Source organism: Desulfobaccales bacterium (assembly GCA_041648175.1).
Lineage (GTDB): Bacteria > Desulfobacterota > Desulfobaccia > Desulfobaccales > 0-14-0-80-60-11 > 0-14-0-80-60-11.
In genome coordinates, this window is record JBAZPO010000025.1 from 1 (window position 1) to 40544 (window position 40544).

General features: G+C 54.6%; 32 protein-coding genes, 1 tRNA gene and 1 rRNA gene. 16 read left to right on the plus strand and 18 right to left on the minus strand.

Features of this window, described 5'->3' with window-relative positions:
• Window positions 1–409 precede the first annotated feature (409 nt).
• The 3 genes from WC600_16835 to WC600_16845 form a co-directional block, all read right to left on the minus strand.
• Window positions 410–2068 carry a DNA methyltransferase gene (locus WC600_16835; GenBank protein MFA4904402.1) on the minus strand — a complete coding sequence of 553 codons (1659 nt, stop codon included), beginning with the start codon at window positions 2066–2068 and terminating at the stop codon, window positions 410–412.
• Between the two features lie 1577 nt (window positions 2069–3645).
• Window positions 3646–4689: a phosphoribosylformylglycinamidine cyclo-ligase gene (gene purM, locus WC600_16840; GenBank protein ID MFA4904403.1), complete on the minus strand. Its 1044-nt coding sequence runs from the start codon at window positions 4687–4689 to the stop codon at window positions 3646–3648.
• Between the two features lie 54 nt (window positions 4690–4743).
• On the minus strand, window positions 4744–5148 hold the full coding sequence (locus WC600_16845) for a DUF134 domain-containing protein (GenBank protein MFA4904404.1): 405 nt from the start codon (window positions 5146–5148) through the stop codon (window positions 4744–4746).
• A 213-nt stretch (window positions 5149–5361) separates the two neighbouring features.
• On the opposite strand from WC600_16845, the gene WC600_16850 reads away from it, so the two are divergent.
• Together WC600_16850 and WC600_16855 are read left to right on the plus strand one after the other, a co-directional pair.
• On the plus strand, window positions 5362–6189 hold the full coding sequence (locus tag WC600_16850; GenBank protein MFA4904405.1) for a purine-nucleoside phosphorylase: 828 nt from the start codon (window positions 5362–5364) through the stop codon (window positions 6187–6189).
• 500 nt (window positions 6190–6689) lie between these two features.
• Window positions 6690–7082 (plus strand): Rid family detoxifying hydrolase, encoded by a 393-nt coding sequence (locus WC600_16855; protein ID MFA4904406.1) that lies wholly within the window; start codon window positions 6690–6692, stop codon window positions 7080–7082.
• Between the two features lie 835 nt (window positions 7083–7917).
• On the opposite strand, the gene WC600_16860 is transcribed toward WC600_16855, so the two are convergent.
• Together WC600_16860 and WC600_16865 are read right to left on the minus strand one after the other, a co-directional pair.
• Window positions 7918–8220 carry a succinylglutamate desuccinylase gene (locus WC600_16860; protein MFA4904407.1) on the minus strand — a complete coding sequence of 101 codons (303 nt, stop codon included), beginning with the start codon at window positions 8218–8220 and terminating at the stop codon, window positions 7918–7920.
• A 338-nt stretch (window positions 8221–8558) separates the two neighbouring features.
• On the minus strand, window positions 8559–9398 hold the full coding sequence (locus WC600_16865) for a DUF169 domain-containing protein (GenBank protein ID MFA4904408.1): 840 nt from the start codon (window positions 9396–9398) through the stop codon (window positions 8559–8561).
• Window positions 9399–9779: 381 nt separating this feature from the next.
• On the opposite strand from WC600_16865, the gene WC600_16870 reads away from it, so the two are divergent.
• From WC600_16870 to WC600_16885, 4 genes are all read left to right on the plus strand, one after another.
• Entirely contained in the window at window positions 9780–12833 is a 3054-nt protein-coding gene (locus WC600_16870; protein ID MFA4904409.1) for an FAD-dependent oxidoreductase, read from the plus strand.
• A 61-nt stretch (window positions 12834–12894) separates the two neighbouring features.
• Window positions 12895–13626 (plus strand): hydrogenase iron-sulfur subunit, encoded by a 732-nt coding sequence (locus WC600_16875; protein MFA4904410.1) that lies wholly within the window; start codon window positions 12895–12897, stop codon window positions 13624–13626.
• A 62-nt stretch (window positions 13627–13688) separates the two neighbouring features.
• Window positions 13689–16715, plus strand: a complete 3027-nt coding sequence (locus WC600_16880) for an FAD-dependent oxidoreductase (protein ID MFA4904411.1) — start codon at window positions 13689–13691, stop codon at window positions 16713–16715.
• Window positions 16716–16729: 14 nt separating this feature from the next.
• Entirely contained in the window at window positions 16730–17191 is a 462-nt protein-coding gene (locus tag WC600_16885; GenBank protein MFA4904412.1) for a hydrogenase iron-sulfur subunit, read from the plus strand.
• A 513-nt stretch (window positions 17192–17704) separates the two neighbouring features.
• Here the strand turns inward: WC600_16885 and WC600_16890 are convergent.
• The 4 genes from WC600_16890 to WC600_16905 all read right to left on the minus strand — a co-directional run bounded on the left by WC600_16890 (window position 17705) and on the right by WC600_16905 (window position 19913).
• Window positions 17705–17923 (minus strand): hypothetical protein, encoded by a 219-nt coding sequence (locus WC600_16890; GenBank protein MFA4904413.1) that lies wholly within the window; start codon window positions 17921–17923, stop codon window positions 17705–17707.
• A gap of 735 nt (window positions 17924–18658) precedes the next feature.
• Window positions 18659–18734 (minus strand) — tRNA-Ala (locus WC600_16895).
• Window positions 18735–18889: 155 nt separating this feature from the next.
• Complete coding sequence (locus WC600_16900) at window positions 18890–19105, minus strand: NifU family protein (protein ID MFA4904414.1); 216 nt, start codon at window positions 19103–19105, stop codon at window positions 18890–18892.
• A gap of 91 nt (window positions 19106–19196) precedes the next feature.
• Window positions 19197–19913, minus strand: a complete 717-nt coding sequence (locus WC600_16905) for an SIMPL domain-containing protein (protein MFA4904415.1) — start codon at window positions 19911–19913, stop codon at window positions 19197–19199.
• 327 nt (window positions 19914–20240) lie between these two features.
• Between WC600_16905 and WC600_16910 the strand changes: the two genes are divergently transcribed.
• Together WC600_16910 and WC600_16915 are read left to right on the plus strand one after the other, a co-directional pair.
• Window positions 20241–20624, plus strand: a complete 384-nt coding sequence (locus WC600_16910; GenBank protein ID MFA4904416.1) for a response regulator transcription factor — start codon at window positions 20241–20243, stop codon at window positions 20622–20624.
• Window positions 20625–21036: 412 nt separating this feature from the next.
• On the plus strand, window positions 21037–21615 hold the full coding sequence (locus tag WC600_16915; protein ID MFA4904417.1) for a hypothetical protein: 579 nt from the start codon (window positions 21037–21039) through the stop codon (window positions 21613–21615).
• Between the two features lie 60 nt (window positions 21616–21675).
• Here the strand turns inward: WC600_16915 and WC600_16920 are convergent, their stop codons facing one another.
• From WC600_16920 to WC600_16940, 5 genes are all read right to left on the minus strand, one after another.
• Entirely contained in the window at window positions 21676–22635 is a 960-nt protein-coding gene (locus WC600_16920) for a flippase-like domain-containing protein (GenBank protein MFA4904418.1), read from the minus strand.
• A gap of 90 nt (window positions 22636–22725) precedes the next feature.
• Window positions 22726–24312 (minus strand): DHA2 family efflux MFS transporter permease subunit, encoded by a 1587-nt coding sequence (locus WC600_16925; GenBank protein ID MFA4904419.1) that lies wholly within the window; start codon window positions 24310–24312, stop codon window positions 22726–22728.
• Between the two features lie 71 nt (window positions 24313–24383).
• Window positions 24384–25430, minus strand: a complete 1047-nt coding sequence (locus WC600_16930) for an HlyD family secretion protein (protein MFA4904420.1) — start codon at window positions 25428–25430, stop codon at window positions 24384–24386.
• A complete protein-coding gene (locus WC600_16935; protein MFA4904421.1) occupies window positions 25420–26787 on the minus strand; it encodes a TolC family protein in 1368 nt (455 codons plus the stop codon). Before WC600_16935 ends, WC600_16930 begins: the two co-directional genes overlap by 11 nt.
• Window positions 26784–27428, minus strand: a complete 645-nt coding sequence (locus WC600_16940) for a TetR/AcrR family transcriptional regulator (GenBank protein MFA4904422.1) — start codon at window positions 27426–27428, stop codon at window positions 26784–26786. Before WC600_16940 ends, WC600_16935 begins: the two co-directional genes overlap by 4 nt.
• A gap of 333 nt (window positions 27429–27761) precedes the next feature.
• Here WC600_16940 and WC600_16945 point away from each other — a divergent pair, with 333 nt between their 5' ends.
• The 4 genes from WC600_16945 to WC600_16960 all read left to right on the plus strand — a co-directional run bounded on the left by WC600_16945 (window position 27762) and on the right by WC600_16960 (window position 31652).
• Window positions 27762–28673: a DUF362 domain-containing protein gene (locus WC600_16945; GenBank protein MFA4904423.1), complete on the plus strand. Its 912-nt coding sequence runs from the start codon at window positions 27762–27764 to the stop codon at window positions 28671–28673.
• 234 nt (window positions 28674–28907) lie between these two features.
• Complete coding sequence (locus WC600_16950) at window positions 28908–30467, plus strand: 4Fe-4S dicluster domain-containing protein (GenBank protein ID MFA4904424.1); 1560 nt, start codon at window positions 28908–28910, stop codon at window positions 30465–30467.
• Between the two features lie 198 nt (window positions 30468–30665).
• The gene (locus tag WC600_16955; protein MFA4904425.1) at window positions 30666–31148 is read left to right on the plus strand and encodes a DUF3124 domain-containing protein; all 483 of its coding nucleotides are present in this window, start codon (window positions 30666–30668) and stop codon (window positions 31146–31148) included.
• Between the two features lie 27 nt (window positions 31149–31175).
• On the plus strand, window positions 31176–31652 hold the full coding sequence (locus tag WC600_16960; protein ID MFA4904426.1) for an NUDIX hydrolase: 477 nt from the start codon (window positions 31176–31178) through the stop codon (window positions 31650–31652).
• A gap of 51 nt (window positions 31653–31703) precedes the next feature.
• Here WC600_16960 and tpx read toward each other — a convergent pair whose 3' ends face one another.
• The 4 genes from tpx to WC600_16980 all read right to left on the minus strand — a co-directional run bounded on the left by tpx (window position 31704) and on the right by WC600_16980 (window position 36035).
• On the minus strand, window positions 31704–32219 hold the full coding sequence (gene tpx / locus WC600_16965; protein MFA4904427.1) for a thiol peroxidase: 516 nt from the start codon (window positions 32217–32219) through the stop codon (window positions 31704–31706).
• A gap of 14 nt (window positions 32220–32233) precedes the next feature.
• Window positions 32234–33277, minus strand: a complete 1044-nt coding sequence (locus WC600_16970) for a radical SAM protein (GenBank protein ID MFA4904428.1) — start codon at window positions 33275–33277, stop codon at window positions 32234–32236.
• A 405-nt stretch (window positions 33278–33682) separates the two neighbouring features.
• Window positions 33683–35047 (minus strand): TrpB-like pyridoxal phosphate-dependent enzyme, encoded by a 1365-nt coding sequence (locus tag WC600_16975; GenBank protein MFA4904429.1) that lies wholly within the window; start codon window positions 35045–35047, stop codon window positions 33683–33685.
• A 532-nt stretch (window positions 35048–35579) separates the two neighbouring features.
• On the minus strand, window positions 35580–36035 hold the full coding sequence (locus WC600_16980; GenBank protein ID MFA4904430.1) for a cache domain-containing protein: 456 nt from the start codon (window positions 36033–36035) through the stop codon (window positions 35580–35582).
• A gap of 197 nt (window positions 36036–36232) precedes the next feature.
• On the opposite strand from WC600_16980, the gene WC600_16985 reads away from it, so the two are divergent.
• From WC600_16985 to WC600_17000, 4 genes are all read left to right on the plus strand, one after another.
• Complete coding sequence (locus tag WC600_16985) at window positions 36233–36895, plus strand: hypothetical protein (protein MFA4904431.1); 663 nt, start codon at window positions 36233–36235, stop codon at window positions 36893–36895.
• A gap of 323 nt (window positions 36896–37218) precedes the next feature.
• A complete protein-coding gene (locus WC600_16990; GenBank protein MFA4904432.1) occupies window positions 37219–38841 on the plus strand; it encodes a DUF6119 family protein in 1623 nt (540 codons plus the stop codon).
• A 103-nt stretch (window positions 38842–38944) separates the two neighbouring features.
• Entirely contained in the window at window positions 38945–39082 is a 138-nt protein-coding gene (locus tag WC600_16995) for a hypothetical protein (GenBank protein ID MFA4904433.1), read from the plus strand.
• A gap of 1006 nt (window positions 39083–40088) precedes the next feature.
• Window positions 40089–40544, plus strand: a 16S ribosomal RNA gene (locus tag WC600_17000); the annotation flags it as partial.

The following is a 40544-nucleotide window of genomic DNA, read 5'->3' on the forward strand; positions in this document are numbered from 1 at the left end:
GTCATACAGGTAATTATAGTTTTTGTAGGGGCGGACCTATGTGTCCGCCCTCAGAGTGGTCGCACATGCAAGTGTGCCTCTACAAAACCGAAGCTATTTTTACTTCTATGAGCGCAACTTGGTATTAACAGTCGCTCATGAGCTTGCCGCTCTCTCAAAACATGAAAAACCCGGTAGGGCGGGCGTCCCCGCCCGCCATTCAACCTTGAACTCTGAACTTTTCAAGACAGTGGAAACCTTATAGGGGTATTTAAAAATCGCCGGTAGCACAGGCTTTTCAGCCTGTGCTCATATAGGCTAAAACCTGCGATTGCATAATGTCCGGCAATTTTGCAAGAGGCTCTTAAGGGATGGCCGTAAAAAGTCCCCCTTTGAAAAAGGGGGATTTAGGGGGATTTAAAGATCAGCCCTATAACAGTTCGCCTTGCTTATCTTTCGGGGTGCGGCCTTTGTGCTGGCGGGCGGCTTTTTTGAAGGTCCCGGAGGCGGCGAAGTGAGGGTACTGCAATTCCTTCCCGGCGAAGAGTTCGGCGATGGTGAGGATTTGCAGGCGGGGAAAACGATGGCCGGGAAAATGGACCGGCTCGTAGAACCCTGCGGCCGCGGCCTCCTCCCGCATGGGTTTGGTGGGCGGCTTTAAGGTCAGAAAGGCCCCGATGGCCGCTTTTTCCCGGTCCAGCACGCCTTTCAGGTCCCGGATGTCCCCGGCCTTGACGCCGCCGCTCTTTACCTGGATCAGAACTTTTTTATAATTGCCGGAGTTGTCGTCGTCGAAATAGATCACGCCGTCGATGCCGGAGTCCGCGCCCTTCTTTTTATCCTGGGCCGGGCGGGCCGAGACGCGGCCCAAGGCCCACCACTCGAACTGGTGGCGGTTGGCCAGGGCCAGGGCTTCGGCGCTGAGGACGTCCGCGGGCTCGCCGATGACCTCGAACGGGGCCAAATCCGGGTCGAAGCTGTCATGCAGGCGCTGCTTGATGAGGGTGATGGCCAGGTGAGTGACATCGATGCCGATCCAGCGGCGTTTCAAGCGCTCGGCTACGTTTAAGGCGGTGCCGCAGCCGCAGAAGGGGTCCAGGACCAGGTCGCCTTCGTTGCTGCTGGCCCGGATGATGCGCTCCAACAAGGCTTCGGGTTTTTGGGTGGGGTAGCCCAGGCGTTCGGCAGCTTGGGAACCAATTACAGGTAAATCATCCCAGATATTTTGTAATTTAATCCCAGGAGATTCATCTAAATACATTTTCAAGCGCAAAGCGCCTTTCTCATCCTTCGGGAAATGCAACCGATTTTCCTTATCATATTGCATTAAACGTTCACGGTTGCAGGACCATCCATTAGGATGAGGATAATAAGTAACCCCATTACTAGCCGTAAATGGAAAGTTCAAATTTGGTCTTGGACCTGGGTTACGAAGCGTTACAGATTGCCACCGTCTTCCATCGGGATCGCGATATTTAAAAGTTTTCTCAATATATTCAGGTGGAAATGGGGCATATAGTTGGTTCCAAATATACGAATCACTCTTAGTATAAACAAATATGCAATCGAAAATAGATCCAAAATTCCTGCCGACATTCCCATGACTGTGTGTTCTCTTCCACGTAATTTCATTTAAGAAAAACCGATGGCCAAAGACTGAATCAAGTAATAATTTAATATAATGACTCGCCGTCGGATCGCAGTGCAGGTACATGGAGCCGGTGGGTTTCAAAACCCGGTGCAGTTCCACCAGGCGCACGGCCATCATGGTGAGGTAGGCCATCATGTTGTTTTGGCCCAAAAAGGCGCGCAGGGCCTGGAGCAGGTCCGCGAGCTTCCGGGGTCCCAGGGTGACCACATCGCGGTAGGCGCCCTCGGCCTCCTGTCCCCACTGCCAGGTGTCTTCGAACGCGGTGATCTGGGCCGCGGATTTCTCGCCGCTTTTCTCGGCGAACAGGACGTTATAGGTGGCGTTGGAGTTGAACGGCGGGTCGAGGTAGATGAGGTCCACGCTGCCGGCAGGGATATGCTGGCCCCGGAGGATATCCAGGTTGTCGCCGAAATAAAGCTGATTCTTCCAGGTTTCCATGGGGCTGATTCAGATTAGCCCGTTACGGCGCGGAAGGAAAGAGAAAAAGGTCCCAGGTGCGGCTTGGGGTATATATACTCAGTGCCAAAAGAGCCCCTTGCAAAAGTCTCATTGAGGTCGATATCTTATCTGGGCGTTTATAAATTCCTCGGTGGCACAGGCGTCTCGCCTGTGCGAATCGAAGTCTCCCTTTGAAAAAGGGGGATTTAGGCAGCAATGTCCGGTTAGAAAATTGCATAAGGTTGTTCTGCCCCCCTCATACCAAACTGCGATCAAACAGGTAATTTATTTTTTGTAGGGGCGGACCTATGTGTCCGCCCTCAGGTTGGGCGCACACTCGGGTACTCCACTACAGACCGTGAGCTTTTCTTACTTCTATGAGCGCAACTTAGTATCACCCCAGCCCTCTCCCCCCGAAGCGGGTGGAGAGGGGGTAGGAGATGTGGCCGTTTTAGTAACCATAAGGCATTAAATCGGTTCCACTTTATCCCCTCTCCCCAATGGGGGAGAGGGTTAGGGTGAGGGGGAAGTAAGCTTCTCGGAGCCGGAAGTGCGAAACGAATTTTTGAGCTGTTGGACTACGCCCAACGAACTTCCTCATTTGCAAAAACCAAACCGGACACTGCTGGGATTTAGGGGGATTTGGCTTTTCATGGTAAAACCCGCGGCCTCGGCATTTTTGCAAGAGCCTCAAAAGTTTTTTCTTATTCCCCTCACCTTCCTCGCTATATTTTAGGGAATGGGCGCAACCCTGATCCTGTGCGCCTGAAAAGCGGGTCATCTTTCTCAGCGCTGCTGGCTGCCCTCCCGGTGTCCAGTTTATGCTGTCCCCATGCCTTGCCGGGATAAAAGAGAGACACGTAAAATCAACCTGAGGATAATCGGCGGGTTGAACCTGTCCCACCCGTACCGCGTCCCGGCACGCGGCTGCCGGCGCATCAGTAATATATTGATATTATTAACGAATCTTTGTGAGACTTAGATTTTAACCCTGGGACCAGCACGGCACGACCGTGGCACGACCTTGGCAAAGAGCCGGATACGGCACGCACGCACGCGGATTCAGGCCGGGTACAGCGCGAGGGGACCTTGCAACGTACCCGCCACGTGTCCCGCGATTTCCCCCCAAATCTGCCCGCGACGACAAATTTCAGGGCTTTTTGGGGGTAGTTTAGGATGAAAAAGAGCACCAGTTTTGCTGGAATTTCGAAGGTTGTGCAAACCGGAAGCCGGTTTTACGGGGTGGGGAACAGAGTTTTTCAAAAACGCGGGGCGGACAAAGGGAGCCTGCCCCCTGATTTTCAGGCCATTTGCTGCCTGGCGGCCTCTGAAAGTCCCCCTTTGAAAAAGGGGGATTAGGGGGATTTAAAGATCTGCCCTATAAGAGCTCACCTTGTTTATCTTTCGAGGCCCGCCCCACCGGGGCGTCCAGCAGCGGTTATACCAAGTTGCGGTCATACAGGTAATTATAGTTTTTGTAGGGGCGGACCTATGTGTCCGCCCTCAGAGTGGTCGCACATGCAAGTGTGCCTCTACAAAACCGAAGCTATTTTTACTTCTATGAGCGCAACTTGGTATTAGACATAGACCAGCGGCGGGTCGTCGTTTTTGCGTTCCACGATTTCGCCGATGACGTAGCCCTGCTCTTGGAGCCCCTGGAGACGCAGCAGGACGTCGGCCTCTTGGTCCTCGGCCACCACGAGCGCCAGGCCGATGCCATTGTTGAAGGTGCGGAGCATTTCGTCTTCCGGGATATTACCCCGATCCCGGAGGACGTGAAAAATCGGGGGCACCGACCAGGATTGCCGGTGAATGACCGCCTGGCAGGATTTGGGCAGGATGCGGGGCAGATTGTCGGTTATGCCGCCCCCGGTGATGTGGCAGATGCCGCTCAACGGGAAGTCCCGGAGCAGATTGAGCACCGCCTCCACATAGATGCGGGTGGGTTTCAGGAGTTCCTCGCCTAGAGGTCCCCCCAATTCGGGGATGTTGTCTTCCACCCGCAAGCGGTGGCGTTCAAACAGCACCTGACGCACCAGGGAAAAGCCGTTGGCGTGAAGGCCGCTAGAGGCGAGGCCTATGATGCGGTGACCTACGGCGATGGTGGAGCCGTCGATAATCGCATCCCGTTCTACTACACCCACCACAAAGCCGGCCAGATCGTAGTCGCCGGGTTGGTAGATGCCGGGCATTTCGGCGGTCTCCCCGCCGATGAGGGAGCAGCGGGCCTGGCGGCAGCCGTGGGTGACGCCTTCAATGATGAGCGTGGCGATTTCGGTGGACAATTCCCCCATGGCCAAATAATCCAGAAAGAAGAGCGGGGTGGCGCCATGGACTATAATGTCATTGGCGCACATGGCTACCAGGTCGATGCCGATGGTATCGTGGCGGTTCATCAGGATGGCGATTTTGATTTTGGTGCCCACGCCATCCGTGGAGGAGACCAGCACCGGATCACGGTAGCGGTCGGCGCCCAGATGAAACATGCCGCCGAAGGACCCGATCTCCCCCAGGACCCCGGTGCGGTAGGTAGCTTTCACCAGGGGCCGGATGCTTTTGACAAAGGCGTCCGCCTTGTCAATATCGACCCCGGCGTCTTTATAAGTGCTAATATCGGCCATCCCCTTTGTTTCCCCCTCAAAGGCGTACGGGCCAGGCTATGGCAAGACGGAAGCTTAAAATTCCTTGTTTGTTTTCGGCTGGTCCTCCAGGCTTTCGGGGCCATGGCAGGCGCAACCTTCGGTGCCATCTTCCCCCAGGACCCATTGGCCGCAGGATTGGCATTGTTGACCGACGCGGTAATCTCCCCCCTGGATGCAGATGGCTTTGCCGTGGACCAGTGCTTCAGCCACCGCCCGATGGGCCCGAGACAACATCCGGGTCACCGTGGGGCGGGAAACTTGCATGCGTTGGGCCACCTCTTCCTGGGTCATCTCCAGAAAGTCGGCCAGGCGCATGGCCTCCAGTTCGTCCACCGTAATCACTATCTGCTGCAGGGACCTGAGAGGAATGCCCCGGGGCTTAAAAAAAGTCACCCCCGGCTCGGTTTCCACCCAGCGGCATTTTTTTGGTCTGCCCATTTTTCTCTCCCTCACCGTAATGTTATATTTTTAAGGTTATAAGGGAAACTGTCAAGGATAAAGCGAAAATCTCCCCTGGGACCTGCCAGCCATTGACGAACCGGGGAACGCGACGTATGTTTAGGACACGATTTTGTTCTTCACACGGATCATTAACGTAGCTGCGGGTTTAAAACCCGCACCTGCAGCCGGAATGGCCTAAAGGAGTTGGAATTGAGCCGGACTTATCGGGCACAGGTAGACGAATGCGTCCAATTTATTGCCCCGCGCCTCAGTGCAGCGCCGGAGTGGGGGATTGTCCTGGGGACCGGGCAGGGGGACTGGGCCGCGCGCCTTACGGGCGGGGGTTGCCTGGCTTATGAGGAGTTGCCCCATTTTCCTCCGGCCACCAGTCCCAGCCATGCCGGCCGCCTTTGCTGGGGGCAGATGGCCGGTAAGCAGGTCATGCTCTGCCAGGGCCGGTTCCATGCGTATGAGGGCTACAGCCTGCGCCAGGTAACCTTTCCGGTCCGGGTCATGGCGAGCCTGGGGATCAAAACCCTGGTCGTCACCAATGCCGCCGGCGGCCTCAATCCTTTATTTAAGTCCGGCGACCTGATGCTCATCGCCGATCATATCAACCTGATTGGTGATAATCCCCTGGTGGGAGACAATATCGACGCCTGGGGTCCCCGCTTCCCGGACCTGAGCCAGGTTTATGACCGGGACTTGCGGGCGACGACCGAAAAGGTGGCCCGCCGCCTGGGCCTCGGCCTCCGACAGGGGATCTACGTGGCGGTCAAGGGTCCCAGCCTGGAGACCCCGGCCGAGACCCGGCTCCTGCGGCTGGCCGGTGCGGATGCGGTAGGCATGTCCACGGTCCCGGAAGTTATTACCGCGGTGCATGCCGGTCTCCGGGTCCTGGGGATCTCGGTGATCAGTAACCTCAATCTGCCTGATGCCATGGCTCCCATCGCCATTGAAGCCATCATCGACACGGTGTCCCGGGCAGAACCCCTCCTGGTGGAGTTGTTGCTGGGAGTAATGCAGGAAGTTTCTTAGGGTTAGGGGTAATTCAGGTTCCAGGTTCCAGCTTTCAGGAGTTTTCCTGGCACCTGACACCTGACACCTGAAACCAGGATCAACTCTTCTTTTTTTTCACCTTTCTGGGCTTCTTGGCGGGCTTGGGCGCCGGACCCGCCTCAGGCGCAGGCGTGCTCGGCTGGACGGCGGCAGCTTCCGCTTTAGGTGCGGCCGGGACGACTGCCTTGGTAGATGGTGGAGATAGCGCCGGGGGGGCCGCTTTTGGCCCGATCACATAGACCCGCTGATCTTTGGAAAGCTTATCCAGGTCCTGCCCACAACTAGGGCAGACTTTTAAGGAAAGGGGATTTGACGCTTGGCACCCCGGGCATTTCAACCACAACCCCATCATTCACCTCCGATGTTTTCCCATACCATTAACAAAACGTTAACGATTCTTCAAGACATTTATGCTGTCAGGCTGCTTTGCCGTAACCTCGTCAGAAATTTTTGACAGTTTTATTAGGGAGGAATGAACCATGAAGAAAATCGTCATTGAAACCGATCAAGCCCCGCTTCCTGTCGGCCCTTATACCCAGGCCCTGGCCGCCGGCCCTTTCGTCTTCCTGTCCGGACAGATTCCCATGGACGCCAAAGGCCGTATCGTGGAGGGGGACATCGTGGTACAAACCGTCCAGGTGATCGCCAACCTCAAGGCCATTTTGGCGGCCGTGGGGCTGACGCTGAAGGATGTGGTGAAAACCACGGTCTACCTGGCGGATATGGCCGATTTCCCGGAGATGAACCGGGCCTACGGCGAGTTTTTCCCCCAACACCCGCCGGCCCGCACCACCATCCAGGCCGCGGGGCTGGCCAAGAATGTCTCCGTGGAAATTGACGCCATCGCGGTGAAAAAGGAATGGCGCGTCTAATACCAAGTTGCGGTCATACAGGTAATTATAGTTTTTGTAGGGGCGGACCTATGTGTCCGCCCTCAGAGTGGTCGCACATGCAAGTGTGCCTCTACAAAACCGAAGCTATTTTTACTTCTATGAGCGCAACTTGGTATAAGAACCGGGAATATGGTGGGCGCTGCGCCCCGATAGAGAGCGGACGCAGGTCCGTTCTTCCAAGAGGTGCCCAAGCACAGCTTGGGCGAGAAAATGACGTTCCCAAATGAGCCCCTTGCAAAAGTCTCGTTGGGGTCGATATCTTATCTGGGCGTTTATAAATTCCTCGGTGGCACAGGCGTCTCGCCTGTGCCAATCAAAGTCCCCCTTTGAAAAAGGGGGATTTAGTTAGGCAGCAGTGTCCGGTTAGAAAATTGCATAAGGTTGTTCTGCCCCCCCCAGCCCTCTCCCCCCGAAGCGGGTGGAGAGGGGGTAGGAGATGTGGCCGTTTTAGTAACCATAAGGCATTAAATCGGTTCCACTTTTTCCCCTCTCCCCAATGGGGGAGAGGGTTAGGGTGAGGGGGAAGTAATCTTCTCGGAGCCGGAAGTGCGCAGCGAATTTTGAGCTGTTGGACTACGCCCAACGAACTTCCTCATTTGCAAAAACCAAACCGGACACTGCTGGGATTTAGGGGGATTTGGATTTTCACGGTAAAGCTTGCGGTTATCAATTTACCTGTTTGAACGCATTTTCGTATAAGATGTCATTACCCACCACTGATGCGGGTCGCTCTTCTGGTGACGGGACCCCGCTGGGTGGCCTATACGCAGCGCGGCCGATAATGGCTGGTGCGGAGATAATTCTTTTTGGCCCGCTACTTTTGATTTTTGATCTCCGGAGCCAGTTCCAGATACTTGAGGCCGTAGGCCCTCTGCTCAAAGAGCTTGGGATTGAACAATCTGGTCAGGGCCACTTCCCGGCGGGTCAAAACGTGGACGACTCCGTTGTCTTCCACTATGGCGAACTCATGGCCATGGGCCAGGCAGGAACTCACCGTTTCCTCCCCCTTTAATTCTTCTTTGGAAATGCACAGCAATCTGGCGGCATGGCCCCCCGTGGCGATGAACATCAGGGCCACCAATGACAAGACCGGGATCAGCACCCAGCGACGCGGCATATTCATCTCCTTCCTGTTCATCACAAAAGTTTATTTTTATAGGTTTAGGAACAACAAGTTAATCCGAGCCTATGCGGCAGACTCACCCAATGAAAACCTTAAATTTGCAGCAAGTTACCGATATGCTTCGTGTAGCGCAATAGGGCTTGGGTGGGGCCGGAATTCCCCCTTATACCAAGTCGCGGTCATACAGGTAATTATAGTTTTTGTAGGGGCGGACCTATGTGTCCGCCCTCAGAGTGGTCGCACATGCAAGTGTGCCTCTACAAAACCGAAGCTATTTTTACTTCTATAGAGCGCAACTTAAGTATTACCACCCAGACGCCCTTCGCCCCCAATCATTTCTCTTTCCACACCTTGCGGCTCAGTTCGATCTTTTTGCGCACGGTGCTCCAGGTTGGTTTGGTGAGGAAGGAGTCCCGGTAGCGCGTTACCATACGGGCAAACATCTCCCAGGGCACCGCAAAGGTGATTTCATCGGGCTTTAAAAAGCGGCGGTCGGATGGGTCCCAGCCGCCTAACACCGCCTTCAATTGGCCCCGCTCCAAGTACTTCAGGGGCCAGGCCACGATGTTGGTGCACCCGGCGCCAAAAGGTGACATAACCGCCTCAAAGTCGTTGGTGACGAAGGTGGCCAATTGGTTGAGGCCGCCGATGACCTCGCCCCGGGCAAAAAAGATCACCACCTCCGGGGTCTCCTCGGGGGTGAACTGGCTCAAGGGTTTGAACACACAAAATTGAGCCGGCGCCGGCCGGGGATCGAGCGTCTCAAAGAATCGCCGTGTAACTTCTGGAGACTCCAGATAGCATTCCCCTTCCAGGACCTTGGGAACACCGGTGGACACATAATGGATAATATAGTCGAGCTGGGGTTTTAAAAACCCCAGGTAAAAGGCGCCCCCCAGGCAGCCGAAGCGGGCCTGATCGAAGTAGGCGGGTTTGCCCAGTTTCCGGCCCCGCCAGATGATTCCCATAACGCAGGAGAAATTGGCAAAGGTCGCGGCCCAATCCACTTCGCCCCGGGCTTCCATGTCCACGTTGGGCAGAACCGCGCTCTGGGGGGAGAAGCCATCGGTGGGCTCTATGGGGGCATAGAACATCCCCATAGGTTCTTCCGGCAGACCCAGGATTTCCAAAAAACCCGCCACATCCGCTTGGATATCAGCTAAGAGCACCATTATTCCCTCTCCTCCTTTATCGCTGGTCATGTGGCGATGCGAGCCCGGAGGCCCGCCCTGCCGACTGGGTTGGTTTTCTATAAAAATGGCGAAAGACGACCGGTTAGAACTGCGGGCGCCTCTGCCCCATTTTGCCCCATCAGGGGCTCTGCCAGGATACTTTTTTTCCCCTGACCGATAGTCCCGGTTTCCATAACATTAAGCATTTTCCGGCGTTAAGCAAGTCGGCAACTGCTAGTTAACCCACAGCCAGCCCCATTTCACACTTTCATTCTCTCTTGACATATTGGCCATTATTTTTTAGGATGTAAACTAGTGGCTAATTTCACAATATGTGCACATAATTAGGTATATAAATATAATTGAATGGATGGTACATATATGGCAGCGAAAGCACGAGGTCCAGTAGGTCAAGTAATGGTTGTAGGAGCCGGGATCGCCGGGGTGCAGGCAGCTCTGGACCTGGCTAATTCTGGTTTCTATGTCCATTTGGTGGAAAAAAAGTCGGCCATCGGCGGGGTCATGGCCCAGTTGGACAAGACCTTCCCCACTAATGACTGCGCTATGTGCATCCTTTCCCCCAAGTTGGTGGAATGCGGCCGCCACTTGAACATCGAGATCCATACGCTGTCCGAGGTTACGGGAATCGCCGGTGACCCGGGCAACTTCCAGGTGACCGTGGAGCAGCGGCCGCGCTTCATCGACTCGGCCAAATGCATTGCCTGCGGCATCTGCGCCCAAAAGTGCCCCAAGAAAGTTCCCGATGAATTCAACGCGGAGCTGGGTCAGCGCAAAGCCGCTTATGTGCTTTATCCCCAGGCGGTCCCCCTGAAATATGCCATCGACAAGGACACCTGCATTTATTTCAAAAAGAAGGGCAAATGCAAGGCCTGCGAGAAATTTTGTCCCGCCGGCGCAATAGACTTCGACCAGAAGGGCGAGGTCCGGAAGGTTAACGTGGGCGCGGTGATCCTGGCCTCGGGCTTTACCCCCTACGATCCCAAGCGGTACCAAGGGTATCAATACTCCACCCTGCCCAATGTTGTCACCAGCCTGGAGTTTGAGCGCATTTTGAGCGCTTCTGGCCCCTTCCAGGGGCACTTGGTGCGGCCTTCGGAGGACCATGCGGAACCCAAGAAGATCGCCTGGCTCCAGTGCGTGGGCTCCCGGGATCTGAACCACTGCGACAACAGCTATTGTTCCGCGGTGTGCTGCATGTACGCCATCAAGCAGGCTGTCATCGCCAAGGAGCACAGCAAAGAGCCCATGGATGCCGCCATCTTCTTCATGGACATGCGCACCCACGGCAAGGACTTCGAGAAATATTACTGGCGGGCTGAAGAGGAGCACGGCGTCCGCTTCCTGCGCTCCCGGGTCCACAGCATCGATCCGGTGCCGGGCACCGCAGACGTGGCCATCCGCTACCTATCGGAGAACGGCGAGCTGAAGGTGGAACACTTCGACATGGTGGTCCTGTCGGTGGGACTGGAATCCTCTAAAGAAGGCTTGCAGCTGGCCCAAACCCTGGGGATCGAGATCAAGGCCGATACCCGTTTTGTTCAGACCTCAGCATTTACTCCGGTCAACACCAATAAACCCGGCGTTTATGTCTGCGGCGCCTTTCAGGCCCCCAAGGACATTCCCCAATCGGTAATGGAGGCCTCTGCGGCCGCCGCGGCCGCAGGCGAACTTCTGAACGCCGCTAGGGGCACGGCCATCAAGGTACGGAAACTGCCGCCGGAAACCGACGTTGTCGGCCAGGAACCCCGGGTGGGCGTCTTTGTGTGCAACTGCGGCATCAATATCGGTGGGGTCATCAACGTTCCTGCCCTCACCGAATTCGTGGCCACCCTGCCAGGAGTAGTTTTCGCCGACCAGAACCTGTTTTCCTGCTCCGCCGACACCCAGGACAAGATCCTGGGGGCCATCAAAGAAAACCATCTCAACCGGGTGGTAGTGGCCTCGTGCAGTCCCCGCACCCATGCTCCCCTGTTCATGGAAACCATGCAGGAAGCTGGGCTCAACCCCTATCTCTTCGATATGGCCAACATCCGGGACCAGGACTCCTGGGTACACATGAACGAGCCGGAAAAAGCCCTGGAAAAGGCCAAAGAACTGGTGCAAATGTCCGTGGCCCGGGTTACCCAGCTGGAGCCTCTCGAGAGAATGACCTTCCCGGTAACCAAGGCCGCTCTGGTGATCGGAGGCGGCGCCGCCGGCATGGAAGCAGCCTGGTCCATCGCCGACATGGGTTTTAAGGCCTTTCTGGTGGAGAAGGGTGACAAGTTGGGCGGCCAGGCCCGAAACCTGGTGGTCAGCTCCCGAGGCAATGATTACCAGGGCTATCTGGACGACCTGATCAAGAAGGTGGAAAATCACCCTAATGTCGAGGTTCTGTTCAACTCCACCGTCACGGACCCCAGCGGTTTCATCGGCAATTTCGTCACCATGGTGGCGACCCCGAAGGGCGAACGGCGGCTTGAACACGGGGTGACCATATTGGCCACCGGCGGTCAACCTTATAAGCCGGAAGAATACCTGTACGGTCAAAACCCCAATGTCTTCACGGCCTTTGAGATCGATAAGCTCATCAATGCAAAAGACGCCAAGGTGACTGGGGCCCAACAGGCAGTGTTCATCCAGTGCGTGGGCTCCCGCGAACCCCAGCGGCCTTACTGCAGCCGGGTCTGCTGCACCCATTCCGTAGAAAGCGCCCTGGCTCTGAAAAAGCTGAAGCCGGAGATGGATGTCTTCATACTCTACCGGGATCTACGCACTTACGGGGAGAAAGAGCTGCTCTATAAAGAGGCCCGGGAACAAGGGGTCATGTTCATCCGTTTCGATCTGGACGGCAAGCCCAAGGTGGAACAGACGGCCGACGGCAAACTTAAGCTAACTGTCACCGATCCCATTTTGGGGCGGCCGTTGGTCCTCAAGCCCGACGTGCTGACCCTGGCCGCGGCGGTACTCCCCAATCCCACCGAAGAGTTGGGGGAGTTGTTCAAGGTATCCCGCAACGCCGAGGGTTTCTTTGCCGAGGCCCACGCCAAGCTCCGGCCAGTGGATTTCGCCACCGACGGCTTCTTTATGGCAGGCCTAGCCCATTATCCGAAGCCCATCGATGAGTCCATCGCCCAGGCCAAGGCCGCGGCGGGCCGGGCCGCAACCGTCCTGGCCCAGGAACAAGTAGAGGTGGAGCCCATTGTCTCCACGGTGGACCAATCTCTGTGCATCGGCTGCGGCCTGTGTGAGGCCAGCTGTCCCTTCGGCGCCATACGACTGGTGGAAGTGCCGGGCAAAGGCTGGCGGGCGGAAAACATCTCCGCCTTGTGCAAGGGCTGCGGCATCTGTGCCGCCGGTTGTCCCCAGCGGGCCATTGATATGGCCCATTTCCGCGACAAGCAGATTCTGGCTTACATTAATAAGGCTGCTTAAGCTTTAGCCCTGAATAATTAAAAGGAGTCGGTTGATGAGCAAAGAATTCGAGCCGAAAATCATGGGCTTTCTCTGCAACTGGTGCGCCTATGCCGGGGCCGATACCGCGGGTATCGCCCGGTTCCAGTACCCTGCCAACCTGCGCATTATGCGCACCATGTGCACCGGCCGGGTTGACCCCATGTATGTCATGAAAGCTCTGGAAAAAGATTATGACGGGGTCTTCGTCTTTGGTTGACACATGGGTGACTGCCATTACCTGGAAGGTAATGTCTATGCAGCCCAGAGAATGGATCTGGTGCGCTATTTGTTGGACCTCTCGGGAATCGGCCAGGATCGCCTGCAGGTTCGTTGGGTCAGCGCCACCGAAGGGCAGCAATTTGCCGATTATGTCACCCAGCTCACTGAGCTGCTGCGGGAAATAGGCCCCTTGGAGCGCGACAAGATGGCACTGCACCTGGCGGCAGTGAGCCGGGCCATCAACAACCCCGATCTCAGATGGCTGATGGGTATGCAGCGTCAACTCACCGAGCGGGAAAATGTCTATCATGAAAAGCTGGACCGGGCGAGCTACGAGGATGTGATCAAATCCGCTGCCAAAGAGGAATACTACCGGGGTCTGATCTATGCAACCCTGAAAGACGGGCCTCAGACCGTCCGGCAAATCGCGGGAGTAACTGGCCTACCCCTCTACACCATATCCTTGCGGTTGAACGACCTGGAGAAAATTTCGCTGGTGAGCATCATGGGGCATGAAGGTCATAGTCCCAAGTTCGGCCTCTTGGCGGCCTAGCCCTTTACAGGGGAATGAGCCCTCAAGGGTTGCGATTCAAATCATTGGAAGAGGAATAACTCATGACGCAGCAAAACGATAAAAAAGTCGGGGCTGCCTTGGTATTGGGCGGCGGGATCGCCGGCATGCAGGCCTCCTTGGACCTGGCCAATGCCGGCTTTAAGGTCTACCTGGTGGATCGCTCTCCCACCATCGGCGGCACCATGTCCCAGCTGGACAAGACCTTTCCCACCAACGACTGTTCCATGTGTATTGTCTCCCCTAAGCTGGTGGAGGTGGCGCGGCACATTGATATTGAAACCATTACCAACTCGGAACTGGAATCCCTTACCGGGGAAGCGGGAAATTTTCGGGCCGTTATAAAAAATTATCCCCGTTATATCGATTTAGAGAAGTGTACCGGCTGCGGCATTTGCCGCCAGACTTGCCCGGTGAAAGCGGTTAATGAATTTAATTATGGTCTGGACCGCCGGGCGGCCACCTACATCAGATATCCCCAGGCGGTGCCCCTGGCCTACGCCATCGATCGCGACTCCTGCATCGGCTGCGGCCTGTGCGAGAAAGTCTGCCTGGCCAAGGCCGTCCAGTACGACGATGAGGTGAGGGAACGCGAGTTGGCGGTGGGCGCGGTGGTTCTAGCTCCGGGCTTCACCCTCTTCGATCCTCGCCGCCTACCCGGTTATGAATACAGTGAATCCCCCAATATCGTCAGCAGCATGGAGTTTGAGCGCATCTTAAGCGCCACGGGGCCATTCCAGGGCCATGTCATGCGCCCTTATGACCGGGATGAACCCACCAAGATCGCCTGGTTGCAATGCGTCGGCTCCCGGGATGAAAAAACCAATCCATACTGCTCTTCGGTGTGCTGTATGTACGCCATCAAGCAGGCGGTCATCGCCAAGGAGCATTGCAAGGAATTCACCTTGGACACCGCTATCTTCTTCATGGACATGCGCACCCATGGGAAGGATTTTGAGAAGTATTACTGGCGGGCTGAACAGGAAAGCGGGGTGCGCTTTATCCGTTCCCGGATTCACAGCATTGATCCCGATCACGCGACCGGCAATATCCACATTCGCTATATGAGCGAAGATGGAGCTATTCAGACGGAAGAATTTCATCTGGTGGTGCTCTCCTGCGGCCTGGAAATCAACCCCCAGGTCTTGCAACTAGCCGACAAACTTGGAGTTGAGATCAGGCCGGAAACTCACTTTGCCTGGAGCTCGCCCTTTGCACCGGTGACCACCAACCGACCGGGGCTCTTTGTCTGTGGGGCCTTTCAAGGTCCCAAGGACATCCCCCAGTCGGTAATGGAGGCCTCGGCTGCCGCGGCCGCCGCCGGCGAATTGTTGGCCTCGGCCCGGGGAACCGAACTAAAGGTTAAGGAGCTGCCGCCGGAGCAGGACGTCGAGGGTCAGGAGCCGCGTGTCGGCGTCTTCGTCTGTAACTGCGGCATTAATATCGGCGGTGTGATCAACGTGCCGGTCCTAACCGAATACGTGGCCACCCTGCCGGGGGTGACGGTGGCCGACCAGAACCTGTTCACCTGCTCCACTGACACTCAGGGCAAAATTCTGAATTTCATCAAGGAGAAGAAGCTCAACCGGGTGGTGGTGGCTTCTTGCAGCCCCCGGACCCATATGCCTATGTTCCAAGAGACCGTCCGGGAGGCGGGCCTCAATCCTTACCTTTTCGAGATGGCTAATATCCGGGACCAGGACTCCTGGGTGCATATGCATGAGCCGGAAAAGGCCCTGGAAAAGGCCAAAGACCTGATTCGCGGCGCGGTGGCCCGGGTGGTAATGCTGGAGCCCTTGCACAAGCAGGCCTTTCCGGTAACCAAAGCCGCCTTGGTCATCGGCGGTGGGGTCGCCGGCATGGAAGCCGCCCTATCCATCGCCGACATGGGCTTTCAGGCTTATTTGGTGGAAAAAGGCGATCAATTAGGCGGTCAGGCTTGGAACCTGGTGACCAGCGCCCGGGGCTACGACTATCGCGGCTACTTGGAAGAGCTGATCAAAAAGGTGGAGAAGCACGCCAATATCGAGATCATGTTCAACTCCACCGTCAAAGATACCAGCGGCTTCATCGGTAACTTCTCCTCCGTCATCCAGACCCCTGAAGGTGAGCGTCAGTTGGATCATGGTGCCACCATCATGTGTACGGGCGGGTACGGCCTGAAACCCGATGAATACCTCTATGGCCAAAACCCCAGGGTCCGTACATCCCTGGAATTCGACCAGCTTATCGCCGCCAAGGACCCCCAAATCATGGAAGCCCAGGAGGCGGTCTTTATCCAGTGCGTCGGCTCTCGGGAACCCGAGCGCCCCTACTGCAGCCGCCTGTGCTGCACCCATTCGGTAGAAAACGCCATCGAACTCAAGGAGCTCAACCCCAATCTGGATGTCTTCATCCTGTACCGGGATCTGCGCACTTACGGGGATAGGGAACTGCTCTACAAAAAGGCCCGGGAACTTGGGGTCATGTTTATCCGCTACGATCTGGACAGCAAGCCAAAAGTAGAGCAGACGGCCGACGGCAAGCTCCAACTGACCATCAACGATCCTATCCTGGGTCGGCCGGTGGTCCTGAAGCCCGACTTGTTGACTCTGGCTTCGGCGATACTGCCCAACCCGGTGGAAGATATCGGGGAAATCTTCAAAGTGCCTCGGAACGCCGAGGGCTTCCTCAACGAGGCTCACGCCAAGTTGCGCCCGGTGGATCTACCCTCCGACGGCCTCTTCCTGGCGGGGTTGGCCCATTATCCCAAGCCCATCGATGAGTCCATCGCCCAGGCCAAGGCCGCCGCGGGCCGCGCCGCCACCGTCCTGGCTAAGAGCATTGTGGAAGTGGGCGGTATCGTGGCGGTGGTGGACCCGGATAAATGCGCCGTCTGCCTCACCTGCGTGCGGGCCTGCCCCTTCAATGTGCCGGTGATTGATTACACCATCGACGCGGCCTACATTGATCCGGCCAAGTGCCAGGGTTGCGGTGTGTGCCCCTCGGAGTGTCCGGCCAAAGCTATTACCCTGAAAAATTTCACTGACGCCCAGATCATTGCCCAGGAAGAGGCTCTGGCTGCGGGATAATAAGAGGAGGAGTTATGACTGCTGCGTGGTCTCCAAAAATCATCGGCTTTTGCTGCCGCTTCTGAGCATACAGCGCTGCGGACCTGGCAGGTTCGATGCGGCTGCAATACCCCCCCGATATTAAGGTCCTCCTGATGCCCTGCACCGGACGGGTGGACATTATCCACCTGCTCAAAGCCTTCGAGGCCGGAGCCGATGCCGTCTTTGTGGCAGGCTGCCTGGAGGGCGAATGCCATTATCTTATGGGCAACATCCGGGCCAAAAAACGGGTCAACAAGGTGAAAAAGGATCTCGTCCCCATGGGGATAGAACCGGAACGGCTGGAGATGTTCAACCTGTCCTCCTCGGAAGGGCCGAAATTTGCCGCCCTGGCCAAGGAAATGGTGAGTCGCACCTTGAAGTTGGGCCCCAGCCCCACTAAACCAGAGGAACGTGCGGCCTGGCTCGCTAGCCAACCCAAAGCCGCCGAAGGCTAAAGATAAGGGAAGGGGGGCTAATACCAAGTTGCGGTCATACAGGTAATTATAGTTTTTGTAGGGGCGGACCTATGTGTCCGCCCTCAGAGTGGTCGCACATGCAAGTGTGCCTCTACAAAACCGAAGCTATTTTTACTTCTATGAGCGCAACTTGGTATAAGGGCGGTGCCCTTACCCTTTCCCCACCCCCATCCCATAAGTAGGAGCGACCCGCTTGGTCGTTCTGAAATGTGGGGGGCTTTTTACGCACCACATAACAAAAGGGAGGGCCTGATGGCCCTCCCTTTTGTTATGATCGGATAGGGCGGGTCTTCAGGCCGGCCCAGTGATGCTATATAGCGATTGCCAAAAGTTTTTTCCGTAATTAGGAGATACTTTAACATCCCAGATCCCCCCTAACCCCCCTTTGGTAAAGGGGGGAACTATAAGGAATTACTTATAAAATCCCCCTTTGAAAAAGGGGGATTTAGGGGGATTTAAAAATCAGCCAGCGGCATAAATTTATGGCAAACGCTATATATAGCGTTTGCCAAAAGTTTTTTCTTCTAATTCTCCTCTCCCCTTGTGGGAGAGGGTAGGGTGAGGGGTTAATAAGAAAAAACTTTTGGCAATGATGTATAAGCGGCTGAGATATCCCTGTAGTTCTTCTTGGGTGCTCTGGTGAAGCCCGTAGGGCGGGAAAGCGAAGCGCATCCCGCCTTTAGCATTATCCCATATATAGACTTCAACCATTTATCAACTCATTCCCAAGCCCAGCTTGGGCATGAGTGATCAATTCTTCCTCGCCATATTTTAGGGTATGGCCTCAATTCTGATTCTGCCCGCTTGAAAAGTGTGCCATCTTTATCAGCGCTGCTGGCTGCCCTCCCGGTCCTGGGTTTATGCTATCCCCATGCCTTGCCGGGATAGATGTGAGACACGTAAAATCAACCTGAGGATAATCGGCGGGTTGAACCCGTCCCACCCGTACCGCGTCCCGGCACAAGGCTGCCGGCGCATCAGTAATCCTTTGATATTAATAACTAATTTATGTGAGACTCAGATTTTAACCCTGGGACCAGCGCGGCACGACCGTGGCACGACCTTGGCAAAGAGCCGGGTACGGCACGCACGCACGCGACTTCCGGCCGGGTACATCACGAGGGGACCTTGCAACGTACCCGCACGCGTCCCGCGATTTCCCCCCCAAATCTGCCCGCGACGACAAAATCCAGGGCTTTTTGGGGTAGTTTAGGATGAAAAAGTGCACCAGTTTTGCTGGAATTTCGAGGATTGTGCAAACCGGGAACCGGTTTTCCGGGGTGGGAGCAGAGTTTGTCGCCCTCGTTCCCCAACTTGCACTTGGGTACGCCACTTTCCCGCCCAAGCTCTGCTTGAGCATCACCCGTAGGGGCAGTGTCTCTCGCATGGAGTCTCACACAAAAAAACGGCCTATGGAAACCATAAGCCGTAACTAATTGAAATTCGTGGTGGAGATGAGGGGACTCGAACCCCTGACCTCCTACATGCGAAGCAGGCGCTCTTCCAGCTGAGCTACATCCCCACGTGGTTTAATTATGGCGGGTTAACGGCTGATGTCAAGCATATTTGAGCGGGCTTGTCTTCTCCCCGCGTCGCGGTGGAAAAACCGGCAAGGAGGTGAGTGCAGGGTCGACGGCAAGGCAATGGTTTTATCCCCTGCCGCCGACCCCTTGCCACCTACACGGCCTGGACTTCTTTCAGGCCCGGTACTTCCTTGAGGAGCATCTTTTCTACGCCTTGCTTCAGGGTCATCTGGGACATCGGGCACCCTTTGCAGGCCCCGGTCAGGCGAACTTTCACCACGCCGTTAGTCACTTCCACGAGTTCAATATCGCCACCATCACGTTGCAACATGGGGCGGATTTTTTCCAAGGCTAGTTCCACCGATTTCATGAGATCGCTCACGTTATCCTCCAAAGGTTAATTGTTGAAATAATAACAACTCATTTGGCGCTTGTAAAGGAGGCCACGGAAAAGTCGAAGGTCAGGGGTTCACCAGGAAAACTGCCTGGACATGAGCCCGGATTTCTTCTTCGCCTACTTCTATTGGCGTGGGAGTGGCCGCCTTGGCCGCCAGATAATTTACGGACGAACCGCGGGGAGCGATGAAGCGAACTCCGGTGGAAATCTTGTCCACGCTTTTGATTTTAAGGCCAGCCGCCTGGGCCAGGGCTTCCGCCAGGCGCCGGGCTCGTTCCAGGGCATCCACGACCGCCTGCCGCTGGAGTTCTTCCATACGGGAATGGCTCCAAAACGGCCCATTGATTTGGGAAGCCCCGTTTTTTAAAGCAGTATCCAACACCTCACCCAACCGGGCCACATCCATGATCTTGATCTCCAGCCGATTGACGGCCCGGTAAGCCTTGACTTCCTGAGGAGAGGTCTTGTCTTTGTAGGAATGCACCGGCATCAGGCGATAACCCAGAGTCCGGACTTTATCCTCGGCCCCCAAGGCTGGCTTCAGGGCTTTCAAGACGTGGTCGGCCTGGCGAGCGTTTGCTTGGCCCGCGGCCGCGGCGGTAGCCGCCTGGGTCTCCACCTCTATGGTCAACGTCGCCAGATCCGGCGTGGCCGTCACCTTGCCTTCCGCCTCCACGCTGATGCTGGGAGGGGACAGGGTTTCCGCTCCCTGGGCCGGGAGCAGAAAGAAACCGGCGATTACCAGGGCAACCATAAATAGCGCTAAAAAAATCCGCTGCATCTCGCCTCCTTTGCGGCTCAAGCGTCAGCCGCTGCGTTTATGACAGCTTTTTTCCTGAGAGGGTAAGACTCAGCAAAAGTTATAAAATTACAGCCCTTAACGAAGATATGGCACCCGGCGGAATGAGTCAATCATTTTGAGGCACTTAGGCATATGTTTGCCTCCCTATTTTTTCCCAACAAAATCACTTCATAATCATAGGCATCATTAAACAGCCCAGCCGCCACCTTTGCCCGCCCCGCCTAAAAGAGTGCACGGAACTCAGGTACTGAATTAAAGAGTTTGTCTTCTTTGCCCGATTAGCTAAAAAGAAAGAGGAGAAATGATATGAAACAACCCATCTTAATTGTGGAAGATCACGCCGGCCTACGCAAATCCTTGCGAGAATGGCTAGAGCTATCATTTGCCCGCTACCCGTTATTGGAAGCCGCCAGCGGCGAAGAAGCCATAGCCATAGCCCAGGCGGCATCTCCCTGTCTGGTCATCATGGACATCGGCCTTCCGGGAATAACCGGCATCGAAGCCACGGAAAGCATCAAGAAAGCGATCCCCAGTACCAAGGTGGTGATGCTCACCATTTTTGACGACGACGACTATCGCAGCCACGCAGCCGCGGCCGGGGCTTTCGCCTATGTACCCAAACGCAAGATCAAAACGGAGCTTATGCCGGTTGTAAGACGGATTCTGGAAGAGGATAAAGGAGGAACCTAGCGATACGCTTTGGTAGGTCCTAAACATTTTCCTATGCAACTCTAATTTTAACTAATTTCAGGGAACCTTTGAACAGCAAGGCAGACGCAATTTTATTATTCCTTATCCTAACCCCATAGCCTTTTACCACGAAGCAGGGAACCGATGTCTACCATCACGATTCCATCAGGTATTCTGAAATAGACGCTGCCAAGCCGAATATAACTATCATTTAATGATTTAGGATATTGTCTTTTTATATATTTATATTGATTTTTTTTTAAAGCCGTGCCATTTTGTACGTCATTCCATAATTTTTTTCTGAAACAGGAGCATTTTAGCAGTTAATTCCGCCCGCAACAGGTGGCAAACACCAAGTGCGATGATTAAAATGGATTTATGATTTCTGATTATCGAGAATGCAGAGGTGAATATGGCTAAGCTAGCTGACAGAAAGGAGAAAAGCCTATCTACCATTGTTCATCTTAATCAGAAAAAAGATCCGGATGAAATCCAACCTATTGGTGAGGAAAAAGAAAAAGATTATAGAAAACTATTGGAAGATAAAATTAAGGAAAAAATATTTAATTTGGAAACGAATACAAAAGAACTGAAGGGGGGCCCAAAAGAACAACTGCAGAAAAAAAGAAGGTGGATGGGCGATGTGATAAAACCAATTTTGGAGGTAAAGGATGTACTTGAGAGGACCGAATTAATTGAAATAAAATTGATATATAGAAGAGGGAACGTAGCGTTAAATGACTTGAAGAATATTATTATTAAATCAAAGGATTATGATGAATCAAAACTAGTAAAATCCGGATTTAGATTAGATATAGATTTTTGCCCAAAGTCACAGGCTTTAAATAATAAAAAGGATTGTTATTTAGTGCAATTATTGGGCATTGCAGTGGAACAAGAGAATTTAAAAAAATATTATAGCATAGACACATTAATGGAGTTCGTTATAAACTATTGTTCCGAGTATATAGCCGAATTTTCAATCAGATGAAGTTTGTTGCAAAACACACAGAGGGTGAGTGGACCGACCCAAAGGAATGGGGAACTAGAATCACTTCTCTCGCCAGACCACCAAGAGCCCCAAGCTGAGCCAGAAGGCCTCCCGGATGCGTCGCAGGATGCTGAATGCGGCCCCCAGATCAAAACCCAAGTTAAAGCCCAGGGCCAGGAGGATATTCCCTCCTTCCTGTACCCCCATGGCCGCGGGGATAAAAAATCCCAGGGCCGTGAAGAGCATAGCCAAGGAATCCATGCAGACGGCCAAGCCCCAACTGATGGGGTGCCCCAGCAGCCAAAATATAATGTAAACCTCGACAGAATGGAGCAGCCAGCTAAGAAAAAACATGAAAAAAACCAACACGGCCCGGGCCGGATACTGGCAATAAAACTGGGACATAGCCGTATCCAGATCTTCCAAAAAACCTTCATGATCCCTGAGAAAGTGGGGTAGCCAGCCCCGCCGGGAGAGGAAGCGGAAGCTGTTCCCGCAGGGTCCCCGGCGCTGCACGACGACGAAGATGATACCCACGGCCGCCAGGCCCACGGCCGCCAGAGACAGGAACAGCATGTACTTGGCCGCCTGGGGCAGAAAGACTGGGGCCAGGGCTAGCCCGGTAAAGATATAGAGGGTGAGGCTTAGGACCAGGATGCCCTTCATAATCACGACTGAGGCGCTGGCCACGTCGAGAGGCACGCCATCGGCCCGCAGGCGGGCGGCCTTGAAGGGCTCTCCCCCCAGGGAGGCGGTGGGGGTGAGTTGGTTCAAAGACTCCCCTCCCAGACGCAGCCAAAAGAGGCGACCCACCGTGAGCTTCGCCGGCGGGTTGATGATGATATACTTCCAGGCCCAAGATTCCAGCAGATTAACCACCCCATAGGGCAGCAGCAGCAGCGGCCAATACCAGCCAACCTGTAAGAAGTGGTGCCTCAGGGTATCCCACCCCACCTCATTCAATATCCAAACAAAGAAAATCGAGGCGATCAGCAGGAGAATCAGATTAACCAGACGCACCTATATGTCCTTATCGCGCTTTGAGCGCAGCAAATCCTAAGCCAGCCGGGTGAAGGCGGCAACCAAATAATAATATCAGAGTGTATTGCATCAAGGAAGAACTTCTGCACCCTCTTCTGATGTGATACTTGGCTGCTTCGGGGGGCGGCGCATGAGGAAAACCAGGGGCAGCAGGCAAAGAAAGACGATGGTAAAGAACCAGTAGTCGTCGCAGAAGGCCAGCATTCTCGCCTGGCGCACCGTTTCCTGATAGAGGCCGGCCATAGCCTGGGGGGCATTCCACCACTGCCAGTTGGGCCCCAGTTCCGGCAAGGCCTGGGACATGCGATGCTGCCAATCAATAAAGGGCTGGGCTAACGGGGTGATATGTTCCACCAGGTGGTTCTGGTGAAATTGGCCCCGCCGGGCCAGGAGGGTGGTAGCCGTGGCAATGCCGAAGGAGCCCCCCAGGTTGCGCATCAGGTTGAAGATGCCGGTGGCATTGCCCATCTTCTCCTGGGAGATGCGGGACATAGTCAGAGTGGTAAGGGACACGAAGGTGGCCCCAAGACCAAAGCCTTGAATGAACCGGGGCCACCAAGCGTGATAAAAATTGATATTGGTATCATATTGGCTCATGAGATAGACGGCGTAGGCGTTGATGACCAGGCCCACAAATACTATTTTGCGACTGTCCATCACCATAGTGAGCCGGCCCACGATTGGCATGATCAGCAGGGACCCGATACCCCCGAAAGCCAGGGCCCAACCGGCCAGGGTGGCGTCATAGCCCATGAGGGTCTGGAGGAACAGCGGCAGGAGCATGATACTGCCATAGAGTACAAACCCGAAAAAGAACATGATGGTCACCCCGGCGGCGTAGTTCCGCTCCTTGAAGAGGCGGAGGTCAACCACAGGGTGCCTGGTTTTGAGCTCATGATAGATCAGGACAATCAAGGCCACCGCTGCGATGATGGCCAGGCGGGTGACGAAGTCCGAAGAAAACCAGTCTTCCCGCTCGCCTTTGTCCAACACCACTTGCAGCGCCCCTAGACCCACAACTAACAGTCCCAGACCCCAGTAGTCGATGCTCCCGGCCCGCTGGCGCCGGATGTAATCCGGGTCGAAGACAAACAGATAGGTGAGTAGCAAGGATATGATCCCGATAGGCAGGTTGATATAGAAGGCCCAGCGCCAGGTAAGGTTGTCCGTCACCCAGCCACCCATGATCGGCCCTACAATGGGGGCGATGATCACGCCGATGCCCCAGAGGGCCATGGCCATGCCCCGCTCCTCCACCGGAAAGGTTTCCAGGAGAATTGCCTGGGAAATGGGCTGGAGCGCCCCGCCGCCCACCCCCTGAATGATGCGAAAGACGATGAGCATTCCCAGGTTGGTGGCCATGCCGCACAACATGGAACTAAAGGTGAACAGCGTCATACAGAGCATCAAAAAGCGCTTACGGCCGAACAAGGCCGAAAGCCAGCCGGTAATGGGCAGGATGATGGCGTTGGAAACCAGGTACGCCGTCAAAATCCAGGTGGTTTCGTCTTCCGAGGAGGCCAAGCTACCGGCGATATGGGGCAGGGCTACGTTGACTATCGTGGTGTCCACGATTTCCATGAAGGTGCCGGCCATCACCGCAATGGTAATCAGCCATTTGTTGACGTCCCGGGGACCATTATTTGGAGGGCTCATCACGAGCTTATACCCTGATCAATTCCGGCAAGGGGATTCCCTGAGTTGTCCAAATCGAGGCTCGCGCAACCTCAATGGACGTCCGGGCCCAGCAACCTTTTACCGGTGCGTTCCCGGGTATCGATGGTAACCTCGGTGGACATCCCCAGGCGCAGGGGCCGGTTGGCCGGATAGGGGGGAGCCAGCACGATTTTGACTGGGATGCGTTGGACCACCTTCACCCAATTGCCGGTGGCGTTCTCCGGGGGGAGCAGGGAAAAGGCCGCGCCGGTGCCGGCCATGATGGAACTCACCGTGCCCTGGAATTCGATACCGGGATACATATCCACGCGAACCCTGGCGGGTTGGCCGATATACACGTGGGTGAGTTGTGTTTCTTTGTAGTTGGCCTGAATCCAGAGTTGGGGCGTTTTCAAGGGTACGAGCATCATCAGTGGTTGTCCAGGCTGGACCCAGTTGCCGACCTCCACTTGACGCCTGGTGATGTAGCCCTCAATTTCGGCCTTGATCTGGGTGTAGCCCAGGTTGAGGCGGGCCTGCTCCAGCCTGGCATTGGCTTCCTTGATGGCCGGTTGCTCTTCTAGGGGGATATCGGTGGAGCCGCCGATGGCTGCCAGGGATTCCTGCAATTCCTTCTGTGACCGGTTCACTTCGGCCTGGTTCACCCGGTAGCGGGTGTTCACCTGATCCAACATTTGTTTGGGTATGGTGCGGCGCTCATACAGGTTGGCGTAGCGGGTCTTGTCAATGCCGGCCAGGTTGAAATTGGCCTCGCTTTGGGGCAGTTTGGTCCTGGCGGTGGCCACCCGCACGTAAGCCTGGGCCATTTCCTGGCGCAAGCGTCCCAGGTTGCCTTCGGCCTGAGCCACCGCAGTCTCATAATCCTGCGGTTCCAGGGTCACCAAGACCTGCCCGGGGGTGACGTACTGGTTGTTATCTACCAGCACCTTGGCCACCCGCCCCGGCACCCGGGCCGAAATGACTCCCACATAGCCGGCGACATAAGCGTCATCAGTGCTGATGTGAATGTGGATATATATCCAATAGGCGACCCCGCCCCCTACCATGAGGAGGACCAGCAGGGCAATACCCAAGCGCATGAAGATCTTACGGGACATGGGGTTGCGGCTGCTCCTGAGGTAGGAGTTCGGTGATAGAACCGACGGCCCACAATATTTGGGACTTGGCCATCTGATGATCATAAACCGCAGCCCAGTAATTGACCCGGGTTCTGGTCAGGAGGGTCTCGGCGTCGATAACGTCGGTGGCGGTGCCCACACTTTCCTTATACCGCTCTTCGTTCAAACGCAGATTTTCCTCACCTTGGGTTACCGCGGTCTCCGTGGTCTTGATGCGATCCGAGGTCTCTTTGACCTTGAGGTGAGCATTCTGCACGTCCAGTTGAACTTGCTCATTCAGGTCCTTATGCTGTTCCTGGAGCTGTTCCACCTTGAGCTTGGCCTGAGAAACCGCGGCCTTGGTGTCCAACCCGGAAAAGATGTTCCAGTTCATGGCAAAGATGAGGGACCACTGGCTGTCGTTCACCGTAGCGTTATTGACCTGATAAAAGTATCCTCCCTGCACGGAAAACTTGGGAAAGTATTGGGCCCTGGTCTCCGTCACGGTCTTTTCCTGCTGGCGGATGCGATCTACCGAGGCCTTGAGATCGCTCCTTTGTTTCAGGGCTGCGTCGGTGGCCTGGCCCAGTCCCCAGGGCTTGACTACCACATTTTCATCCTTGAGTACCGTGGGAGCGGTTACGGGCAGCATCAGGACTTTGTTCAGCGCCGACCGCGTGTCGATATAATCGGTTTGGGCCACGATCAGGTTCTGCTCGGCGTCAGCCAGGGAGACTTTGGCCTGGAGCACATCATTGAAGGTAACCACCCCGAACTGGTACTGGTCCTGGGCAATCTTAAGATGCTGCTTCAGATCAAAGACCGTCTGCTGGGCCACTTCCACCAATTTCTTGGCCCTCAGGGTCTTGAAATATCCTTGGGCCACCGTCAGAAAGACGTTGTCTCGGGTCTGGGCCGTATCCAGGAGACTGGCCTTATGACCCATGATGGCGGCCTGATATTTGGAAGGAGTGCCCCAGAAGTCGAAGAGCAACTGGTTGATGGTGGTCTGGTTACCCCAGAAGTTTCGGTTGGTTTGGGCAAAGGAGACCCCGCCCGGCATCCCCGGAGCGCTGACCCCGATCTTAAACTTCAAGGGATCGTCATAAATGGTCTGGCTCGTTTGGGAATTGATTTGGGGCAGCAGCCCTGACCGGGCCCGGACGATCTGTTCGCCGGCAATGAGGGCCTGGAGGCGGCTGATCTTCAGATTGGGGTTGGCCTTCCAGGCCAGACGCAGGGCTTCCTTCAAATCCAGGTGCGCCGCGGGTGGCTCGGCGGCGCGGCCCGGGAAGATGGTCATGCTCCATATTACCAAAGCGCACAGGAGCACTCGCCCAAAGTTTCTGGCTGTCATAGCGCCGTTTCCTCTCCTGTAGGTTGCTGTGCCCGGATCAAACCGGAAGAGAGCAGGGTGAGAATTACCGGGAAGGCCTCCTGGACCGCAGCAGTCTGCCCTTCGTCCCGTTGGTAATAGCCGGTGGCCCGGACCAACCCCCGAAACAAAAAGGTAAGGAGGCGGGGATTGGCCGGAATAAACTGTCCAGCGGCGATGCCCTCGGCAAACAGGCTTGTCATCAAGGAGACAAACTTCTCCTCCATTTCCTGGATGTGCCACCAGAATCCTGCCCGGGATTTCTGCTTTCCCTGGAGCACTTCCCGTGCATAGATGGGAAACAGCAGCCGCTCCCGGTCGAGATACTCCAGGAGGACCGACACCATCCGGATCAATTTTTCCGGTGGCGTTCCCGGGGCCTGCAGCGATGACTCCACATCCCGGAGGATGTTTTCTCCCACCTGGCTGATCATGGCCAGGATCAGATCGTCTTTGCTTTGAAAATAGAGATACAGGGTGCCCTTGGCCACCCCGGCGGCGGCGGCGATCTCCTCCATGGTCAAAGCTTCCAGGCCGCGCTGGCTCAAAAGCTTGCGGGCCGCGGCCAAAATCTCCTGGGTCCGAAACGCAGTGACGATCTCTTTTTTGGTGGCTCTAGTCAAGGCTTTTATTTCTTAGAATTTGTTAAACTGGTACTGAGGGCTACCGACGCTCTTATCCCCAAACTGTATACTCAATGTGATCGATTTTCGATATAATGACTATGGGGTCATTGAAATGACCATTTAGTCAATAGTAGGTTTCCTCGGACATGTCAAGAAAAACTTGCAAACTCCCATGGCTCTGTTTAGACTAGAGAATATCTATAGGGTTCGTATCATTTTCGCTTTAAAATATATCTAAATTCGATATGTGACTTTTCGGAATTTGGGTCGACCTATTGTAACGAAAAACCAAAAACCCAAAACCAAAAACGATGTTTTCAGGAGGCGGTAATGCGCCGTCGTGATTTTTTAAAGCAGATTGCGGCCTTAGGGGTAACAGCCGGGGCCGGCCGGTGGGTGTTGCCGGAAGAAGTGTGGGCTATGGCCCCAAAGGAAACACCGCAGGCCGTGGTGGCCAAAGCCCAGGGAACCAATTACGCCCAACTGGTGGGAGATACCATCCAGGCCTTGGGTGGCATGAAAAAGTTCGTCAATCCCGGCGAAGTGGTGGTGGTCAAGCCCAACATGGCCTGGGACCGGACCCCGGAGATGGCCGCCAACGCCAATCCTGTTGTGGTACGCCAGGTGGTGGAACTGTGCCTCGAAGCCGGGGCCAAGCAGGTCAAGGTTCTGGACAACACCTGCCACGACGCCCGCAAGGCTTACGCCAATTCGGGCATCAAGGCCGCGGTAGAGGCTATCAACGATCCGCGGGCGACTGTGCCGTATGTGGACGATCGCCGGTTCGTGGAGGTCACCATCGAGAAGGCCAAGGCCTTGAAGAAATGGTATTTTTATAAGGATATCCTTGAAGCCGACCGCTTTATCAACATACCCATCGCCAAGAATCATTCCGAGGCCCGCCTCACCATGTGTCTGAAGAACATGATGGGAGCCATCGGCGGCTGGCGGGGCCGCATCCATGTGGGCCTGCACCAGAATATCGCTGACATGAACCTGCTGCTGCGCCCGGATTTGCATGTCCTGGACGCCACCCGCATCATGGTGAAGAACGGCCCTTCCGGGGGCAACCTCGAGGATGTTGAGGTGAAAAACCTGGTATTCGCCGGCGTCGATCCCGTGGCCCTGGACTCCCTGGGCACCGGCCTGTTCGGCATGAAACCCGAGGATCTCGGCTATATCATCAAATCCCACCAGGCCGGCCGAGGGGAAATGGACCTGAACAAAATCAAGGTTATATGAATCGGATAAAGGACGGGGCCGGTAACCTGCGGTAGGCCAGCCGGTTATCGCCCCTCAAACTCCCGCAATCTTCCTGAAGGCCTCCAGACATCATCCATCGTTTCATGGCTGCGATAATCCTTCATTTAAGCGCAATTGCCCCACCCTCCGGGAGGATGACGGCAATCTTGACAATCCTCCGGTTGGGGGTCATCCCGGAAAATTCTCAATTACCAAAAGATGTTGGCAAAACTCATGGATAAACCCAGTTTCTCCTTAACCCGGCGCAGGTGGACCCACCTCCGCCGGGTCGTCCAGATTCTCTTTCTGGCGCTGTTTGTGTGGCTCTTTTTGAAAGCCGAATTCGAGGGCGAAAACCACCTGGCCTGGCCGGTGGACCTGTTCTTTCGTTTTGACCCCCTGATCCTGGCGGCCAATCTCCTAACCTTCAGTCCTATCGTGGCCGGGCTTTTCTGGTCATTACTCTTTGTGGCCCTGACCTTCGTCCTGGGCCGGTTTTTCTGCGGCTGGGTCTGCCCTCTGGGCACGACCCTGGACTGCAGCCGACGACTGCTCTTCAGTCCCCGACCCGACCGCGGCTGCGCGGCCCGGTGGCGCCGGGGCAAGTACTACCTGCTCATCGGCCTCCTGGTGGGGACGCTGTTTTCCCTGAATCTGGTTGGACTGTTTGATCCGTTGTCCTTGCTCTACCGCACCCTGGCCATCGTGCTTTACCCGGCCTTCGGCTACGGGGTGGAAAAAGCGGGGCTCACTATGTACCGCCTGGGCCCGCCGGTCACGTATGTCAGCGAGCCCCTCTATCAGTTTTTCAAGGCTACGGTGCTACCCTTTCGGCCCCTGGTCTACGTGCTGCCTTTTCTGACGTTGGTGCTCTTTGCCCTGGTGGTAGCGGCGGAGCGGGTGGATCGGCGTTTCTGGTGCCGGGCCTTCTGCCCACTTGGAGCCCTCTACGGCCTCATCGCCCGCTTCTCGCTGCTCCGGCGGCGGCCCGCCGCCTTGTGCCCCGATTGCGGTGATTGCGTGGAAGTCTGCAAAATGGCTGCCTTTGCCCCGGACAAACCGTCCCGCCACTTAACTGCCGAATGCCAGCTCTGTCTTAAGTGCCTGGAAACCTGCGATAAAGAGGATCGGGTGAGCTTTACCTGGGTTTCCAAAGCGCTCCGGGCCCCGCTAGACCTGGGGAGGCGTCAGGTGATCACTGCCGTTGCCGCGGGGGCGGTGGCCGTGCCCATGATCCGCCTGGGTTCCCTGGCCCGACGGCCCGATGAGTTTCTCATCCGGCCTCCCGGTGCCCAGAATGAAGCCGAGTTTCTCTCGCGTTGTATCCGCTGCGGCCAGTGTATGAAGGTCTGTCTGACCAACGGCCTCCAAGCGGTATTGTGGGAAGCGGGTTTGGAAGGGATCTATACCGCGCGGCTCATACCCCGTATGGGGTATTGCTCCTACTCCTGCAATCTCTGCGGCCAGGTCTGCCCCACCGGCGCCATCCCCCCCCTTAAGCTGGACGCCAAACAGGCCACCACCCTGGGAACCGCGTTCATCAATCGCTCCCGGTGCATTCCCTACTCCGAAGGCACCGATTGCCTGGTGTGCGAGGAACATTGCCCCGTTTCTCCCAAGGCTATCACCATTACCGAGCAAGAGGTCGTCAATCTGCAAGGTGAACGGGTCAAAATCAAACTGCCACTGGTCAATGCCGACCGCTGCATCGGCTGTGGCCACTGCGAACACGTCTGCCCCGTGGGTGGTGCGGCGGCAATCCGGGTGAAGCGGTCGCTCAGGGTCGAGATGTAAGGAAATCTTAGGGGAGGGGGCTAAGAGTCTTTTTCTCGGTGCACTTACCCGCCTCCCCCCCAATCCCTTAAGATTTAGTCAAAAGATCGGTCTTCCCTCTTCTCTTTCAAGTTTCCATAATCGAGCTGATGCGCTATCCTTGTCGACATCGGATTACAACCCCCTAGCATCGGAAAGTCGGCGATAAGGAGACCGGAAATGAAGAATCTTGCCAAAGCGCTCTTGCTGATCATGGTCATGATAATGGGTCTGTCCCTGGTTACAGGGATGGCGGCAGGTCAGGTGAAGCTCGTCAAAGGCCAAACGCTTTATCTACCCATTGCTACAAGTTACGTAAGTGATGATTATTCCTTTAATGTAAATGCCACTATTTTCATACATAATACTGATCCCGATCATTCAATCAATATCATCAAAATGGATTTCTATAATACCAGCGGCAAACTGGTCGAAAAATATTTACAGCAGCCCCTGAAACTTGCTCCTGCGGCGGCCACCCGGATTCACGTCAAAAATCCCTTGAGTGGCGAGGAAGGGACGGCAGCGCACTTTGTTATCCAATGGCAAGCAGAAGCCAAAGCGGTCGAACCTATAATCGGGGGTTTGTTGTTCAGTTCGTCTGGGACCCGTGGTTACTCCTTCTCCACACATCCGAGAATCGTCCAGGAGGCTGCCGATTAATTATCATGGTATGCCAAATTGACTAAGATGCCTGCTCCGGAAAACCCTGGAATCAAACGTCATTACCCCGACCAGCCCCTGGTGGGCGTCGGCGCCGCGGTCTTTAAGGGCGGCGAAGTGCTGCTGGTGCGCCGGGGGCAGGAACCAGCCATGAACTCCTGGAGCCTGCCCGGTGGCCTGGTGGAGTTGGGGGAGACTATGGAGACCGCCATCCGTCGAGAACTGGCGGAAGAAACCGGAATAACCGTGCGCCTCTTGGGCATCGCCGCGGTGCTGGAACGCATCTTCCCTGACCCCGACGGCCGCATCGCCTATCATTATGTGTTGGTGGACTTCCTGTGTGACTATCTTGACGGGGAGTTGACCCCCGGGTCGGATATCACCGCGGCCCGGTTCGTCCCTCTGAGCGGACTCTCCGATTTCGACCTGCCCCAATACACCGCGGAGGTCATCCACCGGGCCTGGGAGCAGAAGCGGCAGGGTACTTGTTTGCCGCTCATGTAAAGGGCGGACACACCGGTCCGCCCCTAAGAAAATCTTTGCCGGCCTATGTTCTCAGATCAGCTTACCCACCGCCTGCAAGACCTCATCGTAGTTGGGTTCGTTGGATAGCTCTTTTACAAGTTGGACGTAGCGCACCACTCCCTCTTTGTCCACCACAAACACGGCCCGGGCCAGAAGGCGCAATTCCTTGATCAACACCCCGTAAGCCATGCCAAAAGCCGCGTCGCGGTGGTCCGAGTAGGTCTTGACCCGGTCCACGCCTGCGGCCCCGCACCAACGCTTCTGGGCGAAGGGCAGGTCCATGCTGATGGTCAGGATTTCTACGTTAGGCCCCAGCTTGGCGGCCTCATCATTGAACCACCGGGTTTGGATATTGCAGACGGGAGTGTCCAGGGAGGGCACCGAAGAGATGATGGCCACCTTACCCTTAAGCGTGGAAAACTTGAAGGGGCTTAAGTCGTTGGCCAGAACCTCGAAATCCGGGGCCGGCTCCCCTCCGTGCACTTCCTGGCCCACCAGGGTCAGGGGATTGCCTTTCATGGTGATCACTCCGGGGCGTTCTGCCATATTCTTATCCTCCTTTAAATAAAACACTGGGGGTCAGAAGCCAGAAAATCGGGGTTTCCTTGGGCCGTCGCAGACGCATAGGCAATGGCCCGGCAGCCCCGACAGGCGGACCATCTCGGGCACTTGCCGCATTTACCCTGGTAGAGGTCTTTGGTTCGAAGTTGCTCCAAAACGGGAGAAGCGGCCCAAATTTCCCGCAGAGGAGTCTCTCCCACTTTTCCCAAGGCAATAGGCAAGCGGCGACAGGGGGTAACTGTGCCGTCCGCCAGGATGGTAAGCCCGGACACCCCCGCGGCGCAGCCCCCGGCCGGAAAGGTGTTATTTTCGCCATCAGCCGGCGCGGGGCTGTTCATCTGGGCCGCCATGGGGTCTCCGGTAGTAATCTCCAGGCCTTCGACCTGCATGGATAAAATACTTTCATACAAACGCTTCGTCTCATCTAAGGTCAGCATGTGGGCCAGCAAGTCTTTTCCACGGCCCGAAGGAACCAGGCGGGAAAATCCCAGCCGGGAAACTCCCAGTTCGCGGGCCAGTCCTACCATCTCTTGGAAATAGCCGGCATTCATTCTGGAAATGGTGGCATTCAATGAGACCTTCACCCCTGCCTGCAGGAGGTTTCGGATCCCCAGGAGAGCGGCGGCAAAACTGCCCCGGCCTCTGACTTGTTCGTGAATCTCCTCTGGCCCTTCCAGGCTGATCTGGATGCCCTGGACTCCCAAAGCCGCAATTTTTTTTGCTATATCGAGGGTAATGCACGTGCCATTCGAGAGAATATAAATTTCAAACCCGGTCTGCACCAGCCTGCCCAGGATGTCAAAAAAGCCCGTCCTTAAGACCGGCTCCCCTCCGGTGACGTTAAAACTTGGGGAAAAATCTAGGCCATAAGCATCATGCCAGGCCTTAAGCATGTCGCTGATTTCTTCTATTACCCGGTAAATTTCGGCCAGCGACAATTCTCTAAAATTTCCACCTTCCTGGTAACAATGCCTACACTTCAGATTGCATCTCTCCGTGAGATGCCACTGGATTAAAAAATCATAGGGCTGACTGAGGGACATAGTTTCCGGCCTTCATAGAAGGACTTACTTGACGGAAAGATCTGGGACGGGATAAGGGCGGGAATCGCCGGCAAGCAGATATGGCAAAATGAGTGATGGCTTTGGTTTTGAGCGATACTCAAAAATGCCATATCTGCCCCCATCAGTTGCTGAACCAGCAACCGTTAATTTTTTCATTCCTTTCACTTGTGACATACCTTGCGGGGATCGACTTTCTTGACCTGACCCCAGAAGGCAGCCTCCTTCGCCAACGCCTCTTTGCTAAGCTTCATCCCGCCCTCACCTCCTTTCCGTTTCATCTTCCTGTAAATTATGAACAGAGAAAAGGCTTGTCAAGGCGGCCAAACGTCGGGGCGGGTTTCAAACCCGCCCCTACACTACGTTGTCTGAAAATTTGGAGAGGAACTATGGTGTTTTGACCTTAGGCAATTCCGCCAGGGCTTTTTTGATCATCTCATCCGGGTCGAGTTCGATATCTTGCAGTTTGCCTTCCAGGAAGGCGTCGTAGGCCGCCAGATCGAAATGGCCGTGGCCCGAAAAATTGAACACGATGCACTTGGCTTGATTGGTCTCTTTGCACACCAAAGCCTCATCCACTGCGGCCTTGATGGCGTGGGCGGTCTCCGGGGCCGGGATGATGCCTTCAGTTTCGGCAAAGAGGCGGGCCGCCTCAAAGACCGGGTTCTGCGGATAGGCCCGGGCTTCGATAACTTTTTCGTGCACCAACTGGCAGAGGAGCGGGGCGTCGCCGTGGTAGCGCAGGCCGCCGGCGTGGATGCCCGAGGGCACGAAGGAATGCCCCAGGGTGTACATCATGATCAAGGGTGTTAAGCCGGTGGTGTCACCGAAGTCATAGGTATAGGCGCCCTTGGTCAGGGTGGGGCAGGCGGTGGGTTCCACCGCCACAAAGCGCATTTCCTTGCCCTTCAGCTTGTCCGGTACAAAGGGAAAGGCAAAGCCGGCGAAGTTGCTGCCGCCGCCGACGCAGCCGATGAGCACGTCCGGCGATTCCCCAGCCAGGGCCAGTTGCTTTTTAGTCTCCAGGCCCACGATGGTCTGGTGCAGCATGACATGGTTGAGGACGCTCCCCAGGGCATAGTTGGTGTCGGCATGGGTGGCGGCGTCCTCCACCGCCTCGGAGATGGCCATGCCTAGACTGCCCGAGGTCTCCGGGTCTTTGGCCAATAAGGACCGGCCGGCCTGGGTGCGATCCGTGGGGGAGGGGTAGACGCTGGCCCCCCAGATGTGCATCAGCGACCGCCGGTAGGGCTTCTGTTGGTAGCTCACCTTGACCATATAGACGGTGCATTCCATGCAGAAGAAGTTGCAGGCCAGGGACAGGGCGCAGCCCCACTGGCCGGCCCCGGTCTCGGTGGCCAGCCTTTTGATGCCTGCCGCTTTATTATAGTAGGCCTGGGCCACCGCGGTGTTGGGCTTGTGGCTGCCCGCGGGGCTCACGGATTCGTTCTTATAGTAAATGCGGGCCGGGGTCTTAAGGGCCGCCTCAAGGTTGTAGGCCCGGTGCAGGGGGCTGGGCCGCCACAACTGATAGATGCGCAAAACGTCGTCGGGGATGGCAATCCAACGCTCCGGGCTGACTTCCTGCTCGATCAAGGCCCGGGGAAAGATGGGCGCCAGGTCGTCCGGGGTGATGGGTTGGCCGGTGCCCGGGTGCAGATAGGGCGGCATGGGGGATGGCAGGTCGGGAATAATATTGTACCACTCCTGGGGCATCTCGCTTTCGCTCAGTTGGATCTTGTAAGAGTCCATATCGGGGAAGTGCTCCTTGGGAAAAGATTCAGGCCATTGAGCCGAAAAACCGGGGTCTGGGTGCTACAAGACGTGAGAGGGAAAAACACCCCAGGGTTTGCTAACCTGGCCGTATGACGTGAATTTTACCACAAGAAGACCGTCTCCTCCAGACCTTTTCCTTCAAGAAACACCAGACACATAGAGCCCTTGCCAAGAGTTCTTTCCTTTTATTCTCCTCTCCCCTTGTGGGAGAGGGTAGGGTGAGGGGCTAATAAGAAAAAACTTTTGCCAATGAGTATAAAAGTATTTTAGTATTATCAATATGTTGAATCACAGTAACCCTTTTTTCGTATCATCTAGGCGGAATTTGTGTCGCTGGTGAATCGGTATGTGCCGCCGAGGCGCGGTGTAGAGCCGTTTAGTCCATAAGACGGGATGCGCTTCGCGCCCTACGGGCTCTTGGAAACGAGGGCGTAAAAAAGGAGTTGGGAAAGAGGACAGTCGAAGTGGTAGAGGCCAAACCGGACTCGGCCGGTTGGGCCTCCCAAGGCTATTTCTTATAGGCGCCGCTGCAAATGATTATGTCATCGACCTTTTCAAAGTAGACGGTCTTGGGATCGACCTTTTTGGTCTTGGGGTTTTCCCACTTGTAGTCGACCCAACCCATCCCCTTGCCCTTGGCATCTTTGACGATATCCACGGCAAAGAGTTTGCCGTCGGCGTCTTTTACCGTCATGAAATCTTTGCCCACCAAGGTGGCGTTCGGGTGGGCCAGCATCTTGCCGTTCATATCCAGCACATAGATGTACAGATCGTCCTTGGCAAATTGCCCCTTGGGATTGCTGAATTCGGCCAGGGACTTGTCTTTGCCGTTGGCTTTAAAAAACTCTTTGGCCTTGGCCACCCAGCCCTTGGCGTCATCAGGGGTGGCATCGGCAAAAGCCGCGGCCGCCAAAAATCCCACTGCGAACAGAACAACAACCAACACCGTCATGGTCTTACGCATCGCATCCTCCTTGTTGTGATGGTCCATAGTGCATTTCTGCCCTTAACGCGTAAACCTCTGAATTCAAAAGAGCCCTACGCATCACCTCCTTGGGTTCAGTGAAATCCACATTAATAATCATTGACGTATATGTCAAATACTTAAATTACGTTATAAAATAATTATTATAAAAAAATTGACCGGAAAGGCGGGAGGCCATGAGTGCAGATCCCATCGCGGCGGTGTGGCAGACGTGCAAAGACTTTTATATGGAGGCCAGGGTGGTGCTGCGGCATCCCTGGAGCTTTCCGGAGCGGCTGGGGCTGGCCGCGGACAATCTGTTCGGGAAAGGGACGGCGTTTTTGCTCCTGGCCACCGCGGTGGCTTATCTGTTGTGCATTCCGGTCTTCTTGGCGCACGACATGGCGGTGAGCAAGGGGGTCATGGTGCTCCTGCGCATCGTGGGGTTGTATGGCTTCGGGCTGGCGCTGCACCTGGTCTTGAAGCTGCTGGGGAGCCGGGGCGTGACCCTCAAAGAGACCCTGGGCCTGTACGGTTACCAGTTGGGGTTCCAGACGGTTGCCTCAACCCTGCTGATGTACCCGTCGTATATGGCTTATAAACAGATGGCGCTTTTGGCCTTGGGCGGGCAGGACGTGGCGCCGCTCCCGATTGATTCCCTCCTCAACTTTCTGGCGACGATGCTCATCATAATAGTGTGGGCGGCCATAGCCATGGTGCCCATGTATGCCCGGTACCATCACCTGGCCAAATGGGGCAAGACCCGGGTGGGCATCGCCTTTGTGCTGGCCCTCACCATCTGCTGGCCGTTCTTCTCCTGGGTCCTGCCCTGGCTGTATAAGCTGGGCAAGTTTTTATAAAGCAGGGGCGAAAAGGGGAAGAGGGGAAAAGGCGAAAAGGGTTGGAATCGGGAAAGAATTTGACAGGTTGGGGGCGGTTGTTCTAGCATGGGTGCATGAGGGGAGGATGGTGGTTCAGGGGAGGGGGGACTGGCGGGAAGAACTCAACTCGGAAGGATTGAGGTTAAGGCGGGTGGGGCAGTGCTCGTACTGCGGTTGCAAGAAAAACAATCTTTTTTGGTATAAAGCACAAGATATTGTGTTGACAAGTGTTTAATTGGATGTATATTGGCATGTGAACAAGTGGGGTTATATGCGCAAATTTCTCGCAAATGGAGCAATCCATGGATAACGAGGACAAACTATCCCTTCAAAAACTTAGCATCTATTTAATTAAAGACCAATACAAAGACCCTCAATCCATAATAGATCTTGAGAAAAGGCCAGAAAGGCGTGCGCTTGATGGGATTGGTGATCTTTTCGTAAGAAAGGGTTGGCCCAAGCCTCCGAGGTGGGCCCCTTTTTTTGAAGATTATGTGAATGAGGAAGAATTGGGTCTTATAGAATCGACTGCCGCTGCCCTAATAATTGAATCAAAACAGAGACTATTTGCGGTAACATTTGGACAGGGGAGATATTTATTGAATCCGGGATGTTGGGAGGAGCGTTTTGGACTCCTTGCATGTCTCAATTCTATCGGAGAAAGTAATATACGTAGTATTGACAAAGTGACGATAGATACAATATCCCGACACTCGAAAGAGCAAGCAAGCCGTGAGGTGCATCCAAGCGAATTTGGATTAGATATTGAGCAAGATTTGCTTAGGGGCGTCACAGGAAGACCAACTGAAGAAGGATTAGGGACGCGAATTTCCGGAACAGATGCTCTTCATGTTTTAGCTCATATAAAAATCGGTTCCCTCAGGGAGCTATTGTCAAAATACTATGGCAAATCATTGGAGGATACATATAAAAATATATTTCCATGGGTAGACCATATTCGTGAAATAAAAGATGTATCAATAATTGAGCAACTCGACAGCGTTTTAATAGAAAAAATGATCAATGAGGAACTGGACAATATTTGGATGGCAGTGCCGCAGGTAGTAGAATGGGAGCGAATTAAAAGTTTTCAATTTATAGGGTTTGGACGTCAATTATCTGAATATTCTGATATACATATTCCGGAATTTCTAAAATTAATAAAAGATCGTAAGGAGCTTTCAAAAGAATTATTAATAAAAAGAAGAGCAAATGCTATTGATCATGATGGAAAATCAATTTATAAATGGCAAGTTTACCATTGCCTTCATGCAGAAATCGATATTGACAGCGAATCATTTCTTTTAAGTGGAGGTAAATGGTATAGAATTGATAGAGATTTTGTTAGCGAGGTAAATGAAGCTTATAAAAAAATCCCTCGTTATCAGCATTGTTTTATGGAATATGATCATGAATCCGAAGCAGCTTACAATAAGTACGTAGCAGAATCTGACTCTTCAAAATATGCTCTGATGGATAGAAAACTCATTCAGTATGGAGGAGCTAACCAGAAAATCGAATTTTGCGATCTTCTAATTAATAAAAAGGATATCGTACATATAAAGCGCTATGGCCAATCAAGTGCCTTGAGTCATCTTTTTTCACAAGGGCTTATTTCGGGAGACCTATTTTTTACCGATGCAGAATTTAGAAAGTTAGTAAACGAGCGCCTTCCTAAAGAACATCGCTTGGAAGACTATAACCGACGCATAGAACGTGAGGAATTTCAAATAGTTTTTGCTGTTATTAGTAATAATCCAGGAGATGATCTTGTCCTCCCATTTTTCTCAAGATTAAACTGTAAACATGCTGCAAAGAGGCTTCAAGAAGTATATGGATATAGAGTATCTATTGGGAAAATCAGTATAAATCAAATTCGTACAAGAACCCAAACATGTCCTCCAAAATTGAAAGGATTCAAATGAGTTTATGAATTCTCCTAAAACCTTTTTATAAAAGATGGTGCAGATCTGGGCAGCGGCCATCTTAATATGGCCGAATTTGGTGCAATTATAAGGAGAACGACCAATGAAAAAAAAAGCCCCTCCTCCGAAAAAAATTGGTAGAAATGCAGAAGATGGCCGTTTCGTTACTCAGGATTATGTGAAAAAGAATCCGAAGACCACTATAAATGAGACGATAAAGATTAAACCCAAGAAGAAGTAGAACATAGTTAGCCGAGTCCTACCCTGTGGGTTTTGTCAGGAAAGGTGCCTAAGCAGAGCTTGGGCGGAAAGTAGCGTTCCCAAGTACTGGAAGTCGGGCGGGGAGACCCCGCCCCTACCCTCTCTCATCAAGGGGGAGGGAGTTAAAGGAAAGATGGTGCGTGAGACGCACCCTACATTATTTCCTAACCCCTGGCACCTGAAACCTGACACCTGGTCTGGTCCCTCACTTCTGGCAACTGGCCACTAACCCCTGCCCACTTTTTTTCTCAACAGGGCTTGCCTTTAATTTCTGATTTGCTATCATCTACTGGTTAAGCATCGGGGCCGGGGGGCGAGGGTTTCCCGGCCATTGATTTGCAGGGATGGCGTGGGTTTGGAAGGTGGGCAGCCAGCCCGGACAAGGTCCGGCAGCCTGGGAAGATTGTGTAAGCGGCGGCCTTCCGATTCTCGCAGTAAGGAGCCCAAGCACAGCTTGGGCGAAAAAGTGCGTCCCCAAGAGCAACTTGGGAACGAACAGTAAACGAATAGGCTCTTTCAAAACTTCAGTTTGTGTTCATCCGGAGCGGAGTAAAGCGGCTCACCTGATTAATCAGGGGAGAAGCGGCGCTTTAAATGGCCAGGTTTGAGGATGGGAAGCATTTCATCCTCACCCCAAGCCTCCCCCAGCATGGGGGAGGGAGTTACGCCCCCCAGAGAGTTAAAGATTTCCATAATTTTCAAAAGGGGGGGTTGACAGGGACGGGGAGGTTGGGTTATAAATCCTTGTTGCCCTGGCAATCGTCGGTGAGCCTCTCGGGGCGGAAAAAAATCCGGGACGAGGGGTTGACAGAGAAGGGAACCTGGGTTACAAAAACAGGTGCCACTGCGGGCGGGAAGCTCACGAAAAACAAACGAACTTCTCACAAAGAACTTGACAGCGGCGAAAAAGTAGATATAATTTTAAGCACCAAAACTTGCTCTTTGAAAACTAAATAGTGAGCCCGAGTGCGGGAAAACTCCAAGTAAAACTGGAGAGTTTGATCCTGGCTCAGAATTAACGCTGGCGGCATGCCTAACACATGCAAGTCGCACGAGAAAGCCCGGTTCGCCGGGCGAGTAAAGTGGCGCACGGGTGAGTAACGCGTGGATAATCTACCTCTTTCTGGGGGATAACGCACCGAAAGGTGCGCTAATACCGCATAACCCGGTTGATTTTTGGATTGATCGGTAAAGATGGCCTCTTCATGAAAGCTATCGGGAAGAGACGAGTCCGCGTCCCATTAGCTTGTTGGTAGGGTAACGGCCTACCAAGGCGACGATGGGTAGCTGGTCTGAGAGGACGATCAGCCACACTGGAACTGGAACACGGTCCAGACTCCTACGGGAGGCAGCAGTGAGGAATATTGCGCAATGGGGGAAACCCTGACGCAGCGATGCCGCGTGGGTGAAGAAGGCCTTCGGGTCGTAAAGCCCTGTCAGGC

Excerpts from the sequence above, each read along its gene's own strand:
- WC600_16835 (MFA4904402.1), bottom strand. The coding sequence starts at position 2,068 with ATGGAAACCTGGAAGAATCAGCTTTATTTCGGCGACAACCTGGATATC.
- purM (MFA4904403.1), bottom strand. The coding sequence starts at position 4,689 with ATGGCCGATATTAGCACTTATAAAGACGCCGGGGTCGATATTGACAAG.
- WC600_16845 (MFA4904404.1), bottom strand. The coding sequence starts at position 5,148 with ATGGGCAGACCAAAAAAATGCCGCTGGGTGGAAACCGAGCCGGGGGTG.
- WC600_16855 (MFA4904406.1), top strand. The coding sequence starts at position 6,690 with ATGAAGAAAATCGTCATTGAAACCGATCAAGCCCCGCTTCCTGTCGGC.
- WC600_16860 (MFA4904407.1), bottom strand. The coding sequence starts at position 8,220 with ATGCCGCGTCGCTGGGTGCTGATCCCGGTCTTGTCATTGGTGGCCCTG.
- WC600_16865 (MFA4904408.1), bottom strand. The coding sequence starts at position 9,398 with ATGGTGCTCTTAGCTGATATCCAAGCGGATGTGGCGGGTTTTTTGGAA.
- WC600_16870 (MFA4904409.1), top strand. The coding sequence starts at position 9,780 with ATGGCAGCGAAAGCACGAGGTCCAGTAGGTCAAGTAATGGTTGTAGGA.
- WC600_16880 (MFA4904411.1), top strand. The coding sequence starts at position 13,689 with ATGACGCAGCAAAACGATAAAAAAGTCGGGGCTGCCTTGGTATTGGGC.
- WC600_16890 (MFA4904413.1), bottom strand. The coding sequence starts at position 17,923 with ATGGTTGAAGTCTATATATGGGATAATGCTAAAGGCGGGATGCGCTTC.
- WC600_16900 (MFA4904414.1), bottom strand. The coding sequence starts at position 19,105 with ATGAAATCGGTGGAACTAGCCTTGGAAAAAATCCGCCCCATGTTGCAA.
- WC600_16905 (MFA4904415.1), bottom strand. The coding sequence starts at position 19,913 with ATGCAGCGGATTTTTTTAGCGCTATTTATGGTTGCCCTGGTAATCGCC.
- WC600_16910 (MFA4904416.1), top strand. The coding sequence starts at position 20,241 with ATGAAACAACCCATCTTAATTGTGGAAGATCACGCCGGCCTACGCAAA.
- WC600_16915 (MFA4904417.1), top strand. The coding sequence starts at position 21,037 with ATGGCTAAGCTAGCTGACAGAAAGGAGAAAAGCCTATCTACCATTGTT.
- WC600_16925 (MFA4904419.1), bottom strand. The coding sequence starts at position 24,312 with ATGAGCCCTCCAAATAATGGTCCCCGGGACGTCAACAAATGGCTGATT.
- WC600_16930 (MFA4904420.1), bottom strand. The coding sequence starts at position 25,430 with ATGTCCCGTAAGATCTTCATGCGCTTGGGTATTGCCCTGCTGGTCCTC.
- WC600_16935 (MFA4904421.1), bottom strand. The coding sequence starts at position 26,787 with ATGACAGCCAGAAACTTTGGGCGAGTGCTCCTGTGCGCTTTGGTAATA.
- WC600_16945 (MFA4904423.1), top strand. The coding sequence starts at position 27,762 with ATGCGCCGTCGTGATTTTTTAAAGCAGATTGCGGCCTTAGGGGTAACA.
- WC600_16950 (MFA4904424.1), top strand. The coding sequence starts at position 28,908 with ATGGATAAACCCAGTTTCTCCTTAACCCGGCGCAGGTGGACCCACCTC.
- WC600_16955 (MFA4904425.1), top strand. The coding sequence starts at position 30,666 with ATGAAGAATCTTGCCAAAGCGCTCTTGCTGATCATGGTCATGATAATG.
- WC600_16960 (MFA4904426.1), top strand. The coding sequence starts at position 31,176 with ATGCCTGCTCCGGAAAACCCTGGAATCAAACGTCATTACCCCGACCAG.
- tpx (MFA4904427.1), bottom strand. The coding sequence starts at position 32,219 with ATGGCAGAACGCCCCGGAGTGATCACCATGAAAGGCAATCCCCTGACC.
- WC600_16970 (MFA4904428.1), bottom strand. The coding sequence starts at position 33,277 with ATGTCCCTCAGTCAGCCCTATGATTTTTTAATCCAGTGGCATCTCACG.
- WC600_16975 (MFA4904429.1), bottom strand. The coding sequence starts at position 35,047 with ATGGACTCTTACAAGATCCAACTGAGCGAAAGCGAGATGCCCCAGGAG.
- WC600_16980 (MFA4904430.1), bottom strand. The coding sequence starts at position 36,035 with ATGCGTAAGACCATGACGGTGTTGGTTGTTGTTCTGTTCGCAGTGGGA.
- WC600_16985 (MFA4904431.1), top strand. The coding sequence starts at position 36,233 with ATGAGTGCAGATCCCATCGCGGCGGTGTGGCAGACGTGCAAAGACTTT.
- WC600_16990 (MFA4904432.1), top strand. The coding sequence starts at position 37,219 with ATGGATAACGAGGACAAACTATCCCTTCAAAAACTTAGCATCTATTTA.
- WC600_16995 (MFA4904433.1), top strand. The coding sequence starts at position 38,945 with ATGAAAAAAAAAGCCCCTCCTCCGAAAAAAATTGGTAGAAATGCAGAA.